This is a genomic window from Stenotrophomonas sp. STEN054 (assembly GCF_056854535.1).
This window is the reverse complement of record NZ_JBXFWG010000008.1, coordinates 1-55,840: the sequence shown is the minus strand read 5'-3', so window position 1 is coordinate 55,840 and position 55,840 is coordinate 1. Positions and strand designations below refer to the sequence as shown.

Annotated in this window: 50 protein-coding genes (1 of these 50 cut by a window edge); 30 read left to right on the top strand and 20 right to left on the bottom strand. The window is 67.7% G+C overall.

Going from position 1 to position 55,840, the window contains the following annotated elements; translation table 11 throughout:
- The 5 genes in view from AC1VXD_RS04855 to AC1VXD_RS04835 are tightly spaced (at most 2 nt apart) and all read left to right on the top strand, a layout consistent with a single transcriptional unit that may run on beyond the window.
- A protein-coding gene (locus AC1VXD_RS04855; RefSeq protein WP_482991138.1) for a sugar ABC transporter substrate-binding protein crosses the window boundary here: on the top strand, positions 1-1,182 show its 3' portion. Its footprint begins 114 nt before the window's first position; only the last 1,182 of its 1,296 coding nucleotides appear in the window; the start codon falls outside the window, past its left edge; it ends in the stop codon at positions 1,180-1,182.
- Positions 1,179-2,060 carry a carbohydrate ABC transporter permease gene (locus tag AC1VXD_RS04850; RefSeq protein ID WP_116864325.1) on the top strand — a complete coding sequence of 294 codons (882 nt, stop codon included), beginning with the start codon at positions 1,179-1,181 and terminating at the stop codon, positions 2,058-2,060. Before AC1VXD_RS04855 ends, AC1VXD_RS04850 begins: the two co-directional genes overlap by 4 nt.
- On the top strand, positions 2,057-2,893 hold the full coding sequence (locus tag AC1VXD_RS04845; protein WP_079222477.1) for a carbohydrate ABC transporter permease: 837 nt from the start codon (positions 2,057-2,059) through the stop codon (positions 2,891-2,893). The genes AC1VXD_RS04850 and AC1VXD_RS04845 overlap by 4 nt, the downstream gene beginning before the upstream one ends.
- Positions 2,890-6,057 (top strand): discoidin domain-containing protein, encoded by a 3,168-nt coding sequence (locus tag AC1VXD_RS04840; protein ID WP_482991097.1) that lies wholly within the window; start codon positions 2,890-2,892, stop codon positions 6,055-6,057. Before AC1VXD_RS04845 ends, AC1VXD_RS04840 begins: the two co-directional genes overlap by 4 nt.
- A gap of 2 nt (positions 6,058-6,059) precedes the next feature.
- On the top strand, positions 6,060-6,944 hold the full coding sequence (locus AC1VXD_RS04835) for an endonuclease/exonuclease/phosphatase family protein (RefSeq protein ID WP_482991096.1): 885 nt from the start codon (positions 6,060-6,062) through the stop codon (positions 6,942-6,944).
- A 163-nt stretch (positions 6,945-7,107) separates the two neighbouring features.
- Here the strand turns inward: AC1VXD_RS04835 and AC1VXD_RS04830 are convergent, their stop codons facing one another.
- Entirely contained in the window at positions 7,108-10,347 is a 3,240-nt protein-coding gene (locus tag AC1VXD_RS04830) for an Rne/Rng family ribonuclease (RefSeq protein WP_482991095.1), read from the bottom strand.
- A gap of 407 nt (positions 10,348-10,754) precedes the next feature.
- Here AC1VXD_RS04830 and AC1VXD_RS04825 point away from each other — a divergent pair, with 407 nt between their 5' ends.
- On the top strand, positions 10,755-11,729 hold the full coding sequence (locus AC1VXD_RS04825; RefSeq protein ID WP_108758233.1) for an RluA family pseudouridine synthase: 975 nt from the start codon (positions 10,755-10,757) through the stop codon (positions 11,727-11,729).
- Positions 11,730-11,996: 267 nt separating this feature from the next.
- Here AC1VXD_RS04825 and zupT read toward each other — a convergent pair whose 3' ends face one another.
- The 3 genes from zupT to AC1VXD_RS04810 form a co-directional block, all read right to left on the bottom strand.
- On the bottom strand, positions 11,997-12,806 hold the full coding sequence (gene zupT / locus AC1VXD_RS04820; RefSeq protein ID WP_482991094.1) for a zinc transporter ZupT: 810 nt from the start codon (positions 12,804-12,806) through the stop codon (positions 11,997-11,999).
- Between the two features lie 98 nt (positions 12,807-12,904).
- Positions 12,905-13,321, bottom strand: coding sequence for an energy transducer TonB (locus AC1VXD_RS04815; RefSeq protein WP_482991093.1), 417 nt, complete (start codon positions 13,319-13,321; stop codon positions 12,905-12,907).
- Complete coding sequence (locus AC1VXD_RS04810) at positions 13,318-13,668, bottom strand: 4a-hydroxytetrahydrobiopterin dehydratase (RefSeq protein WP_482991092.1); 351 nt, start codon at positions 13,666-13,668, stop codon at positions 13,318-13,320. The genes AC1VXD_RS04815 and AC1VXD_RS04810 overlap by 4 nt, the downstream gene beginning before the upstream one ends.
- A gap of 90 nt (positions 13,669-13,758) precedes the next feature.
- Between AC1VXD_RS04810 and AC1VXD_RS04805 the strand changes: the two genes are divergently transcribed.
- Positions 13,759-14,358: an NfuA family Fe-S biogenesis protein gene (locus tag AC1VXD_RS04805; RefSeq protein WP_482991091.1), complete on the top strand. Its 600-nt coding sequence runs from the start codon at positions 13,759-13,761 to the stop codon at positions 14,356-14,358.
- Positions 14,359-14,368: 10 nt separating this feature from the next.
- Positions 14,369-16,132: a DNA polymerase III subunit gamma/tau domain-containing protein gene (locus AC1VXD_RS04800; protein ID WP_482991090.1), complete on the top strand. Its 1,764-nt coding sequence runs from the start codon at positions 14,369-14,371 to the stop codon at positions 16,130-16,132.
- A 90-nt stretch (positions 16,133-16,222) separates the two neighbouring features.
- Here AC1VXD_RS04800 and AC1VXD_RS04795 read toward each other — a convergent pair whose 3' ends face one another.
- Positions 16,223-16,636 (bottom strand): barstar family protein, encoded by a 414-nt coding sequence (locus AC1VXD_RS04795; protein WP_108769331.1) that lies wholly within the window; start codon positions 16,634-16,636, stop codon positions 16,223-16,225.
- On the bottom strand, positions 16,633-17,094 hold the full coding sequence (locus tag AC1VXD_RS04790) for a guanyl-specific ribonuclease (RefSeq protein ID WP_482991089.1): 462 nt from the start codon (positions 17,092-17,094) through the stop codon (positions 16,633-16,635). Before AC1VXD_RS04790 ends, AC1VXD_RS04795 begins: the two co-directional genes overlap by 4 nt.
- A gap of 224 nt (positions 17,095-17,318) precedes the next feature.
- On the opposite strand from AC1VXD_RS04790, the gene AC1VXD_RS04785 reads away from it, so the two are divergent.
- On the top strand, positions 17,319-17,930 hold the full coding sequence (locus AC1VXD_RS04785) for a superoxide dismutase (protein WP_079222465.1): 612 nt from the start codon (positions 17,319-17,321) through the stop codon (positions 17,928-17,930).
- A 117-nt stretch (positions 17,931-18,047) separates the two neighbouring features.
- Here AC1VXD_RS04785 and AC1VXD_RS04780 read toward each other — a convergent pair whose 3' ends face one another.
- Positions 18,048-18,899: an endonuclease/exonuclease/phosphatase family protein gene (locus tag AC1VXD_RS04780; protein ID WP_482991088.1), complete on the bottom strand. Its 852-nt coding sequence runs from the start codon at positions 18,897-18,899 to the stop codon at positions 18,048-18,050.
- A 160-nt stretch (positions 18,900-19,059) separates the two neighbouring features.
- Between AC1VXD_RS04780 and AC1VXD_RS04775 the strand changes: the two genes are divergently transcribed.
- Positions 19,060-20,625: a POT-type proton-dependent oligopeptide transporter gene (locus tag AC1VXD_RS04775; RefSeq protein ID WP_482991087.1), complete on the top strand. Its 1,566-nt coding sequence runs from the start codon at positions 19,060-19,062 to the stop codon at positions 20,623-20,625.
- 12 nt (positions 20,626-20,637) lie between these two features.
- Positions 20,638-21,261 carry a rhomboid family intramembrane serine protease gene (locus AC1VXD_RS04770; RefSeq protein ID WP_108769327.1) on the top strand — a complete coding sequence of 208 codons (624 nt, stop codon included), beginning with the start codon at positions 20,638-20,640 and terminating at the stop codon, positions 21,259-21,261.
- Between the two features lie 43 nt (positions 21,262-21,304).
- Here AC1VXD_RS04770 and AC1VXD_RS04765 read toward each other — a convergent pair whose 3' ends face one another.
- The gene (locus tag AC1VXD_RS04765; protein WP_482991086.1) at positions 21,305-21,469 is read right to left on the bottom strand and encodes a hypothetical protein; all 165 of its coding nucleotides are present in this window, start codon (positions 21,467-21,469) and stop codon (positions 21,305-21,307) included.
- Between the two features lie 211 nt (positions 21,470-21,680).
- Between AC1VXD_RS04765 and AC1VXD_RS04760 the strand changes: the two genes are divergently transcribed.
- Genes AC1VXD_RS04760 through cfa form a run of 3 tightly spaced genes read left to right on the top strand, consistent with a single transcriptional unit; the run spans position 21,681 to position 24,034 of the window.
- Positions 21,681-21,983, top strand: coding sequence for a GNAT family N-acetyltransferase (locus AC1VXD_RS04760; RefSeq protein ID WP_283221532.1), 303 nt, complete (start codon positions 21,681-21,683; stop codon positions 21,981-21,983).
- A 36-nt stretch (positions 21,984-22,019) separates the two neighbouring features.
- Positions 22,020-22,901, top strand: a complete 882-nt coding sequence (locus AC1VXD_RS04755; protein ID WP_482991085.1) for a DUF3298 and DUF4163 domain-containing protein — start codon at positions 22,020-22,022, stop codon at positions 22,899-22,901.
- A 17-nt stretch (positions 22,902-22,918) separates the two neighbouring features.
- Positions 22,919-24,034, top strand: a complete 1,116-nt coding sequence (gene cfa, locus AC1VXD_RS04750; protein ID WP_482991084.1) for a cyclopropane fatty acyl phospholipid synthase — start codon at positions 22,919-22,921, stop codon at positions 24,032-24,034.
- A 104-nt stretch (positions 24,035-24,138) separates the two neighbouring features.
- Here cfa and AC1VXD_RS04745 read toward each other — a convergent pair whose 3' ends face one another.
- Entirely contained in the window at positions 24,139-26,307 is a 2,169-nt protein-coding gene (locus tag AC1VXD_RS04745) for a M3 family metallopeptidase (RefSeq protein ID WP_482991083.1), read from the bottom strand.
- Positions 26,308-26,447: 140 nt separating this feature from the next.
- Between AC1VXD_RS04745 and AC1VXD_RS04740 the strand changes: the two genes are divergently transcribed.
- A complete protein-coding gene (locus tag AC1VXD_RS04740) occupies positions 26,448-26,927 on the top strand; it encodes a glutathione peroxidase (protein ID WP_482991082.1) in 480 nt (159 codons plus the stop codon).
- A gap of 304 nt (positions 26,928-27,231) precedes the next feature.
- Here AC1VXD_RS04740 and AC1VXD_RS04735 read toward each other — a convergent pair whose 3' ends face one another.
- The 4 genes from AC1VXD_RS04735 to sigJ form a co-directional block, all read right to left on the bottom strand.
- Complete coding sequence (locus tag AC1VXD_RS04735) at positions 27,232-28,011, bottom strand: ferredoxin--NADP reductase (protein ID WP_049434844.1); 780 nt, start codon at positions 28,009-28,011, stop codon at positions 27,232-27,234.
- Between the two features lie 94 nt (positions 28,012-28,105).
- On the bottom strand, positions 28,106-29,959 hold the full coding sequence (locus tag AC1VXD_RS04730) for an ABC transporter ATP-binding protein (RefSeq protein ID WP_482991081.1): 1,854 nt from the start codon (positions 29,957-29,959) through the stop codon (positions 28,106-28,108).
- Positions 29,960-30,336: 377 nt separating this feature from the next.
- On the bottom strand, positions 30,337-30,786 hold the full coding sequence (locus tag AC1VXD_RS04725) for a carboxymuconolactone decarboxylase family protein (protein ID WP_482991080.1): 450 nt from the start codon (positions 30,784-30,786) through the stop codon (positions 30,337-30,339).
- A 36-nt stretch (positions 30,787-30,822) separates the two neighbouring features.
- Positions 30,823-31,719 carry an RNA polymerase sigma factor SigJ gene (gene sigJ / locus AC1VXD_RS04720; protein ID WP_482991079.1) on the bottom strand — a complete coding sequence of 299 codons (897 nt, stop codon included), beginning with the start codon at positions 31,717-31,719 and terminating at the stop codon, positions 30,823-30,825.
- 154 nt (positions 31,720-31,873) lie between these two features.
- Here sigJ and AC1VXD_RS04715 point away from each other — a divergent pair, with 154 nt between their 5' ends.
- From AC1VXD_RS04715 to AC1VXD_RS04705, 3 genes are all read left to right on the top strand, one after another.
- Entirely contained in the window at positions 31,874-33,391 is a 1,518-nt protein-coding gene (locus tag AC1VXD_RS04715) for a fumarate hydratase (protein ID WP_482991078.1), read from the top strand.
- Between the two features lie 118 nt (positions 33,392-33,509).
- Positions 33,510-33,842 carry a hypothetical protein gene (locus AC1VXD_RS04710; RefSeq protein WP_482991077.1) on the top strand — a complete coding sequence of 111 codons (333 nt, stop codon included), beginning with the start codon at positions 33,510-33,512 and terminating at the stop codon, positions 33,840-33,842.
- 45 nt (positions 33,843-33,887) lie between these two features.
- Positions 33,888-34,523, top strand: a complete 636-nt coding sequence (locus tag AC1VXD_RS04705) for a glutathione S-transferase family protein (protein WP_482991076.1) — start codon at positions 33,888-33,890, stop codon at positions 34,521-34,523.
- Positions 34,524-34,670: 147 nt separating this feature from the next.
- Here the strand turns inward: AC1VXD_RS04705 and arsC are convergent, their stop codons facing one another.
- From arsC to AC1VXD_RS04690, 3 genes are all read right to left on the bottom strand, one after another.
- Entirely contained in the window at positions 34,671-35,012 is a 342-nt protein-coding gene (gene arsC / locus AC1VXD_RS04700) for an arsenate reductase (glutaredoxin) (RefSeq protein ID WP_482991075.1), read from the bottom strand.
- Positions 35,012-36,166, bottom strand: a complete 1,155-nt coding sequence (locus tag AC1VXD_RS04695; protein WP_482991074.1) for a phospholipase A — start codon at positions 36,164-36,166, stop codon at positions 35,012-35,014. The genes arsC and AC1VXD_RS04695 overlap by 1 nt, the downstream gene beginning before the upstream one ends.
- 122 nt (positions 36,167-36,288) lie before the next feature.
- Positions 36,289-36,774: a DUF456 domain-containing protein gene (locus AC1VXD_RS04690; protein ID WP_482991073.1), complete on the bottom strand. Its 486-nt coding sequence runs from the start codon at positions 36,772-36,774 to the stop codon at positions 36,289-36,291.
- Positions 36,775-37,008: 234 nt separating this feature from the next.
- Between AC1VXD_RS04690 and AC1VXD_RS04685 the strand changes: the two genes are divergently transcribed.
- Positions 37,009-37,218 carry a cold-shock protein gene (locus AC1VXD_RS04685; RefSeq protein WP_108769314.1) on the top strand — a complete coding sequence of 70 codons (210 nt, stop codon included), beginning with the start codon at positions 37,009-37,011 and terminating at the stop codon, positions 37,216-37,218.
- Between the two features lie 79 nt (positions 37,219-37,297).
- On the opposite strand, the gene AC1VXD_RS04680 is transcribed toward AC1VXD_RS04685, so the two are convergent.
- Positions 37,298-37,795 (bottom strand): glycine zipper 2TM domain-containing protein, encoded by a 498-nt coding sequence (locus AC1VXD_RS04680; protein WP_116864069.1) that lies wholly within the window; start codon positions 37,793-37,795, stop codon positions 37,298-37,300.
- A gap of 129 nt (positions 37,796-37,924) precedes the next feature.
- Entirely contained in the window at positions 37,925-38,359 is a 435-nt protein-coding gene (locus tag AC1VXD_RS04675) for a hypothetical protein (protein WP_482991072.1), read from the bottom strand.
- 93 nt (positions 38,360-38,452) lie between these two features.
- Here AC1VXD_RS04675 and AC1VXD_RS04670 point away from each other — a divergent pair, with 93 nt between their 5' ends.
- Entirely contained in the window at positions 38,453-39,268 is an 816-nt protein-coding gene (locus AC1VXD_RS04670) for a tRNA threonylcarbamoyladenosine dehydratase (protein WP_482991071.1), read from the top strand.
- Between the two features lie 35 nt (positions 39,269-39,303).
- On the opposite strand, the gene AC1VXD_RS04665 is transcribed toward AC1VXD_RS04670, so the two are convergent.
- Together AC1VXD_RS04665 and AC1VXD_RS04660 are read right to left on the bottom strand one after the other, a co-directional pair.
- Entirely contained in the window at positions 39,304-40,077 is a 774-nt protein-coding gene (locus AC1VXD_RS04665) for a TatD family hydrolase (RefSeq protein WP_482991137.1), read from the bottom strand.
- Complete coding sequence (locus tag AC1VXD_RS04660) at positions 40,074-40,289, bottom strand: DUF6116 family protein (RefSeq protein WP_482991070.1); 216 nt, start codon at positions 40,287-40,289, stop codon at positions 40,074-40,076. The genes AC1VXD_RS04665 and AC1VXD_RS04660 overlap by 4 nt, the downstream gene beginning before the upstream one ends.
- A gap of 163 nt (positions 40,290-40,452) precedes the next feature.
- Here AC1VXD_RS04660 and AC1VXD_RS04655 point away from each other — a divergent pair, with 163 nt between their 5' ends.
- The 10 genes from AC1VXD_RS04655 to AC1VXD_RS04610 all read left to right on the top strand — a co-directional run bounded on the left by AC1VXD_RS04655 (position 40,453) and on the right by AC1VXD_RS04610 (position 55,735).
- Positions 40,453-41,292: a glycine zipper 2TM domain-containing protein gene (locus AC1VXD_RS04655; RefSeq protein ID WP_313144906.1), complete on the top strand. Its 840-nt coding sequence runs from the start codon at positions 40,453-40,455 to the stop codon at positions 41,290-41,292.
- 121 nt (positions 41,293-41,413) lie between these two features.
- The gene (locus AC1VXD_RS04650; RefSeq protein ID WP_482991069.1) at positions 41,414-41,956 is read left to right on the top strand and encodes a GNAT family N-acetyltransferase; all 543 of its coding nucleotides are present in this window, start codon (positions 41,414-41,416) and stop codon (positions 41,954-41,956) included.
- Positions 41,957-42,040: 84 nt separating this feature from the next.
- Entirely contained in the window at positions 42,041-42,700 is a 660-nt protein-coding gene (locus AC1VXD_RS04645) for a glutathione S-transferase family protein (RefSeq protein WP_482991068.1), read from the top strand.
- A gap of 68 nt (positions 42,701-42,768) precedes the next feature.
- Positions 42,769-45,048, top strand: a complete 2,280-nt coding sequence (locus AC1VXD_RS04640) for a transketolase C-terminal domain-containing protein (protein WP_482991067.1) — start codon at positions 42,769-42,771, stop codon at positions 45,046-45,048.
- Between the two features lie 3 nt (positions 45,049-45,051).
- Positions 45,052-46,995, top strand: coding sequence for an asparagine synthase (glutamine-hydrolyzing) (gene asnB, locus AC1VXD_RS04635; RefSeq protein WP_482991066.1), 1,944 nt, complete (start codon positions 45,052-45,054; stop codon positions 46,993-46,995).
- Between the two features lie 65 nt (positions 46,996-47,060).
- A complete protein-coding gene (locus AC1VXD_RS04630) occupies positions 47,061-47,621 on the top strand; it encodes an NADPH-dependent FMN reductase (RefSeq protein WP_482991065.1) in 561 nt (186 codons plus the stop codon).
- Between the two features lie 267 nt (positions 47,622-47,888).
- Positions 47,889-49,319: a replicative DNA helicase gene (locus AC1VXD_RS04625; RefSeq protein WP_079222437.1), complete on the top strand. Its 1,431-nt coding sequence runs from the start codon at positions 47,889-47,891 to the stop codon at positions 49,317-49,319.
- Between the two features lie 211 nt (positions 49,320-49,530).
- Positions 49,531-55,083 carry a fibronectin type III domain-containing protein gene (locus AC1VXD_RS04620; RefSeq protein WP_482991064.1) on the top strand — a complete coding sequence of 1,851 codons (5,553 nt, stop codon included), beginning with the start codon at positions 49,531-49,533 and terminating at the stop codon, positions 55,081-55,083.
- A 167-nt stretch (positions 55,084-55,250) separates the two neighbouring features.
- A complete protein-coding gene (locus tag AC1VXD_RS04615) occupies positions 55,251-55,463 on the top strand; it encodes a hypothetical protein (protein WP_079222433.1) in 213 nt (70 codons plus the stop codon).
- Positions 55,460-55,735, top strand: a complete 276-nt coding sequence (locus AC1VXD_RS04610) for a hypothetical protein (RefSeq protein WP_482991063.1) — start codon at positions 55,460-55,462, stop codon at positions 55,733-55,735. The genes AC1VXD_RS04615 and AC1VXD_RS04610 overlap by 4 nt, the downstream gene beginning before the upstream one ends.
- Positions 55,736-55,840 lie beyond the last annotated feature (105 nt).

Here is a 55,840-nt window from a genome sequence, read left to right as displayed (position 1 = left end):
GAGGCCGAGAACCCCGGCATCAAGGTGGATGTGCAGAACATTCCCTGGACGGCCGCGCACGAGAAGCTGCTGACCGCGTTCGCCGCCGACGGCCTGCCCGATGTCTGCCAGCTCGGCAACACGTGGGTGCCTGAGTTCGCCGAGCTCAACGCGCTGACTTCGCTGCAGCCGTTCGTGCAGCATTCGTCGGTGGTCGATCCGCAGGATTATTTCCAGGGCATCTGGGATACCAACGTGATCCACGGTGAGCTGGTAGGCGTGCCGTGGTACGTCGATACCCGCCTGATCTACTACCGCAAGGACCTGCTGGCGCAGGCCGGCTTCGACCATCCGCCGCGTACCTGGGCGGAGTGGGATGAGCAGATGGCCGCGATCAAGAAGATGCAGGGGCCAAGCCGCTATGCGGTGCTGATGCCGATCAACGAGTTCGAGCAGCAGCTGTCGCTGGCCCTGCAGCAGCCCGATCCGCTGCTGCGCGACGACGACACCCGCGGCAATTTCTCCAGCCCCGGTTTCCGTCGCACCCTGGCCTTCTACGGCAACATGTTCGAGCAGGGCTGGGCGCCGAAGATGTCAGAGACGCAGATCTCCAACGTCTGGGATGAATTCTTCCGCGGCTTCAACGTGTTCTACATCTCCGGCCCCTGGAACATCCGCGAGTTCAAGAAGCTGCAGCCCAAGGAACTGGAAGGGAAGTGGGGCACCGCCGCCCTGCCGGGCCCGGACGGTCCGGGCGCCGGCATCGCCGGTGGCACCAGCCTGGTGATCTTCCGCAAGTCGCAGCAGAAGGAAGCGTCGTGGAAGCTGATCGAGTTCCTGTCGCGCCCGGAAATCCAGGCCCGTTTCCATTCCATCATCGGTGACCTGCCGCCGCGCCGCAGCACCTGGAACGCTCCGTCTCTGGCCAACGATCCGCTGGCCGCCGCGTTCCGTGACCAGCTGGAGCGCGTCAAGCCCACGCCGAAGGTGCTCGAATGGGAGCGCATCGTGCAGGAAATGCGCATCGTCACCGAAAAGGTGGTGCGTGGCGGCATGCCGCAGGACAAGGCCGTGGAGGAGCTGGACCAGCGCGTGGACAAGGTGCTGGCCAAGCGCCGCTGGATGCATGAACAACAACGCCTGCAGCGCAGCGACGCCCCCTCGGGCTCGACCAGTGCAGTGGCGGCCGGGAGCCCGCAATGAAACGTTCGTCCCTCGCCGGCTGGATCTTCGCCGGCCCCTCGCTGATCGTGCTGGGCGTGTTCTTCGGCCTGCCCGTCGCCTCGGCGCTCGCCCTGAGCGTGACCGACTTCGACCTGTACGCGCTGGCTGACGGCGCCAACCTGCGCTTCGTCGGGCTGGGCAACTACATCGACCTGCTGCAGACGCCGATGTTCTGGAAGTCTCTGTGGAACACCACGTACTTCGTGGTGATCGGTGTCCCGCTGTCGATCAGTGTGTCGCTGGGCGCGGCGATGCTGCTCAACGCGCCGGCCGCCCGCTTCAAGGCGCTGTTCCGCACCGCGCTGTTCGCCCCGGTGGTGACTACCCTGGTGGCGGTGGCGGTGATCTGGCGGTACCTGTTCCATACCAGCTACGGCCTGGTGAACTACGGCCTGGGCCACATCGGCATCAGCCCGATCGACTGGCTGGGCGACCCTAACTGGGCGATGCCGACCATCATGCTGTTCGCCGTGTGGAAGAACTTCGGCTACAACATGGTGATCTTCCTGGCCGGCCTGCAGGCCATCCCGCATGACCTGTACGAGGCCGCGCGCATCGATGGCGCCTCGCGCTGGAAGCAGTTCCTGCACATCACCCTGCCGATGCTCGGCCCGGTGCTGCTGGTGGTCGGCGTCATTACCGTGTCCGGCTACTTCCAGCTGTTCGCCGAACCGTACGTCATGACCCGCGGCGACCCACTGCAGAGCACCGTCAGCGTGCTGTATTTCATGTTCGAGGAAGGCTTCAAGTGGTGGAACCTGGGACGCGCCTCTGCCGTGGCGTTCCTGCTGTTCCTGATCATCCTGGCGGTGACCACCGTGATGCTGCGTTTCGGCCGCAAGAGGCAGTTGGTATGAGTCGTGAGATCGGCCAGTCGCGCTGGCACCCGTGGATGATCAATGGCGCGTTGCTGGTGCTGGCCCTGGTCAGCCTGGCACCGCTGTTGTGGATGCTCTCGGTGTCGTTCATGCCGCAGGGTGAGGCGACCCATTTCCCGCCTCCGCTGCTGCCTTCGCACGTCACCACCCACAACTACACCGAGCTGTTCGCGCGCACCGGCATGGGCGGCAACTTCGCCAACAGCCTGCTGGTATCGGTGGCGATCACCTTCGGTTCGCTGCTGCTCAACACCATGGCCGGCTATGCGTTCGCCAAGCTGAACTTCGTCGGCCGTGAACGCCTGTTCCAGGTGCTGATGGCCGCGCTGGTGATCCCGGCGCAGGTGGCGATGCTGCCGCTGTTCCTGCTGATGAAGCAGCTGGGCCTGGTCAACAGCTTCGGCGGCGTGATCGTGCCGGCGCTGGCCAGCGTGTTCGGCATCTTCCTGGTGCGCCAGTACGCCCGTTCCATCCCGGACGAGCTGCTGGAAGCAGCCCGCATCGACGGGGCAGGGGAGCTGCGCATCTTCTTCCAGATCGTGCTGCCGATGCTCAAGCCGGTGCTGGTGACCCTGGCGATCTTTACGTTCATGGGCGCGTGGAACGATTTCATGTGGCCGCTGATCGTCTTGACCGACCAGGAGCACTACACTTTGCCGGTGGCGCTGGCCACCCTCTCGCGCGAGCACATCATGGACGTTGAAATGATGATGGCTGGCGCGGTGGTCACCGTGGTCCCGGTGCTGGCCCTGTTCCTGGTCCTGCAGCGGTACTACATCCAAGGTCTGTTGCTGGGGAGCGTCAAGGGATGAAGCGAGCGATCGCCGTTGGATTGGGCCTGTTGTGGACCTCCCTGGCGATCGCCGCACCACCGGCGCTGCCAGCCCCCAAGGTGCTGGATGACTTCGACGACATCAACGCGTGGAAGCTGGTGCTGTCCGACCAGGTCAGCGGTTCGCTGCGGTCGGTCAGCGGCGCCGGCGGCGGCCGCGCGCTGTGCCTGGATTATGACTTCCACAAGGTGTCGGGCTATGTGGGCATCCGTCGTGCACTGAACATCGACTACCCGGCCAATTACCGGTTCGGGTTCCAGCTGCGCGGTGATTCCCCGCGCAACGACCTGCAGTTCAAGCTGATCGATGCCAGCGGCGACAACGTCTGGTGGGTCAACCGCCCCGGCTACAGCTTCAACAAGGCCTGGACCCCGGTCGAGTACCGCCGCCGGCAGATCGACAAGGCGTGGGGGCCGTCGGCCGAAAAAGAGATGGCGCGCAGCGCCGCGGTCGAGTTCACCATCTACAGCAAGGTCGGTGGCCGCGGCACGGTGTGCTTCGACAAGCTGACCCTGCAGGGCCTGCCGCCGCAGGACGACTCGGCGCTGGTGCCGTCGGTGATCGCCGATACGGCCACCGCGTTGCAGGACCGCATGATCGACGGCAAGAGCGATACGTTCTGGGTCAGCGGCGGGGTCAAGCAGCAGACCATCAGCCTGGACCTGCACAAGAGCCGCGAGATCGGCGGTGCGGTGATCGACTGGCTGCCCGACCTGGAGGCGACCCGTTACGTCGTGCGCACCTCCGAGGACGGCCGCGACTGGCGCACCGTGCGCGAGGTCATCGGTGGCGGTGGCGGTCGCGACTGGCTGGCGCTGCCCGATACCGATGCGCGCTATGTGCGCTTTGACATGGAAGACGGACCGAACTGGCGCTATGGCATCCGCGATATCGCTCTGAAGCCGCTGGCGTTCGCGGCGACGCCCAATGCTTTCCTGTCCTCGGTCGCCGCCGACCTGCCGCGCGGTGCGCTGCCGCGTGCCTACGTCGGGGAGCAGCCGTACTGGACCCTGCTTGGCCTCGATGGTGGCCAGGAGCAGGCCCTCATCAGCGAGGATGGCGCGCTGGAGCCCGCCAAGGGCAGCTTCAGCATCGAGCCGTTCATCCGCCTTGACGGCAAGCTGCTGGACTGGTCCAGCGTGGCCGCCACGCAGTCGCTGCAGGACCGTTACCTGCCCATCGCCACGGTCGACTGGGTGCATGAGAAGGCCGGCCTGTCGGTGACCAGCTTCGTGCAGGGCACGCCCGACCGCGCCCAGCTGATCGGCCGTTACCGCCTGAGCAACCCGGACAAGGTCGCCCACGAATACACCCTGGCGCTGGCGATCCGCCCTTGGCAGGTCAACCCGCCGACCCAGTTCCTCAACACCACCGGCGGCTACAGCCGCATCGAAGCGCTGGACGTGGGCGATCAGCTGGTGCGGGTGAACGGCGAGCCGCGCATCTACCCGCTGCAGGCCCCGGACGCCCGCTTCGCCACCACGTTCGATGGCAAGCTCGATGCGATGCACCTGGCGTCGGGCAAGTTCCCCGCAACGACCGCGGTGAAGGATTCCACCGGCCTGGCGTCCGGCGCCCTGCTGTACACGATCAAGCTCGAGCCCGGGCAGAGCCGCGAGGTGGCCGTGGTGCTGCCGCAGACCGGCGGCTGGAAGCCGCAGGCGCTGGACGTGGCCAAGGCGCAGCAGCAGGTCGCGGCGATGTGGCGCGACAAGCTGGGCGTGGTCGCCCTGCAGGTGCCGGCAGCGGGCCAGCCGCTGGTGGAAACTCTGCGGACCGCGGTGGCGCACATGCTGATCTCGCGCGTCGGCCCGCGCCTGCAGCCGGGCACGCGTTCGTATGCGCGCAGCTGGATCCGCGATGGCGCGATGATTTCCGAAGGCCTGCTGCGCATGGGCCGCAGCGATGCCGTGCGCGATTACGTGACCTGGTATGCGCCGTTCCAGTTCGATAACGGCAAGGTGCCGTGCTGCGTCGATGCCCGCGGCAGTGACCCGGTGCCGGAGAACGACAGCCACGGCGAACTGATCTACAACATCGCCGAGTACTGGCGCTACACCGGCGACGGCACCTTCCTGGAGCTGATGTGGCCGCACGTGCAGGGCGCCTACAGCTACATGGAGCAGCTGCGCGCCAGCGAGCGCACCGAAGAGAACCGCGCGCGCAATCCCGCCTTCTACGGGATGATGCCGGCTTCGATCAGCCACGAAGGCTATTCGGCCAAGCCGATGCACTCGTACTGGGACAACTTCTGGGCGCTGCGCGGCTACAAGGATGCCGCGCAGGTGGCGGCCCAGCTGGGCAAGCTCGAAGCCATGCAGATCAGCGAGTCGCGCGATCAGTTCCGCGACGACCTGCAGGCCTCGCTGCTGTCGGCCATGCAGCAGCACAGGATCGACTACCTGCCCGGTTCCGCCGAGCTGGGTGATTTCGATGCCACCTCCACCACCATCGCACTGGCGCCGGGTGGTGAGCAGGGTCGGCTGCCGCAGGAAGCGCTGGAGGCGACCTTCGAACGCTACTGGGCCGAGTTCGTCGCGCGCCGCGATGGCAAGCGCGAATGGAAGGACTACACGCCTTACGAGTGGCGCAACGTGGCGGCCTTCGTGCGCCTGGGCTGGCGCGACCGTGCCTGGCAGGCCACCCAGTTCTTCTTCAAGGACCGCGCACCGCAGGCCTGGAACCAGTGGGCCGAAGTGGTCTCGCGCACGCCGCGCAAGCCGTTCTTCGTCGGTGACCTGCCGCATGCCTGGGTGGCCTCTGACTTCGTGCGCTCGGCGCTGGACATGTTCGCCTACAACCGCGACGCCGATGAGGCGCTGGTGCTGGCCGCCGGCATTCCCACCGCCTGGTTCCAGGGGGATGGCATCGCGGTACAGGGCCTGCGCACGCCGCAGGGCCAGCTGAACTACCGCCTGCAGCGCAGTGACAAGCAGCTGGTGCTGGACCTGCAGCCGGGCCTGGTGCCGCCGCCGGGTGGCGTCGCGCTGCCGTGGCCCTACAGCGGCGAACCGGGTGCGGCCACCATCAATGGCGAGCCGGCCGAATGGAGCAACCGCGAACTGCGCGTGCACCAGCTGCCGGCACGGATCGAGATCGACGTGCCTGGCGCGGTGCGTCGCGCAGAACGCAAGGGGCAGTAAGCATGGCGTTGAAGCAGGGGAGGGCGCGCGTGGCAGTGCGCGTTCTGGGGCTGGCAATCGCGTTGGCGTTGCCGGGGTTGGCCATGGCGCAGCCGTCGGGCGAACCGGTCGCTGCGGAGATATCGACCGCGTCCGGCATGGGCATGGTGACCTTCAACCTGCACCATGACCGCGAGGACTGGCCGACCCGGCGGCGCACCATCGTGGCCGAGCTGAAGCGCCTGCAGCCCGATGCCATCGCCCTGCAGGAAGTGATCCAGCGCCGCAACGTGCGCAACCAGGCACAGTGGCTGGCCAGCCAGCTCGGCTACAAGTACGTCTTCGTCTCCACCGATCCGGTGGGTGCGCCCAAGCGCTACGGCAACGCGCTGCTGACCCGGCGGGCGATCCTGGCCCACGGCGAGCACCTGCTGCAGCCGCTGGATGACTACCGCACCGTGGCCCACCTGCGCATCGACGTGGACGGGCAGCCGGTGAACGTCTATGCCACGCATCTGAACGAGCGCAGCGACGAGCGTGGCCAGAGCATCCGCCGCAGCCAGGTGGAAGACCTGCTGCGCTACATCACCGAAACCTCGGCCGGTGCCCCGGTGGTGATTGCCGGCGACTTCAACGCACTGGTGGATGCGGGCGACCTGAGTGAGCTGCGCAGCCATTACGGCGACAGCTACGGCAGCGTGCACGTGAACACCGACCTCGCCGACGTCAGCACCTTGAACCGGCACTATTACCAGGCGCCCTCGCGCATCGACCACATCTTCTTCCAGCAGGACCGGATGGTCGCGCGCGAAGCGAAGATCCTGTTCGACCAGCCCGACGACAGCGGTCGCTGGGCGTCGGACCATTACGGGGTCTGGACCCGCCTGCAGTTCGCCCCGGCGCGCTGACGCGGCGGGCCTCAATGCTCTGGTAGGTGCCAACCTTGGTTGGCAAGGGCGTGCCCGCGTGCCTTGAATCAAGGTGGATCCCCCGACGGGGCGCCGGACGCAAAAACAAAAACGGCGGGGATCATCGATCCCCGCCGTTTCGTTCTATCCGATCAAAGAACGATCAGTTCGCCGGCGGCGTGCGCTTGGCGGCGTCTTCGTCTTCGTCCGATGCCTGGGCATCCGCGGCCTGGCTGGCCGAATCGGCATGGCCATCGGCCACCGGGTCGATCGACGTCGTCACCACGGCTTCGGCAACCGGTGCGGCAGCTTCGACCGGCGCGGCTTCGACGGCCACCGGCGCTGCCGCCTGCTCGACGACCGGTGCGGTTTCGACCACCGGGGCGGCTTCGACGACCGGCTTCGCTTCCACCACAGGAGCGGCTTCAGCAACCACCGGCTTGGTTTCCACGACCGGAGCCACGTCCACCACCGGAGCGGCTTCGACGACCACCGGTGCCGGCGCGGCCACCACGGCGGCCGCTTCGACCACCGCCTTGGCGTCAGCTACCGGAGCGACCGGTGCTTCCGGCTGGGCCGGGGTTGCGGCGTCGATCTGGTCCAGCATGCTGGTCTGCACCGGCTGCGGGGCCGGCTCGGCCTTGATGACCGGTGCCGGAGCTGCGGCTTCCTGCGAAGGAGCGACTGCTTCGACCACGGCGCTGCTCACGGCAACCACCGGGGCGGCAGTGGCAACGGCGGCCGGTGCACGGGCGGGCTTCTCGGCTTCCACGGCCACCGGCTCGACTTCGTCATCGAAATCGAATTCCGGCTGCGAGCGCGACGGCTGCGCGGCAGCGACCGGAGTGGCCTCGGCGGCAGTGTCGGCAACCTGGTCGGCGCCGTCGTTGTCATCGCCATCGTCACCGTCGTCCTGGTCATCGCCCAGGGCATCGGTACCGGTGGCATTTTCCGCGCCACCGCGGCGACGACGGCGGCCACCGCGACGGCCACGACGGCGGCGGGTCGCGCCTTCGCCGGCCTGTTCGCCTGCAGCATCGGTCGCGGCATCTTCGCCGGAGACGGCAACCGCGTCGGCGTCAGTGCCTGCAGCCACCGTGGCATCGGCCACCGGTGCTGCATCGGCCGCCACCACGTCGGCGACCGGTGCAGCCGGTGCCACCGGAGCTGTGCCTTCCTGCGCGGTCACCGCGTTGGCGGCAACGGCAGTCGCGGCCACGGCGGCAGCCGCGGTTATGGTGTCGACCGGTGCTTCGGCGGCGGCGCGCTGCGGCTTTTCGGCCGGCTTCTCGCCGTCCTGCTGCGGGCGCGGCTGCCTCGGCTGCTTCAGCTTCGGCTGCTGCTGCGGATTCTGGCCCTGCTGCTCGTTGCGCGGCTGTTTCTGCTGCTGCGGCTGCTGCTGGCCGTCCTTCTGCTGGGCGTCCTTCTGCTTGCCCTGCTGCGGCTGCTGCTGGGCATTGCCGTTGTTGTTGCCGCCCTGGCGGCCGTCCTTGCGCTGCTCACCGCGGTCCTTGCGGTTGCCGCCGTCCTTCTGCTGCTGCGCATTGCCGTTGCCGCCGTTGCCACGGCTGTCGTCGCGACGGTCCTTGCGGTCCTTGTTGCGATCCTTGTTACGATCCTTGCGGCCGCCATCCTGCTGCGGCTGGCGGGCTGCCGGGGCCGGAGCGGGGGCCGGAGCCGGCTCGCCACCGAAGATGCGCTTCAGCCAGCCGACGACGCCGCCACTGGCGGCCGGTGCCGGGGGAGCGGCGACCGGTGCCGGGACCGGAGCGGCCACGGGTTCGGCTTCGGCACGCACCGGGGCCGGTGCGGTGTGCTTGACCTGGGTCACGGCCGGCGGCGGGATGTTCAGCTGGCCCTTGGTCAGGGCGTGCACCGGCAGCTTGCGCGGGGTGCCACGCTGGTAGCTCGGCTTGTTGCTGTCTTCACCCAGCTCGTTCTCGCGCAGGCGGGTGACGTTGTAGTGCGGCGTGTGCAGCTGCTCGTCGGCGACGATCACGATCGGCGCTTCGTGGCGCTGCTCGATTTCACGCAGGGCGCTGCGCTTCTCGTTCAGCAGGTAATTGGCGATCTCCACCGGGGCCTGGACCAGCACCTGCCCGGTGTTTTCCTTCATCGCATGCTCTTCGGCGACGCGGATGATCGACAGCGACAGCGACTCGACGCTGCGCATGCGGCCGTGGCCGTCACAGCGCGGGCAGACGATCTGGCTGGATTCACCCAGGCTCGGGCGCAGGCGCTGGCGGCTCATTTCCAGCAGGCCGAAGCGCGAGATGCGGCCGACCTGGACGCGCGCGCGGTCGTACTTCAGCGCGTTGGCCAGGCGGTTCTCGACTTCTCGCTGGTGCTTGTTGGAGGCCATGTCGATGAAATCGATGACCACAAGGCCGCCCAGGTCGCGCAGGCGCAGCTGGCGGGCCACTTCCTCGGCCGCTTCCAGGTTGGTCTGGAAGGCGGTGTCCTCGATGTCGCTGCCCTTGGTGGCGCGGGAGGAGTTGACGTCGACGGCGGTCAGCGCTTCGGTCTGGTCGACCACGATCGAGCCGCCCGACGGCAGGCGCACATTGCGCTCGTAGGCGCCTTCGATCTGCGATTCGATCTGGAAGCGGTTGAACAGCGGGATGTCGTCCTTGTAATGCTTGAGCTTGCGCAGGGTCTGCGGCATCACCTGCTGCATGAACTCGCGGGCGTGCTCGTACATCTCCTCGGTGTCCACCAGGATCTCGCCGATGTCGGCGCGCAGGTAGTCACGCAGGGCGCGCACGATCAGGCGCGATTCCTGGTAGATCAGGAACGGGGCCGGCTTGCTCAGGGCAGCGTCGGCGATGGCGCGCCAGACGTTCAGCAGGTAATCCAGATCCCACTGCAGTTCTTCGGCATCGCGGCCGACGCCGGCGGTGCGGATGATCACGCCCATGTCGTCGGGGATGTTCAGCTTGTCCAGGGCGTCCTTCAGGGCGGCCCGGTCTTCGCCTTCGATGCGACGGGAGACACCGCCCGCGCTCGGCGAGTTCGGCATCAGCACCATGTAACGGCCGGCCAGGGAGATGAACGTGGTCAGGGCGGCGCCCTTGTTGCCGCGCTCTTCCTTGTCCACCTGGACGACGATTTCCTGGCCTTCCTTCAGCAGCTCGCGGATGCCGGCCTTGTTGTGGTCGACGCCGGCCTGGAAGTAGTCGCGGGAAATTTCCTTCAGCGGCAGGAAGCCATGGCGGCCACCACCGTATTCGACGAAGGCCGCTTCCAGCGAGGGCTCGATGCGGAAGATCCGGCCCTTGTAGATGTTGGACTTCTTCTGTTCCTTCGCCGGCTGCTCGATATCGATGTCATACAACGACTGGCCATCCACGATGGCAACACGCAGCTCTTCGGCCTGCGTGGCGTTGATCAGCATTCGCTTCATTGTTGCGTTCCTCGCAAGCGGCTACCGCGCGGAACGCCATGGGGTTTCGCCTCTGGACACGGTTCACCGCCCATTCGCGCATGCGCGGGGAGGGCGGCTTGGGTTTCCAGCGCTACGACACCACGGCAGGCCGCGGGAGCGCTTCACTTTTCTGGTTTTGGGGTGTTGCAGGGCCGGAGGCAGCTGTCAGCCAGGCTGGAGCGCCACACGGGACATGTTCAGCACGGTTGCGTGTCAGGCATCCGGCGATGGCCGGGAAGGCCGGTGAGCCGCTAACATGGCCGCCCCGCGGGCGGTGGTCGCGCACTGTGCCGGATTCGTCGGAAGCTGGGCTTCTGGCCCTGAGTAACTTCCAACAAAATCAATCCCTTATCTCGCCCCCCGAGTGTAACAGAATAAACAGCCCGATGACTGCCTCAGACCCCACCAAGCCCGCTGGCGACAAGCCTTCCGTGCGCATGATCACCGTTCCCGAGGACCGTGCAGGCCAGCGCCTGGACAATTTCCTGCTGGGCCAGCTCAAGGGCGCCCCGCGCAGCCTGGTCTACAAGCTGGTGCGCAGCGGCCAGGTCCGCGTGAATGGCGGCCGCGCCAAGGCCGAACGCAAGCTGGAGGCGGGCGACGAGGTGCGTGTGCCACCGGTTCGTCTCACTGAAGAGGGAGACAAGGCCGGTCCGCCCGAATCCTTCATGCGCCGCCTGGAACAGGCCATCGTCTTCGAAGATGCGCGTCTGCTGGCCCTGAACAAGCCGACCGGCGTGGCCAGCCACGGCGGCAGCGGCATCAGCTTCGGCGCCATCGAGACCCTGCGTGCCTTGCGTCCGGGGCAGACCCTGGAGCTGGTCCACCGATTGGATCGCGACACCTCGGGCCTGCTGATCGTGGCCAAGAAGCGTTCGGCGCTGAGCGAGCTGCAGGCGCTGCTGCGTGAAGACCACGGCGCCGGCATCCGCAAGCGCTACCTGACCCTGCTGGCCGGGCGCATGCCCGACGGCGTGATGACGGTCGACGCGCCGCTGCACGTCGGCCTGCGCCAGGGCGGCGAGCGCCACGTGCAGGTCAACGCGATCGGCAAGGAATCGATCAGCCACTTCCGGGTGCTGGAGCGCAAGGGCGGCCACTCGTACTGCGAAGTGCGCATCGAGACCGGCCGCACCCACCAGATCCGCGTGCATGCCCAGCATCTGGGTCATCCGGTGGCTGGTGACGACAAGTACGGCGATCCGGCAGTCAACAAGCGGCTTCGTGAGCAGATCGGGCTGAAGCGCCTGTTCCTGCATGCAGCCTCGCTGGAGTTCGCGCTGGACGCCGGCAAGACCCCGTACGTGCTGAACGCACCGCTGGCCGACGAGCTGGTGGAAGCGCTGGACCGGCTGAAGTAAGCGACCCTTGTAGAGTCGAGCCACGCTCGACTCACGCGCGCAGCGCGCGCTTCGCTTTTCAATTTTTTATCGCGCGGCTGGCGTGCACGGAAAAATGACGGGGCGCGGGCGGGGTCGGCTTGCAGGGGTGTCTGCGGCATGGATGCCGCGGACAAGCCCCCATGGATGGGTTCACGGCGTCCCCTGCAAGCCGGCCCCGCCCATGACCGCGAGCGATGCCCTCGATGGCCAGCCGCGAGGGGGCTCAGCCCGTTGGCCGGGAACCACTCACCACTTGAACAGCACCAGGCTGATCGCCAGCGTGCCCATGCCCGCCACCAGCCCGTACACGGTCTCGTGGCCCTTGGCATAGCGCTTGGCCGCCGGCAGCAGCTCATCCAGCGCCAGGAACACCATCACGCCAGCGATCAGCCCGAACACCCAGCCGAACGTGGCGTGCGACAGCGAACCCTTCAGCAGGAAGTAGCCGAGCACCGCGCCCACCGGCTCGGCCAGGCCCGACAGCAGGCTGGCCATGAAAGCGTGCAGCTTGCTCTGGGTGGCGAAGTACACCGGCACCGCGATGGCGATGCCCTCGGGGATGTTGTGAATGGCGATGGCGAAGGCCAGCGGCATGCCCACCGACGGGCTTTCCACCGTCGCGAAGAAGGTGGCCAGGCCTTCGGGGAAGTTGTGCGCGGTGATCGCCACGGCCGTCAGCAGGCCGACGCGCTTGATGTAGGCCTTGTTGTTGTCGCGGAAGGCCGGTTCCTTCGAATCCAGCGTCTCGTGCGGGTTCGGGATCAGATGGTCGATGGCCACGATCGCCAGCACGCCCAGCAGGAAGGCGATGGTGCCCCAGGTGAAACCGCCGCGCGCTCCGTAGGCCAGGGCGAACGATTCGATCGACTTGTTCAGGATTTCCGATAGCGAGACATACACCATCGCGCCGCCGGCAAACGCCAGGCCGAACGCCAGCAGGCGCGGGCTCGGGCGGCGCGAGAACAGGACCAGCAGGCTGCCGATGGCGGTCGCCAGGCCAGCGGCGAGGGTGACCGCGAGCGCAATCCAGAAGTTTTCCGGGGAGATATGCAGCATTTACCGACGCGTTCCTGATCATTAAGCAGCCGCCCCGGCTCAGGCCGGGGCAGTGGGGGCAAGGCGGGCGTCGGCTGGCCTGGTCGCTACGTCGGCCTTCAGCCGCCGCGGCGCATCCGTTCTTCCACCGCGAAGCACTGGTCCGGCTTCGGCTGCGGCGGGTTGAAGCTGACCGGCACCTGGATGGTGGCGGGCACGGCCTGGCCGTTGCGGGTGGCGGCCTTGAATTCCCACGCCTGGACGGCGGTCTTGGCCAGCTCATCCAGCTGCGCGTTGCCGGCGCCGGTCAGCAGCAGGACCTCGCTGGGGCGGCCATCGGCACCGATGGTGACCTTGAAAGTGCTGGTACCGCCCACGCCGGTGCAGGCCAGCTCCATCGGGTACTGCGGCGGCGGGGTCTTCACCGCGGCCACTTCAGTCGGCGGCGTAGCCGGCGGTGCCGGCGGCTCGGACGAACCGCAGCCGGCCAGGCCGGTGGCGGCGAGCAGGGACAGGCTCAGCAGTCGAACATTCATTTCACGTGCTCCGTCAGGGCCGAGGTCTTGGCTGCGCAGATGAAGTCGTTCTCGCTCAGCCCGCCCACGTCGTGGGTGGAGTAGCGCACGACGGCGCGGTCGTAGTGCACGCCCAGGTCCGGGTGGTGGTCCTCGTGGTGGGCGATCCAGGCCAGCGCGTTCACGAAGGCCATGGTGGCGTAGTAGTCCTTGAAGCGGAACGTGCGCATCAGCGCCTGGCCGGCCTCGGCCAGTTCCCAGCCCGGCACCTGCGGCAGCAGTTCGGCCAGGCGCGCTTCGCCCAGCTTGTGGTCGCTGCCCTTGCGCGGCACGCAACGCGCCTGTGCCAGCGGAATCAGGTCGGACATGGGTTCCTCCACCTCGAATTGACTGAACAATGCGCCGGCCGGTGTATAAACCGAATGAGCGACCGGCGCTGACTTGGCTAGAATAGCCTGATGATCCAGATCTCCGACACTGCCCAGACCCACTTCCGCAAGCTGATCGAACGCGAGGGCGTGCCCGGCATGGGCGTGCGCCTGAGCGCCGTCGATCCCGGCACGCCGCGCGCAGACGCCCGCCTGGAGTTCGCCGAACCCGGCGACCTGCTCGGCGACGAGTGGGCCGTGGACTGCGATGGCTTCACCCTCTATGTCGACGCGCTCAGCGTGGGCTGGCTCGACGGTGCCGAGATCGACATCGTTCCCGGCACCGCCGGCACCCAGCAGCTGACCATCAAGGCCCCGCGCATCAAGGGCGAAGCGCCCGGCGAGGCTGCCTCGCTGGTCGAGCGCGTGCATTGGGTGGTGGAAAACGAAGTCAACCCGCAGCTCGCTTCGCATGGCGGCAAGGTCGCCGTGCAGGAAGTCTCGGCCGATGGCGTGGTGCTGCTGCGCTTCGGCGGCGGCTGCCAGGGTTGTGGCATGGCCGACGTCACGCTCAAGCAGGGCATCGAAAAGACCCTGATGGGCCGCGTGCCGGGCGTCACCGCCGTTCGCGACGCGACCGACCATGACAGCGGCCACGCGCCGTACATCCCCCGCGGCAACGCCGCCTGATCGCCAGCGCGTGCCTCTGCCCAGAGCCGAGCAACTGATCGATCTGCTGCTGGCGCGCCAGCAGCACCCCCTTATCCTTGAAAAGCGCACGCGCCTGCCTTATGGCTGGGCGATCTGGCTGCGCTCGCTGAAGCCGATCGCGCGGCCGTTCCATGCCAGCGACGTGATCGCGGTGCTGCTGCCACGCCCATTGCCCGGACGCCCCGGGCTGCTGCCGGCCTTGGGCCCGTGGGGCGCGTCGCGGCGCCTGCTGTGGCAGGGCTGGGAACCGGCCCCGCGTGACCAGCGCTGGATGCGCTGGACCTCGGCGGTGGTCAGCGCGCTGCTGCACCTGCTGTTCTTCCTGTTGCTGCTGTGGGTGGCGGTGATCCGCACCGCCGCGCCGGACGACGCCGGTGCCGAAGGCGAGCGCGTGCAGATTGAATTCGTCGGCCGCGGCGCGCAGGAAGGCGGCGGCGACCAGCCCGGCGCCGAGGCGGCCGCTGCTGCCGAAGCCGGTGCGGTGGCCCGTGGCCAGCCGGCGGGCGAGGCCAGCGCGCCGCGTCCACAACCGGCCGCGCCTGCTGCGGCCGCGCCTGCCCAGGCGAGCAGTGCTGCGGTGACGCCGCCACCGCCGGCGCAGAGCGAGCCCGCACCGCAGGCTGCGCCTCCGCCGACACCGGTGCAGGCCACCGCAGTGGCCGAGGCGACCACCGATTTCGTGGTGCCGCCGGTCAGCGTGCCGCGCACCGAAGTGAACATCGTCCCGCGAGACAGCACGCCCGCCGTGCGCGAGCTCAGCGTGCAGACGGTGCAGGCGCCTGCCGTGCCGATGCAGGTGCGCACGCCGCAGCTTGCCCTGCCTGCCCCTGCGGTGCGCGAGGTACAGGTACAGGAGCGCGAGGTCGCCACGGTGGAAGCACCGGCGGTGCCGCAACCGTTGCGCAGCGCCGAGGTACAGGTGCGCCTGCCGCAGCAGCGCGAGATGCAGGTGCGCGAGCGCGAAGTACGGGCGGTGGTCGACCCGCAGGTGCGGATGGCGGCCGTGCCGGGCCGCGAACCCAGCGTGCGTGCACCAGCCGGTCGTGACGTGCAGGTGCGCGAACGCAGCGTGGCCAACGCGCCGGTCGCTGCGCCGTCTCCCGCCAGTGGTGCCAGCAGTACACCTGCGCCGGCCCCGGCCGGCAGTGCGGCCAGTCCGTCCACCGCGAGTGCAGCACGCCCGGCCGCCAGCGCGGCGACGCCGGCACAGGCCGGAGCGCGTCCCGCCCCGACGCCGGGCAACTGGGCCACGCCGGCCAAGGGCGACGACTGGGGCGCCTCGGACCGCAACCGAGACGGTGCGCGCAGCGGTGCAGCGCAGGCCAGCTCGCAGGGTGCGGGGCAGGGGCTGTTCAATGCCGACGGCAGCGTCAGGGTGCCCGGCCAGGAAGGCAAGGGTGCTGCCGAGCGCGGCGCGCCGGGTGGGGCCAACGATGGCTGGACCAAGGAGCGCATCGCCGAGTCGGGCCGCTGGCTGAAGCGGCCGCCGTACGACTACACGCCGACCTCGTTCGACAAGTACTGGGTGCCGCAGGAATCGCTGCTGGCCGAATGGGTGCGCAAGGGCGTCAAGGCGATGGAGATTCCGTTGCCGGGTACCAGCACGAAGATCTCCTGCGTGATCTCGATCCTGCAGGCCGGTGGTGGCTGTGGCCTGAGCGACCCGAACATGCAGGACCAGCCGGCCGCGGCGAGACCGCCGCCGGACATCCCGTTCAAGAAAGAACTCCAGGAAGATAACGGCAGCCGCTGACGGCGGACTGTCCGCCGCATGCCGCGCTGCGCGCTCGCCGGGCGTGGCCCGGCGCTACCAGTGAATCCACGCCGTGCGTGGATCAGGTCCTCACTCGCTCTGTGAGAGGAACACCCAGAACGGCACGTCGCGACCGACCCAGTCGCGGCTGGCTTCGTCCATCACGTCCAGCAGCGTGTCGAAGTCCTTCGCCGCGCCCGCGCGCAGCGCATCCACATCGGCCAGGAACAGTGCGTAGCCCGGTGCCGGCAGCCACTGCAGGTCGCGCAGGTTGTCGGCCAGTGCATCCCAGTTGCCGCCGAAGCCGGCCGGGAAATCCAGCTGCGCGGCCAGTCGCGCCAGCAGGGTGCGTTTGTCGGTTACGCCGTGCAGGTCGATGCGGATCACCTTCAGCGATGCATCGCGCATGGCCGCCGCCAGGTCGCTGATGTCGCCGGTATCGATGGCATAGACGCCAGCGTTGTTGATGTCATGCAGGCCGAGGCCGAAATCGTCGTGGCTCATGGGCGTTCTCCCGGGGCCGTTACGGTGAAGCTGCGGAACGAATCGTAGTGATCGTCGGTGTAATACCACGCCTGCGGCGGGTCGCCGCCGGTGATGATGCGGCGCGCGCCGCGGTTGGAGGCGCCAGGGGTATCGACCGTGTACTCACGGTAGTAACCGCGCGGCCGCTGCGGCAGGCGCTGCTCGCGGTTGCCGAAGGTGGTGCCGTCCTGGCGGTGCGGGAAGGGGCCGCCGCGCTGGATGAGGGCGATGGTCTGCCGCGCCTCGGCAGGCAGGAAACCGGGCAGGCCATCACGCTGGTCGCTGCCCGCGGGGCGCGCGGCAGGCGCGCTGCGGTTGCTGGCGCCCTGCAGGTCCGGCGCGAACTGCGGTGCCGGCGGCCGCTGCAGGAAATGGTTGGCGATCAGCCCAAGCAGCAGCAGGGCGATGGCGGTGATCAACAGCCGGGGATTGCGCATGGGCCGTGGCGGGCGAGGGAAGTGCGTGCACTGTAGCGCCTGCGCGCTGCATCGTGCATGAGGAGCGGTGGCCGCGTCACTGCTGCGTAACAATTGCCAATGCAATCACCTCCAGGACGCAATTTCCTTTACATCCCCCTTGGTAACATCAAGGTCTGTCCCCATCATTCAACGCGCACCGCCCGACGACGCCGTCGGGTGCCCTCGCTATCAGGAGATGCATCATGGCCTACACCCTGCCCAAGCTGTCCTACGCCTACGACGCGCTGGAACCGAACATCGATGCGGCAACGATGGAAATCCATCACACCAAGCATCACCAGACCTACATCAACAACGTCAACGCGGCGCTGGAAGGCACCGAGTACGCTGACCTGCCGGTCGAAGAGCTGGTGAAGAAGCTGAAGTCGCTGCCCGAGAACCTGCAGGGTCCGGTGCGCAACAACGGTGGTGGCCACGCCAACCACTCGCTGTTCTGGACCGTGATGGCCCCCAACGCCGGCGGCAACCCGGTCGGTGACGTAGCCAAGGCCATCGACAAGGACCTGGGTGGTTTCGACAAGTTCAAGGACGCCTTCACCAAGGCTGCGCTGACCCGCTTCGGCAGCGGCTGGGCGTGGCTGAGCGTGACCCCGGACAAGAAGGTCGTGGTCGAGAGCACCGGCAACCAGGACAGCCCGCTGATGGAAGGCAACACGCCGATCCTCGGCCTGGACGTGTGGGAACACGCCTACTACCTGAAGTACCAGAACCGTCGCCCGGAATACATCGGCGCGTTCTTCAACGTCATCGACTGGAACGAAGTCGAGCGTCGTTACCAGGAAGCCATCGCCTGAGTGCGGTGACTGGATGAAACGAAGAGGCCGGGGGAAACCCCGGCCTTTTTGTTTTCGTGTGACCGCATCCGCCGGAAACGGGGTAGTGCCGGCCGCTGGCCGGCAACCATGGCATCCCTATTCGTTGATAGCCGGCACACCCTGCAGCCGCAGCGTGGCCATCACGCCAAGCCGCAGGCCGGGCAGGTCGCCGTCGGCGGGCAGCAGGATCGCCTGCTGGCGGATGCCGCCGAAATACTTGACCTGGAACAGTACGTCGAGGCCATGGCCGCTGGCGCCGCCACCGCTGGCGGCCGGGGCGTCGGGCCTGCCGCCGGGGTTGCGCCGCGCCGGCTGGAAGCCGGGCGTGCTGCGTACCAGTTCGGGGGTCGCTGCGGCGAAGTCGCCGGCGATCAGGCTGGGCATGCCATCGGACGTGGCGCCGATCCAGGTCATCAGGTCGCTGGTCTGGTGCTGGCGTGCCGTGGCCTCGTCCGGGTCGGGGCGCAGGCGGGCGACATAGACGTTGAGCAGGGCCTCGCCCATCCGCAGCCGCATCATGCCGGCCGCGCTGAAGGTGCCCGGCGGATGCAGCAGGGTCACCCCGTCCTCGCTCACCGGCAGCCGGGTCAGCATCGCATTGCCGTGCCGCAGCGGCTGGCTGGGCGGGTCGGCAGTGACGAAATCGCAGCTGTAGCGCAGCCGGCTGGCCAGCCAGCAGGCGGGATTGCGCCCCTGATGCTGCAGCACCTGCTGCACGGAGATCACATCCGGCTGCAGTTCGGTCAGTAGTTGCAGCACCTGTTCGCGGCGCTGCTTCCACTGCGCGTCATCGCGGCTGGGCAGTTCCAGCGCGGCCACGGTCAGCTGCCGGCCCTCGTATGCGGCGGTACCTGCCAGCGGCGTGGCCTGCGGTCGCGCCCACGCGGGTGCAGCCAGCAGCAGCACGAGGCAACCAAGCAGGAGGCGGGCAGGGGGGCGGTGGCGCATAACGATAAGTTTACGCTTTTGCCGTGCAGGTGCCGTGACTTCCGGCAGGGTCGCGACCGCCTGCCATGGATCGGTGGCGCTGTCATGCAGCCGTGCAGCGTGCTTAGCAGCCACTGCTTCCGTAAACTGCGCCTTTCGCTTTGCAGGAATGCCTTACAGGATGAGCCACGACGCAGTCGCCCCCATCGCCGGCCAGGGAAAGATGCCGCGCCAGATCCCCTACATCATCGGCAATGAGGCCTGCGAACGGTTCAGCTTCTACGGGATGCGCAACATCCTGGTGCAGTTCCTGATCACCTCGCTGCTGCTGCAGGAAATCACTGCGGAAGGCCGCGCCGGTGAAGCCAAGGACATCATGCACAGCTTCATGATCGGCGTGTACTTCTTCCCGCTGCTCGGTGGCTGGCTGGCCGACAGGTTCTTTGGCAAGTACCACACCATTCTCTGGTTCAGCCTGGTCTACTGCGCCGGCCATCTCTGCCTGGCGCTGTTCGAGAACAGCCGCGAAGGCTTCTTCCTCGGCCTGGGCCTGATCGCGCTGGGTGCCGGTGGCATCAAGCCGCTGGTGGCCTCGTTCATGGGTGACCAGTTCGACCAGAGCAACAAGCACCTGGCCAAGTTCGTCTTCGATGCCTTCTACTGGATCATCAACTTCGGCTCGCTGTTCGCCTCGCTGCTGATCCCGCTCGTGCTGAAGAACTGGGGCCCGCAGTGGGCGTTCGGCATCCCGGGCATCCTGATGTTCATCGCCACCTTCGTGTTCTGGCTGGGCCGCAGGCGCTACGTGCTGGTGCCGCTGCCGCCGAAGGACCCGCATTCGTTCGCCAACGTGGTGCGCACCGCGCTCACCACGCGCGTGGCCGGGCAGGGCCGTCCGGGCCTGGCCATGGCCGTGGCCGGCGTGGTGCTGGCGGTGGCCTCGCTGGGCCTGGTCGGCAGCCTGGGCATCGTCATCTGCCTGTGCATCGCGCTGGTGCTGGTCCTGGCCGGCATCGGCGGCGGCACCTGGATGCAGCTTGACCGCGCCCGTGGCCAGCACCCGGCCGAAGCCGTGGAAGGCGTGCGCTCGGTGATGCGCGTGCTGGTCATCTTCGCCCTGACCACCCCGTTCTTCTCGCTGTTCGACCAGAAGGCGTCGACCTGGGTCCTGCAGGGCCAGCAGATGCAGATGCCGAGCTGGTTCACCGCCTCGCAGATGCAGGCGCTGAACCCGCTGCTGGTGATGATCCTGATCCCGTTCAACAACCTGGTGCTGTACCCGGCCCTGCGCCGCTTCGGCTTCGAGCCGACTGCGCTGCGCCGGATGACCGCCGGCATCGCCTTCAGCGGCCTGGCCTGGATCGTGGTCGGTGGCATCCAGGTGGTGATGGATGGCGGCAACGCCATGTCCATCTTCTGGCAGATGCTGCCGTACGCGCTGCTGACCTTCGGTGAGGTGCTGGTCTCGGCCACCGGCCTGGAGTTCGCCTACAGCCAGGCGCCGCACGCCATGAAGGGGGTGGTGATGAGTTTCTGGAACCTGACCACCACCATCGGCAACCTGTGGGTCCTGCTGTCGAATGCAGCCGTGCGCAACCATACGGTGACCGAGAAGATCGCCGCGACCGGTCTCAGCGAGGCAGCGTTCCTGATGTTCTTCTTCGCTGGTTTCGCGTTCGTTGCGGCGTTGGCCTTCGGTTGGTATGCAAAACGGTATCGTATGGTCGACAACTACCGCACTGCCTGAGCCTGAGCCGACATGACCCCCGTCAATCTGCTGTTGATCGCCATCACCGCCCTCCTGTCGTGGATGGCGTTCAACAACCGCAAGCTGGCTGACCGCCTGATCCTGTGGCCGCCGGCGGTGGACCGCCACCGCCAGTACGACCGCCTGATCACCTACGGCTTCGTCCATGCCGACTGGTCGCACCTGATCTTCAACATGATCACGCTGTTCTTCTTCGGCGGGCAGATCGAGAAGGTGATGCTGTCGTTGACCGGCAGCTGGCTGACCTACCCGGCGTTCTACCTGGGGGCGCTGCTGGTCTCGATCCTGCCGAGCTACCTGAAGAACCAGAAGAACCCGAACTACCTGAGCCTGGGCGCGTCGGGCGCGGTGTCGGCAGTGCTGTTCGCCTTCATCCTGCTCAGCCCGTGGACAATCATCCTGGTGTTCTTCATTCCGGCGCCGGCGATCATCTATGCCGTGTTCTACGTCGGCTACAGCATCTGGATGGACAAGCGTGGCGGCGACCGCATCAACCACAGCGCGCACCTGGCCGGTGCCGCGTTCGGCGTGATCTTCATGCTGGCCATGCAGCCGGCCATCTTCGGCCACTTCCTGGCGCAGCTGTCGAACCCGACCTTCGGGTTCGGCCGCTGAGGGGCGAGGGTCGGATCCCCCGGGATCCGACCCGCGTGGCGGCTCAGGCTGCCCGGATGTTCTGGCCGTAGGTGTCGAGCAGGCGCGAGTACACCTCCTCGCCGATCCGCTGGAAGTCCTGGTCGTCGGTCTGACCTTCCACTGCCAGCTGCAGCAGGCCCTCCAGCAGGGCGTGGTCGGTATCGGCATGGGAATCGCTGGGGTGCATGGCGGGCCTCCAAAGGCATGACACAGGGGCAATGATCGCAAGGGGCGTGCCAATCGGGCCGTATCCCTCCAGAGGGGATAGCGGCCGACATCGCTGCAGCTTGAGGGTCCGGATCTGACGCAGACCGTCCAGACCTGCCCCTGTTCAGGCTTCACACGGTCATGGCGCCCGGCTGCGCACCATGCGCGCAGTCGTCGCAGGAGACAGTCCCATGGCTTCGGTCACGCCCCCCGGTCTGGCCTACGAGGTCGAGCACGACCAGGCCAACCACCGTTTCATCGCCCATGTGCGTGGACAGCGGGCACTGCTGGACTACCAGATCAAACGGCGGCGCATGGTCATCACCCATACCGAGGTGCCCGAGCCGATCGCCGGCCGCGGCATCGCCGGTGAGCTGACCCGCGTCGCGCTGCGCTTCGCCCGCGAGCACAGGTACAAGGTGGTGCCGGCCTGCGCCTATGCCGAGGCGTTCCTGCAGCGCCACGAGGAGTTTCACGACCTGCTGGTAGGCTGAATGCAGCGGGCCACGCTTCAGCCATCGCAGGCCATGATGTACGAACATGAACAGGGGATCCCGATGAAGACTGGAAACAACCGGCTGCTGCGCGTGAGCGCGCTGGCCGGCGCAATGGGCGTGCTGCTGCTGGCCGGTTGCCAGCGTGGTGAAGAGGCGGCTCCGGCCCCCGATGCGGCACCGGCGGCAGAAGCTGCCGCGACCGAGCCGACGCCTGCCACCGAAGCGCCGCTGGACCTGCGCGACGTGGTGGAGAACAACGACCGCGAAGTGGTCGGCATCAGCTACCCGGCCGGCATCGACCGCTACCCGGGCCTGGCGCGCGCGCTGCAGGACTACGCCACCTCCGCCCGCGGCGACCTGCAGCAGGCGCTGGACGGGCTGGGCAACGACAAGCCGACCATGCCGTACGAGCTGTCGCTGAGCTTCGAGAAGGTGCTGGAGACCCCGCAGCTGGTGGTGGTCAGTGCCGATGGCAGCCGCTACACCGGTGGCGCCCATGGCGAGCCGCTGGTGGCGCGCTTCGTGTGGCTGCCGCAACAGCAGCAGATGCTCAGCGCCGGCACGCTGGTGGCCGATGAGAAGGGCTGGAAGGCGATCAGCGATTTCGTCGCCGACCAGCTGCGCGAGCGCGTGGCCACCCGCCTCAGCGGTGAGGACATGCAGCCGGCCGACCTGCAGGAATCGCTGCGCAATGCCTCGCGGATGATTGCCGAGGGCACCGGCCCGCAGGCCGAGAACTTCAGCCAGTTCCAGCCGCTGACCAACGACAAGGGCCAGATCACGGCGCTGCGTTTCGTGTTCCCGCCCTACCAGGTGGGCCCGTATTCGGACGGCACGCAGACGGCCGATGTGCCGGCCACGGTGCTGCTGCCGCACGTGGCCAAGGATTACGTGGCGCTGTTCGCACGCGGGTAACCGCAGACGGAGGACGCGTGGACACAGGGTTGCAGGAGCGGGTTGCCGGCCTGCTCCAGGAAGCCGGGGTCCGCATCGGCGGCACCCAGCCGCAGGACATCCAGGTGCATGACCCGCGCTTCTTCGCGCGGGTCATCGCCCACGGTTCGCTCGGGCTGGGCGAAAGCTACATGGACGGCTGGTGGGACGCCAACGTCCTCGACGAATTCCTGGTCCAGCTGATGATGGCGCACGTCGATGATCGCGTGCATGGCTGGCGCGAGCTGGCCGATGCGCTGAAGGCGCGGCTGTTCAACCTGCAGGCCGGGCAGGGCAGCTATGAAGTCGGCCGCCGCCATTACGACCTCGGCAACGACCTGTACCAGGCCATGCTCGGCCAGCGCCTGGTCTACAGCTGTGGCTACTGGCGCAACGCCGTCGATCTGGATGCCGCGCAGGAGGCCAAGCTCGACCTGGTCTGCCGCAAGCTGGGCCTGCGCCCGGGCCAGCGCGTGCTGGACATCGGCTGTGGCTGGGGCGAGGCACTGAAGTATGCCGCCGAGCGTCATGGCGTCAGCGGCGTGGGCGTGACCATCTCGCAGGAGCAGGCAGCCTACGCGCGCGAGCTGTGCGCCGGTCTGCCCATCGAGATCCGCCTGCAGGATTACCGCGAACTGGACGAGCCGTGCGACGCGGTGTTTTCGATCGGCATGTTCGAGCACGTGGGCGACAAGAACTACGACCGCTTCTTCGAGGTGGCGCGGCGCTGCCTGTCACCGCGCGGGCTGCTGCTGTTGCACAGCATCGGCAGCAACGTGTCCCGCCACCGCACCGATCCATGGATAGCGCGCTACATCTTTCCCAATTCGATGCTGCCGTCGGCCGCGCAGATCACCCGCGCCTTCGAAGGGCGCTTCGTGCTGGAGGACTGGCACAATTTCGGCACCGACTACGACCTGACCCTGCAGGCGTGGCGGCGCAACGTGGAGGCGGCGTGGCCGCAGCTGGACGCGCGCTACGACGAGCATTTCCGCCGCATGTGGCGGTTCTACCTGGCCGGGTCGATGGCCACGTTCCGCTGCCGGCATGCGCAGCTGTGGCAGCTGGTGCTGTCGCCGGAGGGTGTGCGCGGCGGGTACGTGGCGCCGCGGTAGAGCGGTCGGCACCCACCAGTAGATCCACGCCATGAGCGGATGGCTCCAATAAAAAACCGCCCGGTTTCCCGGGCGGTTTTCATTTCACGCGACCGCGCGGGCGATCAGTTGCCGGCGCCGGTCAGGCCACGCTTTTCCAGCAGCGGTTCGATCTGCGGCTCGTGGCCGGCGAAATCGCGGAACAGCTGCATGGCATCCACGCTGCCACCCTTGGACAGCAGGGTCGCGCGGAAGTGGTCGCCGTTCTTGCGGCTCAGGCCACCGTTGTCCTTGAACCACTTCTGGGTGTTGGCGTCCAGCACTTCCGACCAGATGTAGGCGTAGTAGCCGGCCGAGTAGCCGCCCATGATGTGGCTGAAGTACGGGGTACGGTAGCGCGGCGGAACCGCCGCGTAGTAGATGCCGTCCTTCTCCAGCGCGGCGCGCTCGAAGGCCATCACGTCCTTCGCCGCCGGCACCTTGTCGGCCGCCAGCTGGTGCCAGTTCTGGTCCAGCATCGCTGCACCCAGGTACTCGGTGGTGGCGAAGCCCTGGTTGAACTTGGCCGCGGCCAGCACCTTGTCCAGCAGCGCCTGCGGCATCGCCGAGCCGTTCTGGTAGTGCTTGGCGTAGTTCTTCAGGATGGCCGGGTTGTCGGCCCACATTTCGTTCACCTGCGAGGGGAACTCGACGAAGTCGCGCGGCACGGCGGTGCCCGAGAAGTACGGGTACTTCACGTTGGAGAACATGCCGTGCAGGGCGTGGCCGAATTCGTGGAAGGTGGTGCTCACCTCATCCCAGGTCAGCAGGGTCGGCTGGCCGGCCGGCGGCTTGGGGATGTTGAGGTGGTTGGCGACCACCGGCTTGAAGCCGGTCAGCTTGGACTGCGAGACGTAGGAGTTCATCCAGGCGCCACCGCGCTTGGACGCACGCGCGTATGGGTCGAAGATGAAGATCGCCAGCTGGCTGCCGTCGGCATCGAACACGTCATAGACGGTGACGTCATCGTGGTACACCGGTAGGTCGGTGCGCTGCTTGAAGGTCAGGCCGAATTCCTGGTTGGCGGCGAAGAACACGCCGTTCTCCAGCACGTTCTTCATTTCGAAGTACGGCTTGAGCTGGGATTCGTCGAAGTTGTACTTGGCCTGGCGCACCTTCTCGCTGTAGAACGCCCAGTCCCACGGCTCCAGCGCGAACGTCTTCTTGCCGGCGGCCTTCTGTTCCTTGTCGATCATCGCCTGCAGGTCGGCGGCTTCGCGCTTGGCGTTGGCCACGGCGGCCGGGGCCAGCTTGCCCAGCATCGCGTTGACGGCTTCGGGGTTCTTCGCGGTCTGGTTGGTCAGGTTGTACGCGGCGAAGTTCGGGAAGCCCATCAGCTTCGCCTTGTCGGCGCGCAGCTGCATGATGCGCGAGACCAGGGCGGTGTTGTCGAACTCACCACCGCGGCTGCCACGGGTGATCGAGGCTTCGTAGATCTTCTGGCGCAGGTCGCGGTTGGCCAGGTTGGTCAGCGGCGGCTGGCCGGTGGTGTTGAGCAGGGTGATCACGTACTTGCCTTCCAGGCCGCGGGCCTTGGCGGCTTCGGCGGCGGCGGCGATCTGTTCCTGGGACAGGCCGTCGAGCTGCTTGACGTCGTCGACGGTGATCGCCGAGGCGTTCACTTCCGACTGCACGTTCTGGCTGAACTTGGTGCCCAGGTTGGCCAGCTCGGCGTTCATGGTCTTCAGCGTCGCCTTGTCGGCCTCGGACAGCTTGGCGCCGGAGCGCACGTAGTTGTCGTAGTACTTCTCGACCAGGCGCACGCCTTCGGCGTCCAGGCCCAGCTGGCTGCGGGTGTCGTACAGCGCCTGGATGCGGGCGAACAGCTTGCCGTTCAGCGCGATCGCATCGCTGTGCGCGGCGAACTTCGCCGAGTAGTCGGCCTGCAGCTTCTTGCGCGCATCGTTGGTGTCGGCGCCGACCAGGCTGAAGAACACGGTGGTCGCGCGGTCCAGCACGTCACCGCTCTTTTCCAGGGCGATGATGGTGTTGTCGAAGGTCGGCTTGGCCTTGGTGTTGGCGATCGCCTCCACTTCCTTCAGCTGCTGCGCCATGCCGACGTCAAAGGCCGGGGCGAAGTCGCTGTCCTTGATCTTGTCGAACTGCGGGAAGTGCAGCGGCAGCGGGCTGTCGGCGAAGAACGGGTTGGCCTGCTGGGCGTTGGCGGCAGCGGCCGGGGTGGCGGCGCTGGCCGAATAGGCGGGCAGGGCAAGGCCGAGGGTCATGGCCACGGCAAGGGCAAGGCGGGTGGTCAAGGCGGTACTCCGGTAAGACAGACAAGTGCCCGAGGTTAACCCGCCCGGCCCGGGCGCCACTTGTGTCAAAAGGCATGCCCGGCGGCGCAAACCGGCGCGCCCTGCGATTACCATGGGGCTCCCCCTCCGGACGGTACGCCATGCCCAACGCCTTCGACTTCGGTTTCGTTGACCTGGGTGGCCAGCCGCAGGCATTGGCGCAGTACCAGGGACGGCCGCTGCTGCTGGTCAACGTCGCCAGCCGCTGTGGCTTCACCCCGCAGTACACCGGCCTGGAACAGCTGTGGCAGGACTACCGCGACCGTGGCCTGGTGGTGATCGGCTTCCCCTGCAACCAGTTCGGTGGGCAGGAGCCGGGTGACGCGGCGCAGATCCGCCAGTTCTGTTCGCTGGACTATCCAGTCAGCTTCCCGCTGTCGCAGAAGATCGAGGTCAATGGCGAGGGCGCCGACCCGCTGTGGCACTGGCTGTCGCACGAAAAGCGCGGGCTGCTGGGCATCGCCCGCATCAAATGGAACTTCAGCAAGTTCCTGCTCGACCGCCAGGGCCAGGTGGTGGCGCGCTATGCGCCGACCACCGCACCGGAACAGCTGCGCATCGCGATCGAAGCGCTGCTGTGAACGCTATCCGCCGGGCATGGCCCGGCGCTACCGATGAAGCGCTCCTGTAGAGCCGAGCCCATGCTCGGCTGCTGTTCGGTGACCGATGCAGGCGCGCTGCGCGCGCAAGCCGAGCGTAGGCTCGGCTCTACCTCGTGATCCGCCGGGCATGCCCCGGCGCTACCGATCAAGCGCTCCTGTAGAGCCGAGCCCATGCTCGGCTGCTGTTCGGCGAACGATGCAGGCTCGCTGCGCGCGCAAGCCGAGCGCAGGCTCGGCTCTACCCCGTGATCCGCCGGGCATGGCCCGGCGCTACCGAGGCACCTTATTTTTCGACGAAAGCGCGTTCGAACACGTAGTGGCCGGGCTGGCCGATACGCGGCGACACCTGGAAGCCACGCGCGTCGAGCACGGTGCGCAGATCGGCCAGCATCTGCGGGCTGCCGCAGATCATCGCGCGATCGTTTTCCGGGCTCAGTTCCGGCAGGCCCAGGGTGCGCTGCATCTCGCCGCTTTCCATCAGCTGGGTCAGGCGGCCCTGGTTGGCGAACGGCTCGCGGGTGACGGCCGGGTAGTACAGCAGCTTGTCGCCGATCATCTCGCCGAGGAACTCGTGCTCACGCAGCTCCTTCTCGAAGTAATCGCGATAGGCCAGGTCCTTCTCGTAGCGCACGCCGTGGCAAAGGATCACTTTCTCGAAGCGCTCATAGGTTTCCGGGTCCTTGATGACCGACAGCCACGGCGCCATGCCGGTGCCGGTACCCAGCAGGTACAGGTTCTTGCCCGGGTGCAGATCGCTGATCAGCAGGGTGCCGGTGGGCTTCTTGCCGACCAGCACCTTGTCGCCCGGCTTGATGTGCTGCAGGCGCGAGGTCAGCGGGCCGTCCTGCACCTTGATGCTGAAGAACTCCAGGTGTTCTTCCCAGTTGGCGCTGGCGATGGAGTACGCGCGCAGCAGCGGCCGCGCCTCGGTCTCCAGGCCGATCATCACGAACTGGCCGTTCTCGAAACGGAAGCCGCTGTCGCGGGTGAGGGTGAAACTGAAGTAGGCATCGGTCCAGTGGCGGACCTCAAGCACCGTTTCGGCGCCGAAAGCGGAAGACATGGGGGCACATTCAGGCAATGGATTCGTCCCCGCCATTCTACCTCAAATGAGAGGGGTTCTCATTATCCGGAACGAGAGGCGTTCTCAGGGCCGCTCAGCGATACCCGGCGGCCTGCAGTTCGAACAGCTCGGCGTAGCGCCCGCCCTGGGCCATCAGCTCCTCGTGGGTGCCGCTGGCCTCCAGCCGGCCCTCGGCCAGCACCAGGATGCGGTCGGCCATGCGCACCGAGGAAAACCGGTGCGAGATGAGCACGGCGGTGCGCCGGTCGGCCAGTTCGCGGAAGCGCTGGAACACCTCAAACTCGGCGCGGGCGTCGAGCGCGGCGGTCGGTTCGTCGAGGATCATCACCTGCGCGTCGCGCATCCACGCGCGGGCGATGGCGATCTTCTGCCACTGCCCCCCGGACAGGTCCATGCCCTGCTTGAAGCGGCGGCCGATCAGCTGCTCGTAGCCGCCGGGCAGGGCATCGATCACCTCTTCGGCCATGCCCCGGCGCGCGGCATCGGCGATGCGGGCCTGGTCGGCCATCGCCTCGACCTGGCCGACGCCGATGTTCTCGCCGGCGGTGAGGTTGTAGCGCACGAAATCCTGGAAGATCACGCCCAGGTTGGCGCGCAGATCGTCCAGGTCGTAGTCGCGCAGGTCGCGGCCGTCGAGCAGGATGCGGCCTTCGTCCGGCTCGTACAGCCGCGCCAGCAGCTTTACCAGGGTAGTCTTGCCGGCACCGTTCTCGCCCACCAGCGCCAGCACCTCACCGGCCTGCAGCTGGAAATCGAGGTGGCGCACCGCCCACTGCTCGGCATCGGGATAGCGGAAGCCGACGTTCTCAAACACGAAGCCCTGCTGGATCGGCCTCGGCACGCTGGCGGCGCCCTCGCGCGAATGGATTTCCGGTTCAATCTGGAAGAACGAATACAGGTCGTCCAGGTACAACGCCTGGCTGGCCACCTGCGAGAAGCCGATGAGCAGGCCTTCCAGCAGCTGGCGCAGGCGCAGGAAACTGCCGGCGAGGAAGGTCAGGTCGCCGATCGAGAAATCGCCGCGTACCGTGCGCCAGGCGATATAGGCATAGGCGGTGTAATAACCCAGCGTGCCCAGTGCGGCCAGCACCGTGCCCCAGAATGCGCGCCGCCGCGCCAGCGCGCGGTTGGCCAGGAACAGGGCCGCGGACAGGCGCCGGTAGCGCTCCACCAGGAAGCGATGCAGATTGAAGATCTTCACTTCCTTGGCCGTTTCCACGCTGGCACCGAGCTGGCGCAGGTAGTCCAGCTGGCGCCGCTCGGGCGTCCACAAGAAATTGAGGCTGTAACCGGCGGCGTTGAAATGCGATTCGCCGATGAAGGCCGGCACCAGTGCCAGCGCCAGCAGCAGGATCAGCCACGGCGCGTAGACCAGCAGGCCGACCGCCAGGCTGGCCACGGTGATCGCATCCTGCACCTGGCCGAACAGCTGGCTCATCAGGTTCATCCGGCCCATGGTCTGGCGCCGCGCGCGGTCAAGCTTGTCCTGCAGATCGGGGTCTTCGAAGTCCTCCAGGTCCAGCGTGGCGGCGTGTTCCATCAGGCGCACGCTGGTGGCGTTGGCGAACAGCTCCGACAGCAGTGCATCGGCATAGCTGACCAGCCGGCCGAGCAGGTCGGAGGCGATGGCCAGGCCGAATTCCAGCGCCAGCAGGCCCAACAGCGGATTCAACAAACCACTGGACAGCGCCTCACCCAGCGGCGGGAACCCGGCCCCATGCTGACTCAGGTGCAGCGCGGTATCGATGATGAGCTTGCCCACATACAGCATCGCCACCGGCAGCAGTGCACGGATCAGGCGCAGGCCGAGGCTGGTAGCGGTCAACAGTGGGCTGGTCTGCCAGACCTGGCGCAGGAACGGCGGCAGGTTGCGCATCGCCTTGAAGCGCTGGCGCAGGCTGGGTTTCTTCTCGGGGGCAGGAGGCATGCCGACATTGTGCGCGCGTAACGCGTGGAGAGGGGGTCAGATCCCTTTGCAGCGCACAGGGATCTGACCCCTTCATCCATGCGTGCCTGGATCTACCGTGCCGACCAACGGTCGGCACCCACCACCAGCAGCTGGCACGGGATGCCGTTCCGACAGGACGCGGGAAACTGTCGACGGCGGGGTGGGTCAGGTCGCCGGGGCGTGAGCCGCATGGATGCGGCGACCGAGCTTACATGGACGTACTTGCAGCGTCCCCTGCGACCTGACCCACCCCGCCATCCCGCGGAACCTCAGCGGTTGACGTTGCCTTTGCTCTGGCTCTGGCTCTGGCAGTCGCCTCTGCGGGTGCCGGGCGCAGCCCGGCCAGTAAACCCCCCTTATGGCAGCGGCGGCAGCAGCCCGGCACCCAGCCGGTTCCAGGCATTGATCACCGCAATCCCCATGCTCAGGTCACTGATGCCCTTCTCATTGAAGTGCGGTGCCAGTGCATCGAATGCCGCCTGCGACGGCGCGCGCTCGGTCAGCCGGGTCAGGGCCTCGGCCCAGCCCAGCGCGGCACGCTCGCGTGCATCGAAGAAACGGCTTTCGTGCCAGGCCGGCAGCGTATCCAGCTTGCGCGGCTCGATGCCGCCCTTGCGCAGTGCGGTGCCGTGCATGTCCATGCAGTAGCCGCAACCATTGAGCTGGGACACGCGCAGGAACAGCAGTTCCATCAGCGTCGGGTCGATCGAACTGTCATGCACCGCCTTGCTGGTGGCCAGCAGGCCCTTGAAGGCATCGGCGGCCAGGCGGGTGTAGGGGACGCGGGGAGAGGCAGGGTCGGACATTTTCAGCTCCACGACGGCCACGGTGGCCGTCTTTCACTACAAGGACGCCGTGCCGTCCGCGTTCGTGACACCCCCGCGCAGTTTTTCCGGATTGAGCACGTTGTACACGTTGGCGATGCGCCCATCGACCACGTCCACAGTGGTGATCGAATGCAGCTGGTCGCCGAGGAAGCGCAGGATCGCCGGCTCGCCATTGACCCAGCCCAGCTGCGCGGTGTGGCCCAGGCCGCGGCGCGTGATGGCCCAGAACAGGCGGCCGATACGCTCGGCGCCCAGCAGCGGGCGCACCGCCGCAGTGACCACGCCGCCGCCATCGGACACCAGCCGCGCGTTGGCATGCAGCAGCGCCTGGATGGCCTCGCTGTCGCCACGCTGGGTGGCGTCCATGAAGCGCGCCAGCAGCTGCCGGTGCTGGCCGGCATCGGCGTTGAAGCGCGGCCGTCCGGCCTGCAGGCGCTGTCTGGCACGGTGCACCAGCTGGCGGCAGTTGGCCTCGGTCAGGCCGAGCAGCGCGGCGATCTGCCGGTAGTCGTGGTCGAAGGCCTCCTTCAGCAGGAAGGCGGCGCGCTCCTCCGGGCCCAGCTGCTCCAGCAGGGTCAGGAAGGCCACCGAGACCTCGTCGGCGCGGACATGGGCCACGGCCGGGTCGCTGGCCGGTTCTACCGCCAGGCTGATCTCCAGCGGTTCAGCCAGCCACGGGCCGACGTAGTGCACCCGCTCGCGCCGGGCCGCACGCAGGCGGTCCAGGCCCAGCCGGGTGGTGGTGGTGACCAGCCAGGCCTCGGGGTCGCGCACGGCGGCCGGATCGGCGCCGGACCAGCGCAGCCAGGCATCCTGGACCACGTCCTCGGCATCGCTGCGGCTGCCCAGCAGGCGGTAGGCCAGCGCCATCAGGCGCGGGCGGTGGGTCTGGAAGGCGGATTCAGTGTTCATGTCGACCAGGACGCCGGGCAGGGATGAAGCGTGACAGGTGGGTGGGGTCGGAGCCCCCTGCAGGGGGCTTCGACCCTACGATTGTGATCCTGCGGGCGGGGGAGGGGGTAAAATGGGGGATTACCCCCGCCAGCCTCGAGCAAGCGAGCAAGCCGTGACATCGATCAAGCAGGAAGACCTCATCCAGTCCATCGCCGACGCGCTGCAGTACATCTCGTACTACCACCCGGTCGACTACATCAAGAACCTCGCCGCCGCCTACGAGCGCGAGGAGTCGCCGGCCGCGAAGGAAGCGATGGCCCAGATCCTGATCAATTCGCGGATGTGCGCCGAAGGCCACCGTCCGATCTGCCAGGACACCGGCATCGTCACCGTGTTCCTGGAAATCGGCATGGACGTGCGCTGGGACGACGCGACCATGGGCGTGGAAGACATGGCCAACGAAGGCGTGCGCCGCGCCTACCTGCACCCGGACAACAAGCTGCGCGCCTCGGTGCTGGCTGATCCGGCCGGCAAGCGCATCAACACCAGGGACAACACCCCGGGCGTGGTCAACGTCAAGGTGGTGCCGGGCAACACCGTCGACGTCATCGTCGCCGCCAAGGGCGGTGGTTCGGAAGCCAAGACCAAGTTCGCCATGCTCAACCCGTCCGACTCGATCGTCGACTGGGTGCTGAAGACCGTGCCGACCATGGGCGCCGGCTGGTGCCCGCCGGGCATGCTCGGCATCGGCATCGGCGGCACCGCTGAAAAGGCGATGCTGCTGGCCAAGGAAGCGCTGATGGAGCCGATCGACATCACCGATCTGCAGGCCCGTGGTGCGTCCAACCGCATCGAACAGCTGCGCCTGGAGCTGTACGAGAAGGTCAACGCGCTGGGCATCGGCGCGCAGGGCCTGGGTGGCCTGACCACCGTGCTCGACATCAAGATCAACGATTACCCGACCCACGCGGCCAACCTGCCGGTGGCGATGATCCCGAACTGCGCGGCGACCCGCCATGCGCACTTCACCCTGGATGGCAGCGGCCCGGTGATGCTGGACCCGCCGTCGCTGGAAGACTGGCCGAAGCTGACCTACGATTCGTCGAAGGGCACCCGCGTGGACCTGGACACGATCACCCCGGAAGACGTGGCCAACTGGAAGCCGGGCCAGACCCTGCTGCTCAACGGCAAGCTGCTGACCGGCCGCGACGCCGCGCACAAGCGCATGGTCGACATGCTCAACAAGGGCGAGGAACTGCCGGTCGATCTGAAGGGTCGCTTCATCTACTACGTCGGCCCGGTCGATCCGGTGCGCGACGAAGTGGTGGGCCCGGCCGGCCCGACCACCGCGACCCGCATGGACAAGTTCACCGAGCAGGTGCTGGCACAGACCGGCCTGCTGGGCATGGTCGGCAAGGCCGAGCGCGGCCCGGCCGCCATCGAGGCCATCAAGAAGCACAAGTCGGCCTACCTGATGGCCGTCGGTGGTTCGGCCTACCTGGTGTCCAAGGCGATCAAGGCCGCCAAGGTCGTCGGCTTCGCCGACCTGGGCATGGAAGCGATCTACGAGTTCACCGTGCAGGACATGCCGGTGACCGTGGCGGTCGATTCCACCGGCGAATCGGTGCACAAGACCGGCCCGCGCGAATGGCAGGCCCGCATTGGCAAGATTCCGGTGGTGGTGGAGTAAACCCCACCGGTTGCAGGAAAACGGCGCCGCAGGGCGCCGTTTTTCGTTTGACGCCGCACGAAGGTTGGCGCTGCTAGGCTTCGCTGGGTTTTCCGGTGTATTGAACAGGGAGTGTCCAATGTCATTGTTTCGATGCCTTGCGCTGTTATGTGTTGTTTCCCTCGCCGCCTGCAGCAGCAGCGGCGATCTGTACGACGGCGCACCCGGCAACAACGCCAGCGCGCAATGCGTGATGGCGTGCCAGCAGTACCGCAACGCCTGCCTGGCCCGCTCCGATTCGGACCGCCGCTCGACCTGCGATGCGCAGGCGGCGAGCAAGTGCGACCGGATCAAGGATGACGAGATGCGGCGCTCGTGCATGTCACAGGCGCAGGCCTGCATGGACCAGTCGCCGTTGATCGGCTGCAGCCAGGACGCGGACAGCTGCATGGCGTCGTGCGGCGGTGGTTGAGCGCATGGGCGCATAATCGGCGTTTCCCGCAACCGGAGTCGTCGCATGCGCACTACGCTGTATGGGTCTGTCAGCACCGCCTCGCTGGTGGTGCACTGGCTGCTGATCGAACTGGGCATTGAGCACGAACTGGTGCTGCTGGATTTTGATCGGCGCGAGCACAAGTCCGCGCAGTATCTGGCGCTGAACCCGGCAGGCGTGGTACCGACGCTGATGATCGACGGCCAGGTGCTGACCGAAGCGGCCGCCATCGCGCTGTACCTGGCCGACCGCCACCCCGAGGCCGGCCTGCTGCCGGCGCCGGGTACGCCCGCACGCGGCGCCGCCTACCGCTGGATGTTCTGGTGCGCCAACACCCTGCAACCCGCCTACCGCGCGTGGTTCTACCTGCATGAAGCTGCTGGCGAAGCGAATGTCGCCGCGACCCAGGCGATGGCCCGGCAACGCCTGGAGGCCGCCTGGCAGCAGATGGCCACACACCTGCAGGCGCAGGGACCCTATGTGCTGGGCGAGGCGCCCAGCGTGGTCGATTTCATGCTGGTGATGCTGATGCGCTGGTCGCGCAACATGCCCACGCCCACCGACACCTGGCCGGTGCTCAAGGCGCATGCCACGTCGATGAAGACGCGCGCGGCGTTCGCCGAGGTGTACCGCCGCGAAGGCATCACTGACTGGCGGTAACCCGTTCTGTAGAGCCGAGCCATGCTCGGCTGCTCGTCGCACCCTGTAGAGTCGAGCTTGCTCGACTGCCGTCAACATCCAGTCGACCTGGCGCGACTCGCCGAAAAAGCAGCCGGGCATGGCCCGGCTCTACCGAAGCGGGGCGGATTACAGGAGCTCCTGCACGGTTTCCGGCGGGCGGCACAGCCGCGTGCCCTTGGGCGTGCGCACGATCGGGCGGTTGATCAGCCGCGGGTGCTCGGCCATTGCGGCCAGCAGGGTGGCTTCATCGGCACCGGCCAGGCCCAGTTCGGCGAACTGCGGCTCCTTGCTGCGCACCAGGTCGGTGGCAGCAAGGCCGGATTCGGCCAGCACCTGGCGCAGGGTGGCCACGTCGGGCGGGGTGCCCAGGTAATCGACCACCACCGGCTCGATCCCGGCTTGGCGGATCAGCGCCAGCGCGCCGCGCGAATTGCTGCAGGCCGGGTTGTGCCAGATCGTCACCGTCATCAGAACCACTCCAGCAGCGATACGCCCACGCCCACGTAGGTGGCCTTGTGGTTGTAGTCGATCATGCTTTCGCCGTAGCCATCGAACACCTGGATGTGGCCGCGCAGCAGGTTGCTGATAGGGAAGCCGTAATCGAGCTGCAGCGCGCCGTGCGAGCGGTCGCCGGTGCGCAGCGAATGGCGGGCCATCAGCGCGATCTCATGGCCGTTGCGGTTCCAGATCAGGGTCGCGTCGCCGCGGCCCATGTAGTCCTCGATGTCCGGATTGTTGTCATCGCTGCGACTTTCCGGGATGCGGTACCAGGGGCGCAGCACCAGCGCCCAGTTCTCGCGGTCCAGGCCGATGTTGAGCATCACCCGGTTCCAGCTGCGCGACAGCGGGTCAGGGCGGCCGTTGGACTGGTGGTTGAGGCTGATCCCGGTCATGCGACCGCGCCAGCCACCGATCGAGTAGCCGTTGCGGAACACCATCATCACTTCCGGCTCGTAATTGGTTTCGCGGAACGGTCGCGAGTTTTCGGCGTTGTAGGCCTGCCAGCGCGAGCTCTGGGTGTAGCCGGCCCAGATGTCACCGTTGTCGCCGAACAGGTTCTCGACGATTTTGGTCTTGAAGCTGATCTGGAACTTCAGTTCGGTGCTGTCCAGCACCTGCGGGTTGGTCACGCTGTTGGCCGGGTTCGGCGACTGCGGCATCTGGTTCTTGTCGCTGGTCCAGAACGCCGGCAGCAGGTAGACCGGCTTGTAGGCGCGCAGCTGGAACGGGCCCAGCTTGGAGTCCTCGGCCAGTTCCCAGCGGCTGTCCAGCAGCGAGCCGCGGCCGGCGTTGGCCAGGGCACTGTCGTCCGGTGCGGGGCGGAAGATGTCGCCTACGCGGGTACGCAGCTTTTCTTCGCCCTGGCTGAGGCGGGACGCCTGGCGTTGTTCACGCAGGCTCTGTGCGGCCTGCTGGGCGGCGGCGTCTGCCTCGGCGGTGGCCTGGGCGTTGCGGCCGAACAGTCGATCATAGCACGCCAGGCGCGCGGCGTCACTGTCAACGGCAGCGCAGCCAGCCGGCGTAGCGGTGGGAACGGGCGCGATTTCCTGCGCGGCCAGTGGCGCACTGGCCAGGGCCAGCGCCAGCGGCGCGAAGCGGGGGAGCAGCGTGGGGAGGGTCATTGCAGCAGGCCCTTCAAAGGAAGAATACGGGAAGACGCACAGTGTGGCGGCTGCCCGCGGCAACGGCCAGCCCCTGGATTTATGCCCGTCGCAGGCGTGCGCATGGCGTGAAGGCGGCGGCCTCACAGGAACCAGGCGAAGGCGAACAGGCCCAGCATGGCGATCACCACGGCCAGCTTCAGCGCAAGCCCGAGCAGGATGCCCAGCCACGTGGCCAGGCCGACCTTGGTCGAGCGCCCCAGCTCGCGGGTATGCCAGTACTCGCCCAGCAGGGCACCCAGCAGTGGGCCGGCGAACAGCCCGATCGGCATGAAGAACAGGCCGACGATGCTGCCGACGAAGGTGCCCCAGAGTGCCTTGCGACTGGCCCCGACCCGCTGCGCCCCCACCACCGTGGACAGGACGTCGGCCACCAGGGACAGCGCGGTGAGGACACCGAGGGCCACCAGCGTGAGCCAGCCGACATGGGCAAAGCCGTCAGCCCATGCCGCGAGCAGCAGGCCGACGAACACCAGTGGCACCCCGGGCAGGGCGGGCAGGATCACCCCGGCGATGCCGACCAGGACGAAAATGACCGCTAGCAGATACAAGATGAATGAGAGGTCCATGCTGTCCCGTATGGTTGTCTTTTTGGGGTTGACACTTTGGGATTTTGGCAGTTGATTTTTCGTTTTGCTCGGGTTAAGTTGCAGTCGCTGAGCTTGGCAAGGTCACCGTGGATCGTGGCCTGATGAAGCAAGATCTAACCGATCCGCTGCATCGTTGCACCTCGCTTCCCCCTTGCTTGTCAGCCGCCCAACAGGCGTTTCCAACAACAAGAGAGTCACCAGGGAGTGAGTGAGATGGCTGATCGCGAGACCGGTACCGTGAAGTGGTTCAACGATGCAAAGGGCTTCGGCTTCATCAGCCGTGAAAACGGCGAAGACGTGTTCGTGCATTTCCGTGCCATCCAGACCCAGGGCTTCAAGAGCCTGAAGGAAGGCCAGAAGGTCACCTTCACCGTCGTGCAGGGCCAGAAGGGCCTGCAGGCTGATGCCGTAGAGCCGGTCTGACGACCCGCCTGCAATGCATCGCACGAAAAAGGCCCGCGCAAGCGGGCCTTTTTCATTGCCACCGTCGGCTGCTGCTGGATCAGCGCAGGACGACGCGGCCGTTGACGACGCGGACGTAGGTGTTTTCGCGGATGCCAGCCAGGTCGCGCTGGTTGACCACGATGGTGCGGCCATCGTCCATGCGCACGGTGATGTCGTAGGTATCGCTGGTCACGTTCTTCTGGATCTGGTTACCGGCGAGGGCACCACCCACCGCGCCTGCGGCGGCGGCGACATTCTTGTTGCCGCGGCTGCCGCCAGTGTGGTCGGAGATCTCATGGCCGGCCACGGCACCGACGATGCCGCCAAGGATGGCGCCGGTCGCGCTGGGCGCGGTACGGCCAGAAGCCACGGTGTTGATGCGGGTCACGATGCCGCAGTCGGCGCAACGGTTCTGGTTGTAGCCGTTGTTGTTGCCGTAGCCACCGTTGTTGTAGCCACCGTTGTTGTAACCACCGCCGCCGTAACCGGGCGAGGTGGCGCAGCCGGCCAGAGCGAGCGTAGCAATGACACTGGCGGCGATGAGCTGGATCTTCATGGGGCGTCTCCTGGCCGTAAAGGCGGGTGGAAGGGTGGTACTGCGTCATGCAGCAGGGTGGTCGAATCGTCCACTTTCCCACGTGAACAAGGTGCCAATCACGCCATCCTTCCCCAGCTGGAAGATGAATCAGCGGAAGTCCTGGTGGCAGGCCCGGCAGTCGTCCTGCACGGTCTGCACCACCTTGGCCAGCGATGCGCAGTCACTGGGGGGGGCGGCCAGTGCCGCATTGAGGTCCGCCCGGTACCGGCTGGCATGCTGCTGGAAGCGCGCGTCGTCCTTCAGCTTGGGAAACGCCAGATCCAGATCGTTGGACAGCAGCCGCAGCGACTGCAGGCGCGGCTGGCTGTCGGCCAGGCTGCAGCGGTTCTGCTGCTGGGCCTGCAGCAGCATCTCCGCCTGTCGCTGCATCACATGCATCAGGCTGTGCGGGAAGGGATCGCGGCCCTTCTGCAGGGCACGGCCGACCATGACCGTGGCGACCAAGCCGATCAGCAGGCCGAGCACCAGCACGAACAGATAGCGCTGGGCGCTGGACGGACGACGGGACGGGCTGGCGTTCATGCGGGCTCCTCCATGGGGGATGCGTGGGCGTGCAACGGTGGGTTCGATGGCGGCCCGCTATGGCCGCCGCTGCCTGCACGTTAAAATAGCGGCATGAACGAACAGGTCAAACAACGCTTCGCCGGCATCGAACGGCTGTATGGCGTAGGTGCGCTCGAGCGCCTGCAGGGCAGCCGCGTGGCGGTGGTGGGCATGGGCGGCGTCGGCTCGTGGGTGGTGGAGGCGCTGGCCCGTTCGGCGGTCGGCCACCTCACCCTGATCGATGCCGATGACATCTGCGTGTCCAACACCAACCGGCAGCTGCCGGCGATGGAGGGCAACTACGGCCGCAACAAGTCCGAGGCGATGGCCGAGCGCTGCCGCGCGATCAACCCGCAGATCGACGTCGATGCCGTGCAGGCGTTCCTGACCACCGGCAACATGGCCGAACTGCTGGACCGTGGCTTCGACCTGGTCATCGATGCCTGCGACAGCTTCCGGGTGAAGGTGGAGACCATCGCCTGGTGCCGCCGCCGCAAGCTGCCGCTGCTGACCGTGGGCGCTGCCGGCGGCCGTACCGACCCGACCCTGGTGCGCATCCGCGATGTCTCGCGCACCGAGCACGACGCGATGCTTGCGCTGATCCGCAAGAAGCTGCGCAGCGAGTTCAACTTCCCGAAGAATGCCAAGCGCTATTTCGGCGTACCGGCGGTGTATTCGCTGGAGAACGTGAAGTACCCGCAAGCCGATGGCAGCGTCTGCGGCCTGCGCCCGGACCTGGGCGCCGATGCCGCGTTGAAGCTGGACTGCGGCGCCGGGCTGGGCGCTGCCACGCACATCACCGGTGCGTTCGCATTCGCCGCGGTCGGCAAGGCGCTCGAATTGCTGCTGGAGCCGAAGAAGGTCAAGGCCGAAGCCGCCGAGGTTTGACCGGTAGCGCCGGGCCGTGCCCGGCGAAGCGGCGATCAGTCAGCTGGCAGCGCGAAAAGCCGCCGGGCGTTCCCGCTTGTCACCCGTCCCACGGTCTCCACGTCGGTACCGCGCAGCGCGGCCACGTGGCGGGCGATCACTGACAGCCGTGCCGGCTCATTGCGCTGGCCGCGGATGCCCGCGTCGGGCTGGTCCGGTGCGTCGGTTTCCAGCAGCAACTGCTCCAGTGGCATCTCGCGCACAAGCCGCTGCAGGCGCTGCGCACGGTCGTAGGTCAGCGGCCCGCCGAGGCCGAGCAGGAAGCCCTGCTTGTCCAGCTGCGCTGCCTGTTCCGGGCTGCCGGCAAAACTATGGACCACGCCGCGCAGGCCGCCGATGCGGCGGATCGAGGCGATCACTGCATCCACCGCGCGGCGCGCATGCACGATCACCGGCAGGTCGAAGTCGCGTGCCAGCTTCAGCTGGCCAATGAAATAGTCCTGCTGCGCTTCGGCATCCAGTCCTTCGACGAAGAAATCCAGGCCGCACTCGCCGATCGCGCAGGGACGCTCGCGCTCGATCCAATCGCGCAGCTGGCCCAGGTGTTCGGGACGATGGTCGGCCAGGAACATCGGGTGCAGGCCGTAGGCCGGGTACAGCCCCGGTGCCTGCTGGCAGACTTCGCGCAGCTTCGGCCAGCTGGCGGCGGTGACCGCCGGCACCACCTGGGCTTGTACACCGGCCGCATGGGCGCGGTCGATCACCGCCGTGCGGTCGGGGTCGAACTCTCTGGCATCCAGGTGGCAATGGCTGTCGATCAGCATGTTCAGCGCTGTTCCAGTGGCGGCGGCGTCGCCGCGGTGCGGTTCTTCCAGTTGGCCAGCAGCAGGGTGCCCAGGCCCAGCACCAGCTCGTCCACGAACGGGATCGGGTCGGGGATGAACAGCGTCAGCGCGAACAGGCCTGCGGTCAGCTTGAACAGGGTGGGGTAGCGCAACCGGCGTGCCCATTGCAGGACCGGCAGCAGCAGCGGGTTGGCCATGGCGGGGCTCCTCGTGGGCGTGCTGCAAACGCTACCACGGGCCCAGCATTTCCCGATGCTGAATGGGTTACGGCCATGGGTACGAAATGTGGAGATTCCGTTCAGGCAGCGCATGCTGCAATCTGCATCAAGAACGTTGCGGACGGTCCGCAGGGAGCAGGTCATGAAAAGCACAACTACAACTGTCCTGGTCGCAGCAGGCGCGCTGCTGGTGGGTGGCATCGCAACTGCCGCCTTCATGAAAAGTGGTGACAAGGCCCCGGATGCACTGGGCGCCGCGAACCCTTCCGAGTCGCGCCTGGTCGATGGCAGCGCTGCCGATGACGGCGCGCGCGGCGACGCGGTCGATGCCTCGGCACCGCGCGGTCTGGAATACGCCGACGTGCTGAAGGTCGACCCGCTGACCGAGAAGCAGAAGGCCTACGCGACGGTCATCGGCACCGAGCCGGTGCGCGAGACCTCCACCACCCAGACCCCGCATGAAGTCTGCGAGGACGTGGTGGTGCAGGAGCGGCTGCCTGAGCGTGATGGCAATGTCGGCGGCACCGTGGTCGGCGCCGTGGTCGGTGGCCTGCTCGGCAACCAGGTGGGCGGCGGCAATGGCAGGAAGGCTGCCACTGCAGCCGGCGCCGTGGCCGGTGGCTTCATCGGCAACCAGGTGGACAAGCGCCACGTGGGTGGCCGCGTGGTCAACCGCACCGAGCGCCAGTGCCACACTGAAACGGCGACCTCCGAGTCGAGCCGCGTGACCGGTTACAACGTGACCTACCGGAACGAGGACGGCACCACCGGCACCATGCGCATGGCCAGCAAGCCGGGCACGCGCATCGCCATGGGCACCAACGATGTGGTCAAGGGCTACAACGTGACCTACCGCTATGACGGCGCCGAGAAGACCGTGCGCATGGACAACAAGCCGGCCAGCGACCGCCTGCCGGTGGTGGATGGCCAGCTGGTCACGCAGACCGCTGCGGCCGGCGACGCAGCGGCCAATCGCCAGTAACGCGTTGCCACTGCAGTGCGTATCGGACAGGCCGGCTTTTGCCGGCCTGTGTCGTTTGCGGGCATGGACACCGCGCCTGTATCGCCGATGATGGTCGGCCCCAGTACCGGCGGGAGCCTGCATGAGCATCTTCGACCTGCGCATTGAAACCGAGCGCCTGATCCTGCGCCCACCGCAGGCCCAGGATCTGGAACCCTACCTGGCGTTCTGCGCCGACGAAGAAGTGATGCGCAGCCTCGGCGGCGTGCAGCTGCCTTCGGTGGCCTGGCGCAGTTTCTGCAGCCTGGCCGGGGCCTGGCAGCTGTTCGGCTATTCGATGTTCAGCGTCATCGAGAAAGCCACCGGCGAATGGGTCGGCCGCATGGGCCCGTGGCAGCCGCTGGGCTGGCCCGGCCCCGAGGTCGGCTGGAGCATCTGCCGCGCGCGCTGGGGCCGTGGCTACGCCCCCGAAGCGGCGGTGGCGGCCATCGACTGGGCGTTTGACACGCAGGGCTGGGACGAGGTGATCCACACCATCGCCGAAGACAACGAGAAGTCCAAGGTGGTGGCGCGCAAGCTGGGCAGCAGCCTGCTGCGGATGGGCCAGTTGCCGCCGCCCTACGAGGGCGAGCCGTTGCAGATCTGGGGCCAGTCGCGCGCGCACTGGCAGCAGCGCAGGCGCTGATGCTGCACCCGCGCTTGGCATCGGCGCGGGCGCTTGCCAGACTGCACGCAGCCGGCCGTCGGCCGGGGTGTCCTGGAGCGGAACATGGTGGATGAGCGGGTGCCGTTGACGGTGCATGGCATGTCGGTGTCGGGCAACTGCCACAAGGTGCGCCTGCTGCTGGAGCAGCTCGGCAGCCGCTACCGCTGGGTGGAAGTGGACAGTGCGCATGGGCAGACCCATTCGCCTGAATTCCTGGCGCTCAACCCGAATGCGAAGGTGCCGCTGATCGTGCGCGACGATGGCCGCGTGCTGACCGAATCCAACGCCATCCTGTTCTGGCTGGCCGAAGGCACGCCGTACCTGCCCACCGATGGCTGGGAACGCGCGCAGGCGCTGAGCTGGATGTTCTTCGAGCAGTACAGCCACGAACCCTGCGTGGCGGTGGCGCGCTTCATCCTTGGCTGGACCGCACTGGATTCGCCGCGCCGGACCGAACTGCCGCGCCTGCATGAGCTCGCCGCGACCGCGCTGGCGGTGATGGAGCAGCACCTGCGACAGGCGCAGTGGTTTACCGGCAGCGAGTACGGCATCGCCGACATCGCGCTGTTCGCCTACACCGATGTCGCCGCCGACGGTGGCATCGACCTGCAGCCGTTCGTGGAAGTGCGCGCGTGGCTGCAGCGGGTGCGCGAGCAGCCACGGTTCGTGGCGATGCCGGCGGTTACGGCCGAGGTGCGCGCACGCCTGGACGCACGCGGGTAGCGTCCAGCCCGGCACGGTAGCGCCGGGCCACGCCCGGCGGAATGCAACAACGACACGGAGGGTGTTCGATGTTTGCTGTGGTTCCCGATCCGATCCCCGCACGCATGCGGGTGCTCAACCGCGCCGAAGTGTGCGACGTCAATTTCCTCGAGGCGGTGCGCGGCTGGCGTGGGCTGCCGCGTCCGAAGCCGGCGCCGGATGCGCCGATCCTGCCGGGCAGCACGCTGACCGCAGCGGCATTCGCCGAGCTGTTCGATTCGCAGCTGGCCAGCCGCCAGCTGGACCTGATGGCGCGCGTACTGCGCGTACAGAACAAGGTCTTCTACACCATCGGCTCGTCCGGTCACGAAGGCAACGCGCTGCTGGCGCGGGCCTGCCGCCATACCGATCCGGCGTTCCTGCATTACCGCTCCGGCGCCTTCATGGCCGAGCGCGCGCGGCAGGTGCCGGGCCTGGACCCGTTGCGTGACGCGGCGCTGTCTTTCGCCGCCAGTGCCGACGACCCCGCCAGCGGTGGCCGCCACAAGGTGTGGGGCAGCCGCCCGCTGTGGGTGCTGCCGCAGACCTCGACCATCGCATCGCACCTGCCCAAGGCGCTGGGCACCGCGCTGGCCATCGAAAGCGGCAAGCGCCTGGGCCAGCCGCTGCCGATCCCGGCCGACAGCATCGTGCTGTGCTCCTTCGGCGATGCCTCGGCCAACCATGCCACCGCGCAGACCGCCTTCAATACGGCGATGTGGTCGGCCTACCAGAAGCTGCCAGCGCCGATCCTGTTCGTCTGCGAGGACAACGGCCTGGGCATCTCGGTGAAGACGCCGGAAGGCTGGATCGCCGAGCGCTTCAGCCGCCAGCCGGGGCTGGACTACTACTACGCCGATGGCCTGGACCTGGCGGCAGGACATGCACAGGTGCAGGCGGCGGTGGAGCATTGCCGGCGTACCCGCCGGCCGACCTTCCTGCACCTGCGTACCACGCGGCTGATGGGCCATGCAGGCACCGATTTCGAGGTGGAATGGCGCGCGCTGGCCGACCTGTGCGCGGCCGAAGCCCAGGATCCCTTGCTGCGGTCGGCGCAGATCGCGCTGGAATCGGGCTGGATGGATGCCGCCGGCATCGAGGCCGCCTACGAGACCCTCCGCGTGCGCTGCCTGGCGGCGGCGGCGAACGCCGAAGGACGCCCCAAGCTGCAGTCGCTGGACGAAGTGGTGGCACCGCTGGCGCCGTACACACCGGCGGCGGTGATGGCCGAAGCGCAGCGCCCGGTACCGGCCGAAGCGCGCGAAGCCCTGTACGGCGGTGCCGACGCGCTGCCCGAACGGCAGCCGCCGCGGCACCTGGCGGTGCAGATCAACCACGGCCTGCAGGAACTGCTGTGCAAATATCCGCAGGCGCTGCTGTTCGGCGAGGACGTGGCGCAGAAGGGGGGCGTCTATACCGTCACCAAGGACCTGCTGCGCCGCTTCGGGCCGCGCCGGGTGTTCAACACCCTGCTGGACGAGACGATGATCCTGGGCATGGCCCAGGGCCTGGCCAACATGGGCCTGCTGCCGATCCCGGAGATCCAGTACCTGGCCTACTTGCACAACGCCATCGACCAGCTGCGTGGCGAGGCCTGTTCGCTGCAGTTTTTCTCCAACGACCAGTTCCGCAACCCGATGCTGGTGCGGGTCGCCGGCCTGGGCTACCAGAAGGGCTTCGGCGGCCACTTCCACAACGACAACTCGATTACCGCGCTGCGCGATATCCCCGGCCTGGTGGTGGGCTGCCCGTCGCGCGGCGACGATGCGGTGATGATGCTGCGCACGCTGGCGGCGCTGGCCCGGGTGAACGGCCGGGTGGCGGTGTTCCTGGAGCCGATCGCGCTGTACATGAGCAAGGACCTGCACGCGCCCGGCGATGGCCAGTGGCTGTTCGACTACCCAGCGGCGGGGCAGGCGCTGGTGCTGGGCGAGGGCCGGGTCTACACGCCCGACGCCGATGACCTGGTGGTGTTCACCTATGGCAATGGCGTGCCAATGGCGCTGCGCGCGGTACCGGTCATCCAGGCGCAGACCGGCTGGCAGGTGCGGGTGGTGGACCTGCGCTGGCTGGTGCCGTTGGATGCCGGTTTCATCGCCGCCCAGGCGGCCACGGCGCGGCGGGTGCTGGTGCTGGACGAGGGGCGGCACAGCGGTGGGGTGGGCGAGGGCGTGGTCACCGCCCTGGTCGAGGCCGGCCATGGCCACCTGCCGCTGCGGCGGGTCTGCGGCGCCGATACCTACACGCCGCTGGCGGGGGCAGCAATGTTCGGGCTTCCAAGCGACAATGCGGTGATTGGCGCCGCCCTCGACCTGGCGCAGGAACCCTGATGCATGTGTGGATTGGCGGGAATGTTGTTGCCGGCGGCGCAGTCGCCGGACGAGGTGCTGCAGGCGCAAGCTTTGGCCATGGGGCAGGCGCTGTACCACCGCGGGCCGGATGACGGCGGCACCTGGGTCGATGCCCGCGCCGGCATCGCCCTGGCGCACCGCCGCCTGAGCATCCTCGACCTGTCACCGCTGGGCCACCAGCCGATGGCCTCGGCCGACGGCCGTTACGTGATGGCCTACAACGGCGAGGTCTACAACTTTGCCGCGCTGCGGGACGAGCTGGAGCCGCTGGGCCATGCCTTCTGCGGCCATTCCGATACCGAAGTGCTGCTGGCCGCGATCCTGCAGTGGGGCGTCGAGGACACCCTGCAGCGCGCCAACGGCATGTTCGCCATCGCCCTGTGGGACCGCCACGAGCAGTGCCTGTACCTGGCCCGCGACCGGGTCGGCAAAAAGCCGCTGTACTACGGCTGGGCCGGTGACACCCTGGTGTTCGGTTCGGAGCTGAAGGCGCTGTGGCAGCACCCGGACTTCGACAACGACATCGACCGCGACGCGCTGACCCTGCTGCTGCGCCTGGATTACATCCCTGCCCCGCACAGCATCCACCAGCGCTGCTACAAGCTGATGCCGGGCCGCGTGCTGCGCCTGGATGCGGCGACGGTGGCCGCCGGTGCCGCCGCGCACCGCCCCGAGCAGGCGCAGCGCCCGTACTGGGATGCGCGCGCGCGCATGCAGGCGGCGCTGGCCGCACCGTTCCAGGGCCGCATCGAGGAGGCCGAGGAACAGCTGGACGGCCTGCTGCGCGATGCCGTGGCGCTGCGCATGGTGGCCGACGTGCCGGTGGGCGTGTTCCTGTCCGGTGGCACCGATTCGTCGCTGGTGGCTGCGCTGATGCAGGCGCAGAGCACGCAGCCGGTGCACAGTTTCAGCATCGGCTTCAGCGGCTCGCACCATGACGAGGCGCCGCTGGCCAAGGAGCTGGCCGGCCACCTGGGTTGTGACCACACCGAACTGTACGTGAGTGGCGCCGATGCGCTGGCGGTGGTGCCGCAGCTGCCGGCGATGTTCGACGAGCCCTTCGCCGATGCTTCGCAGGTGCCGACCGCGCTGGTCGCGCGATTGGCGCGGAAGGGCGTGACCGTGGCCCTGTCCGGTGATGGTGGCGACGAACTGTTCTTCGGCTACACCCGCTATGTGCGCGCACTGCGCAACTGGCAGATGCTTGGCCGCGTGCCGGCGCCGCTGCGGCGCTGGATGGGCGCGCGTGCGCACCAGCAGGGCGAATCCTCGCGCACCGGCGGCCTGGCCGCGCTGCTGGCCGAGACCGGCGCACGCGGCATTGGCGATGTGTACCGCAACCGCATCTCGCGCTGGCGCGACCCGGCGGCGGCGGTGGTCGGTGCGCGCGAGGCCGGCAGCTTCTACGACCTGGCCGACCCGCTGCATGGCGCCGGCACCCCGGCCGACGCGATGATGCTGGCCGACTTCGTCAGCTACCTGCCCGACGACCTGCTGTGCAAGGTCGACCGCACCTCGATGGCGGTCAGCCTGGAGGCACGGGCGCCGCTGCTGGACTGGCGCGTGGCTGAATTCGCCTGGTCGTTGCCGCTGGACTTCAAGCGCAGCGAGGACACCAGCAAGGTGCTCCTCAAGCGCGTGCTCGGCCGCTACGTGCCGCAGTCGATGGTGCACCGCCCCAAGCGAGGTTTCGGTGCGCCGGTGAGTGAATGGCTGAAGGGCGACCTGCGGCCGTGGGCCGATGACCTGCTGCAGCCGGCGCGGCTGGAGCGCGAAGGCGTGCTGTCGGCCGCCGCCGTGCAGCCGCTGTGGCAGCAGTTCCTGGGCGGCCAGCGCAAGTGGCATACCCACCTGTGGAACGTGCTGATGTTCCAGGCCTGGCAGGACCACTGGCGGCAGGTGCGGGCGGGCGTGGCGCGCGGCTGATCTTCACCGGGGCACATCGGGCGGGCCGCTAGGCTGGCCCTTTCCCCCGTCAGGAGTGTGTCGCCATGCCTGTTCCCACCATCGCGGTCTTCGTTGGCAGCCTGCGCAAGGAATCCTGCAACCGCAGGCTCGCGCTGGCATTGGAAAAACTGGCAGGAGATCGCGCGCGTTTCACGTACGTGCGCATCGACGACCTGCCGCTGTACAACCAGGATTTCGACGACAGCTACCCGGCGCAGGGCACCCGCCTGAAGGAAGAGGTACGGGGTGCTGACGCGGTGCTGTTCGTCACCCCGGAATACAACCGCTCGGTGCCCGGTGTGCTGAAGAACGCGATCGACATCGGCTCGCGGCCGTATGGTGACAGCGCCTTCGCGGGCAAGCCGGCGGCGGTGGTGGGTGCGTCCATCGGCCAGATCGGCACGGCGGTGGCCCAGCAGCACCTGCGCAACAGCCTGGCGTTCCTGGACATGCACGTGCTCGGCCAGCCGGAGGCATTCATCCACTTCAAGGATGAGCTGATCGGCGCCGACGGCACGATCCACAACGAGGGCACGCATAAGTTCCTGCAGGGCTATGTGGACCGCTTCCTGAAGCTGATCGCGGTGCATGCCAAGGGGGATTGACGCTGCGTTCGGGGTTGAGGTCAGAGCCCTCTGCCGTGCAGAGGGATCCGCCCCCTTCCTGCCGGGGTCGGATCCCGTCGCGCAGCGGCGGGCTCTGACCCCTGTTTCCCAATCTGCGATAATGGGATCCCATAGGCCGGACAACCACGTCGCGCTGCGGCGGATATCCCCCGTTCGTCCACGGCTTATCCACAGGTTTGTCTATGGCCGCCGGGGTCGGCGCATGCCTACACTCGCCTGGCCCACTTTCGCAGGAAACACCGCAGCATGTCCGCCCGTTCCGGCTTCCGTTCCAACCGCAAAGAGCGCGGCGATGGCTTCGACCGCGATCGCGATGAATCGCGCATCGACCAGCTGCGCGTGCCGCCGCACTCGGTGGAAGCCGAACAGGCGGTGCTGGGTGGTCTGATGCTGGCCCCGGAAGCCTACGACCGGGTCAACGACCAGCTGACCGAGACCGATTTCTATCGCCGCGATCACCAGATGATCTACCGGGCGATCCGCGAGCTGTCCGAGCGCGAGCGTCCGTTCGATGCGGTGACCCTGGGCGAGTGGTTCGAGTCGCAGGGCAGGATGGAGCTGGTCGGCGATGGCGCTTACCTGATCGAGCTGGCCAGCACCACGCCGTCGGCGGCCAACATCGTGGCCTACGCCGAGATCGTGCGTGACAAGGCGGTGCTGCGGCAGCTGATCCAGGTCGGCACCGACATCGTCAACGACGGTTTCCAGCCCGAAGGCCGCGACAGCAGCGAACTGCTGGCCTCGGCCGAGAAGAGTGTGTTCGCCATCGCCGAGCAGGGCGCGCGTGGCCGCACCGACTTCGTGGCCATGCCCGGCGCGCTGAAGGACGCGTTCGAGGAATTGCGCAACCGCTTCGAGAACGGCGGCAACATCACCGGCCTGCCGACCGGTTACACCGACTTCGACGCGATGACCGCCGGCCTGCAGCCGACCGACCTGATCATCCTTGCCGCGCGTCCGGCAATGGGCAAGACCACCTTCGCGCTGAACATCGCCGAGTACGCGGCGATCAAGTCGAAGAAGGGCGTGGCCGTGTTCTCGATGGAAATGTCGGCATCGCAGCTGGCGATGCGCCTGATTTCCTCCAACGGCCGCATCAACGCTTCGCGCTTGCGTACCGGCCAGCTGGAAGACGAGGACTGGAGCCGCGTCACCAGTGCGATCAAGATGCTGAAGGAAACCAAGATCTTCATCGACGATACGCCGGGCGTGTCGCCGGAGATCCTGCGTTCCAAGTGCCGCCGCCTGAAGCGCGAGCACGACCTGGGCCTGATCGTGATCGACTACCTGCAGCTGATGAGCGTGCCGGGCAACAGCGAAAACCGCGCGACCGAAATTTCGGAGATCTCGCGATCGCTGAAGGGCCTGGCCAAGGAACTGAACGTGCCGGTGATCGCGCTCTCGCAGCTCAACCGATCGCTGGAAACGCGTACCGACAAGCGCCCGGTGATGGCCGACCTTCGCGAATCGGGCGCAATCGAGCAGGACGCGGACATGATCGTCTTCATCTACCGCGACGACTACTACAACAAGGAAAATTCGCCGGACAAGGGCCTGGCCGAGATCATCATCGGCAAGCACCGTGGTGGCCCCACCGGTTCTTGCAAGCTGAAATTCTTCGGCGAGTACACGCGCTTCGACAACCTGTCGCACGATTCGGTCGGTTCGTTCGAGTAAGCCCCGCGCCGGGTGACGCCCGGCGCTCAAGTCCGCCCGTCACCTGCCGTTACCGGACCGGTACCAGGGGGAAACATCACCGTCCATGACCCATAGCTGCACGCGCGGCGATGGACCGGCGTGTGCGCCCCCTTCATTCATGGGGAACGGATCGATGTTGGCGGCAGCAGGGAAGAGTGGGTTGGGGCGCGGCGTCGTCTGGATGTGCGTGGTGCTCTTGCAGTTGCTGGCAGGTACGGGCGTCGCGCAGGCGGCGTCGGCGGCGTGCGAGGCGATCAACCTGGTGGGCGCGACGACCAGCTACACAAACCGGTTTTTGGCGACGGACTTCCTGCCCGGCGAGTCGGTGGCCGTGAGCTTTTCGGATAACGGTGGCAACGTTGGCGGTCCGTCCATCGGTAGCGAACTGGTCAACCTGCGCAGCCGAGACACCGTGCAGATCGTCCTGGACTACCGCAGCAATACCGGTGCGGCAGGGCCGCACAGCGCGACCGCATCCAGCAGCTTCCTGAGCAACTACGGCCTTTACATCCGTATCACCAGCGGAACCTACATCAGTCCAGTACAGCTGCGTTGCACGGCCGAGGCCGCACAGCCCCTTCAGCTGGTCAGCCCGGGCGTCCAGCAGTTCACGGTTGGCTCGGCGGTTGATGTCAACCTGACCGCCAGTGGCGGCGCCCCGCCTTACAGCTTCGGCATCAACAGTGGCATGTTGCCCGCCGGGCTGGTGTTTGAACCCTCGGGCCGCCTGCATGGCACGCCGCAGGTCGCGGGCACGTTCAGCGTCAGCGTGGAGCTCACCGATGCCGCGGCCGCCAGCGCACACCAACCGCTGACAGGCAGCATCGCGGCCATTGCGCCCGATGCCCCCGGCCAGGTCATGGCCGTCGCCAGCGATGGGCAGGCCGTGGTCAGCTTCACCGCACCGGTGCAGACGGGCGGCGCGCCCATTGTCGAGTACGCCGTGATGGCGTCCACGGGCGAGTGGGCGCTCGGCACGCAGTCGCCGATCACGGTGACCGGTCTTGCCAATGGCATGCCCGTGCAGTTCCAGGTGATCGCCAACAACGGCAGCCAAGCCAGCCAGCCGTCGCTGGCAAGCGCTGCGGTGACGCCGATGACCGGGCAGACGATCCAGTTCGATGCGCCTGGTGACCGGCCACTGGGTTCATTGCTGGCATTGCAGGCCACCGCGAGCAGCGGCCTAGCCGTCGAGTACGAGAGCGTGACTCCGCTGGTCTGCGTGCTGGAAAGTGCAGGCAACCTGCGCCTGTCCGCGCTCGGTACGTGCACGGTGCGCGCACTGCAGCCCGGCAACGCCGGCACGCGCGCGGCGCAGCCGGTGGAGCGCAGCTTCAACGTGGTGGCTGCCCGCGCGTCGGCGCCGACCCTGCGTCGCGTCGAACGGATCGGCGCAAGCAGCGTGGACGTGTACTTCGATGTACCCGCCAGCGACGGTGGCAGTGCCATCCTCTCTTACGAGGTGGCAGCGCGCCCGGGTGGTGCTGTGGTCAGCGGTGGCTCCAGCCCGGTACGCATGAGCCGCCTGCACGCAGGCACGACCTATACCTTCGCGGTGCGTGCGCGCACCGCGACAGGGCCCGGCACGTTCTCCGCCGAGTCCGACCCGGTGACGATGCCGACCGTGCCGCGCGTGACCGGCCTGCAGGTGCCGGCCGACGGCCGCTACCTCGCCGGTGCCAGCCTCGATTTCCTGCTGGCCTTGGACCAGCCGGCAATCGTGCAGGGCGTGCCCGAGCTGCTGCTGTCGATTGGCGGGCAGCGCGTAGCCGCGACCTATCGCGCTGGCTCGGGCAGCAACCTGCTGTCTTTCAGCTACACCGTATTGCCGGGCCAGTTGGACGAGGACGGCATCGGCATCGACGGCCTGCAGCTGGCCGGTGGCAGCATCCGCAATGCCGATGGCATCGATGCTGTGCTGGCGCTGGCAGGCGTGGGCGCTACCGGCGGCATATTGGTTGGCGCGCAGCCGGCTGCCGCGCCGTCCATCACCGGCGTGGTTGCAGGCGATGGCGTGGTGACGCTGCAGTTCGCAGCGCCCGCGCAGGATGGCGGCAGCCCGGTGCTGGATTACCTGGTGACCGCGCAGCCCGGTGGCCTGCAGCAGCAGGCAACCGGTTCACCGGTGGTGTTCACCGGCCTGCGCAACGGCATCGCGTACCGCTTCACGATCACCGCGCGTACCGCGGCCGGCTTGGGCGTGGTGTCCACGGCATCGGACGACGTGGTGCCGATGGCGCAGCAGCAGATCCAGTTCGACGCGATCGATGCACAGCCGTTCGGCAGCACACGGCAGGTGCTGGCCATCGCCAGCAGTGGCCTGCCGGTCGCGCTGTCCAGCAGCACGCCCCGGGTCTGCAGCGTCGCTGCCGATGGCCGGCTGACCCTGCTTGCGGCAGGCACCTGCAGCATCGATGCCGACCAGGCGGGTGACACCGCGACCCATGCCGCAGCACGCGTCAGCCGCTCGTTTGCGGTGCTGGCCGTGGTTCCGGGCGCGCCGCGCATCACCGCGGTCGTGCTTGATGCGGGCAGCGTGGACGTGAGCTTCCAGGCGCCGACGTTCGATGGCGGCAGCGCGGTCGACGGCTATCTGCTGCAGGCGTTGCCGGGCGGGCAGAGCGCGCGCGGCAGCGGCAGTCCGCTGCGCATCGACGGGCTGCCGGCCGGCATCGCGCATCGCTTCGTGGTCACCGCCTTCAATGCGGCGGGTGCTGGCGTGGCATCGCTGCCATCCGACCCGCTCACCATGCAGGGCGCACCGGTGGTGACCGGCGTGCAGGTGCCATCGGTCGGCCGCTACCTCGCCGGCCAGGTGCTGTCCTTTGCGGTGCAGTTCGACCAGGCCCTGCAGGTGGGCGCTGCGCCGCAGCTGCTGCTGCGCATCGGCAGCCAGCGCCGCGTGGCCACGCTTTCGGCGGTGGAGACGGATGCGCAGGGCAGCGTGCTGCGCTTCCAGTACACGCTGCAGGCCGATGACCGTGACGAAGATGGCATCGAGGTGGAATCGCTGCAGGCCGCCGCCGGCAGCCTGCGCAATGCGCAAGGCACCGAAGCGCGTGCGGCGCTGGCCAATGTGGGGGCGACCACGGGCGTACGCGTGGGCGCCGACCTGCCGTCGGCCGTCCCCAACGTGCGCGGCGTGGCCGGTGATGGACAGGTGCAGGTGTATTTCGACGCGGCGTCGGCTGGCAGTGGCGCCATCGTCGATTACACGGTGACCGCGCAACCGGGTGGCATCAGCGCCTCTGGTACGAGCTCGCCGATCACCGTGCGTGGCCTGGCCAACGGCAGTGCCTACCGTTTCGTGGTGGTTGCACGCAGCGAGTACGGCAGCGGCGCGGCGTCGGCCGCCTCTGCAGCCGTGGTGCCGTTGCCGGATCTGGCCGTGGCCGATTCCAGCATCGCGCTGCCTTACGGGGCTGCCGCCGTCGAGCTGCCGCTGTCGGTCGTCGGTGTGGCCGAGCAGGTGCAGGTGGCCGTGGGCCCCCAGCATGGTCAGGTTGACGTGCAGGGCATGACGCTGCGGTACACGCCGGCCGCGGGCTATGCCGGCACCGACAGCATCACCTACACCGTCAGCGATGGCTTCCGCACGTCGGCGCCGGCCAGCATCACGATCACCATTGGCACGCCGACCGTGATCCTGCAGTCCGCCGTGTTGCCGCAGGCCGTGGCCGGCACGGCGCTGGACGCGCAGCTGTCCAGCAGCGGTGGCGCAGCGCCTTACACCTACGCGATGGTTGGCGGCAGTCTGCCGACGGGCCTCAGTCTGGATCGCAGCGGGCACCTGGCGGGTACGCCGGTCGCGGCGGGTCGTTTCGAGATCGAGGTCGAGGTGACCGACAGCAGTTCCGGCACCGGTCCCTTCCGCGCGCGCCGCGCATTCGTGCTGGACGTGGCGGCGCCGCAGATCGAGGAAGTGGAAGCGCCGCTGCCGCCTGCAACCCAGGCCGGCCCGGTCAGCCTGCGCCTGCAGGCGCGTGGAGGTACCGCGCCGTATGCGTTCCGCCTGATGTCGGGCGCGCTGCCGCCCGGCGTGCTGCTGTCCAGCGACGGCCAGCTGCAGGGCGTGGCTACCCTGGCCGGCGTGTTCGATTTCGATGTCGAAGTCAGCGATACCTACGGCTTCACCGGCGTGGCGCGCTACCAGCTGAAGATCTCGGAGGCCGCGCAGGCTATCACCGGCTTCAGCGTGGACCCGGCAACGCCGGTCTACAGCGAGGGCGGCAGCTTCGAGGTCTCCGCCCAGGGCGGCGCATCGGGCCAGCCGCTGCGTTTCGGCAGCAGCAGCCCCGCGGTCTGCAGTGTGAGCGGCACCCGTGTCGCGATGCTGGCGGCGGGGCGTTGCGTGCTGACCGTGGACCAGGACGGCGATGCCAACCATGAAGCAGCACCGCAGCAGCAACGCATCGTCGAGATCGCGCTGGCCGTGCCGGTGCTGGCGTGGAGTGCCGATCTGCAGCGCCTGCTGGAACAGGGCAGCTTCGAGCTGCCGCTGCCGACCAGCGCCAGCCCGGGTTCCTTCAGCTTCCACAGCAGTGACACCGCGGTGGCCAGCATCGAGGGCCGCACCGTGCGCGTGCACGGCGAAGGTCGTGCGGTGATCACCGCCGAGCAGGCCGCTGCGGGCAGCTATGCCGCAGCCAGTGCCGAGCTGGTGCTGGTGGTGAATGTACGCCCGGACCCGACCCGTGACCCGGGCGTGACCGGGCTGCTGCAGGCGCAGGTGGATGCCAGTGTGCGCTTCGCCAACGCGCAGCAGGCCAACATCCGCGAGCGCCTGCGGCAGGTGCGTGCGGGCGGCAACGCCGACAGCAACACGCTGTCGGTGTCGACCGACGCGCGCGGCCCGGACGCGGCGTCGCTGCCGCTGGGCCAGGCGATGGAGAACGAGCGCCCGCTGCTGCCGGCCGGCTGGGGCACCTGGGCCTCGGGTTCGGCTACCTATGGCCGGGGTGGCCCGACCGGGGCAGGGCGGTATGACCTGCGCAGCGACGGCCTGACCGTGGGTGTGGATCGTCGCCTCGGCGACAGCGCGCTGTGGGGCGTGGCCGGCAGCATCGGCCGCAACGACAGCGAGCAGGAGGATGCGCGTACGCGCCTGCAGGCCGACCAGCGTTCGCTGGCGCTGTACGGCCTGTGGCGCGGCAGCGAACACGTGTTCGTCGATGCGGTGCTGGCCACCGGCGACCTGCGCTTCGACCTGCAGCGCTGGAGCCGCGATGCCGGTGCAATGGCGGTGGCCCGTCGCGAAGGCTCGCAGTGGTTCGGTTCGCTGGCGCTGGGCTATGAGCAGGTGCTGTCGGGCATGCGCATGAGTGGCTACGCACGGGTAGATGGCAGCCGCAGCACGCTGGATGCCTACCGCGAGCATGGGCTGGGCGAACTGGATCTGGCCTACGGCCGCCACGTCGTCGACAGCCGCGCGCTGGCGTTCGGCCTGGAAGGCAGCGCGGTCGAAACGGCCGAGGCGCGCCTGCGCCCGTTCTGGAGCATCGAATACCGGCAGGCGCTGCAGGATCGCGGCGAGGCGACGTTGAACTACGCCGCGTGGGCGCGTCCGCAGGACTACCGCCTGGCGATGCGCAGCTACAACGACGATCTGCTGTCGCTGTCAGCTGGCGTGGATGTGTCCATCGCGCGCGGCTGGATCCTGTCGCTGCTGCTGGGCCATGAACAGGCCCGGGGCAGCGATCGTTCCAGCAGCGTCGGCCTGCGCCTGAGCAGCGGCAGCCGCTGAGGCCGCCAGCGCGGTAAAGCCTTCGGTGGCGCCGGGTGCGGCCCGGCGACCACCGCTGCACCGGGTTTCATCGCCCCCAGCCCGGTTTCGTCGCAATCCGTTTGCGGCGGCTGCGGGCGGGCGGCACGGTGGTCACAGGCGGCAGGGTGCCGCCCAAGGAGACCGTCATGAAGACCCTGTTCGCGCTGGGCGTGTGGTGCCTGCTGTTCGTGCTGTGCTGGCCGTTGGCGCTGCTGGCGCTGATCGCCTGGCCGTTCGTCTGGCTGCTGAGCCTGCCGTTCCGCCTGGTCGGTATCACCTTCTCGGCGTTGTTCGCCTTCCTGCGTGCGCTGTTCATGCTGCCGGCCCGCGTGCTGGGCGGCCGTGCGGTGGCGGCATGAAGGTGCTGCTGCTGGTTGCCCTGGCAGCGCTGGCCGGCCCGGCACTGGCGCAGTCGCCGGTACCGTCCTCGGCGTGGTTGGAGCGCCAGCAGACGGCCGCTGCCGATGAGGCGGATGCGGCCGGGTCCAGGTCTGCGAAAGCGCCCGAGGCCAAGGAGCGCTGTCGGGTCGTGAAGCAATGGAAAGTGGGGGACACCGTGGTCAAGCATCGCGTCTGTGATGACCCGCCAAAGCCGGTGCTCAACGCTGCATCAGGCGGCCATCCCCTGTAGAGGCGCGGGCCGAGGGGGGCCGGGTTTAATTGACACCCCCGCCGGGGGGGGGGGGGGAGAAGAGCGGCGGGGCCGGCCGGGGGGGGGGGGACGGGGGCGCGTGCT

Coding starts and splice junctions, on each gene's coding strand:
- AC1VXD_RS04850 (WP_116864325.1), top strand. CDS start 1,179: ATGAAACGTTCGTCCCTCGCCGGCTGGATCTTCGCCGGCCCCTCGCTG.
- AC1VXD_RS04845 (WP_079222477.1), top strand. CDS start 2,057: ATGAGTCGTGAGATCGGCCAGTCGCGCTGGCACCCGTGGATGATCAAT.
- AC1VXD_RS04840 (WP_482991097.1), top strand. CDS start 2,890: ATGAAGCGAGCGATCGCCGTTGGATTGGGCCTGTTGTGGACCTCCCTG.
- AC1VXD_RS04835 (WP_482991096.1), top strand. CDS start 6,060: ATGGCGTTGAAGCAGGGGAGGGCGCGCGTGGCAGTGCGCGTTCTGGGG.
- AC1VXD_RS04830 (WP_482991095.1), bottom strand. CDS start 10,347: ATGAAGCGAATGCTGATCAACGCCACGCAGGCCGAAGAGCTGCGTGTT.
- AC1VXD_RS04825 (WP_108758233.1), top strand. CDS start 10,755: ATGACTGCCTCAGACCCCACCAAGCCCGCTGGCGACAAGCCTTCCGTG.
- zupT (WP_482991094.1), bottom strand. CDS start 12,806: ATGCTGCATATCTCCCCGGAAAACTTCTGGATTGCGCTCGCGGTCACC.
- AC1VXD_RS04815 (WP_482991093.1), bottom strand. CDS start 13,321: ATGAATGTTCGACTGCTGAGCCTGTCCCTGCTCGCCGCCACCGGCCTG.
- AC1VXD_RS04810 (WP_482991092.1), bottom strand. CDS start 13,668: ATGTCCGACCTGATTCCGCTGGCACAGGCGCGTTGCGTGCCGCGCAAG.
- AC1VXD_RS04805 (WP_482991091.1), top strand. CDS start 13,759: ATGATCCAGATCTCCGACACTGCCCAGACCCACTTCCGCAAGCTGATC.
- AC1VXD_RS04795 (WP_108769331.1), bottom strand. CDS start 16,636: ATGAGCCACGACGATTTCGGCCTCGGCCTGCATGACATCAACAACGCT.
- AC1VXD_RS04790 (WP_482991089.1), bottom strand. CDS start 17,094: ATGCGCAATCCCCGGCTGTTGATCACCGCCATCGCCCTGCTGCTGCTT.
- AC1VXD_RS04785 (WP_079222465.1), top strand. CDS start 17,319: ATGGCCTACACCCTGCCCAAGCTGTCCTACGCCTACGACGCGCTGGAA.
- AC1VXD_RS04780 (WP_482991088.1), bottom strand. CDS start 18,899: ATGCGCCACCGCCCCCCTGCCCGCCTCCTGCTTGGTTGCCTCGTGCTG.
- AC1VXD_RS04775 (WP_482991087.1), top strand. CDS start 19,060: ATGAGCCACGACGCAGTCGCCCCCATCGCCGGCCAGGGAAAGATGCCG.
- AC1VXD_RS04770 (WP_108769327.1), top strand. CDS start 20,638: ATGACCCCCGTCAATCTGCTGTTGATCGCCATCACCGCCCTCCTGTCG.
- AC1VXD_RS04765 (WP_482991086.1), bottom strand. CDS start 21,469: ATGCACCCCAGCGATTCCCATGCCGATACCGACCACGCCCTGCTGGAG.
- AC1VXD_RS04760 (WP_283221532.1), top strand. CDS start 21,681: ATGGCTTCGGTCACGCCCCCCGGTCTGGCCTACGAGGTCGAGCACGAC.
- AC1VXD_RS04755 (WP_482991085.1), top strand. CDS start 22,020: ATGTACGAACATGAACAGGGGATCCCGATGAAGACTGGAAACAACCGG.
- AC1VXD_RS04740 (WP_482991082.1), top strand. CDS start 26,448: ATGCCCAACGCCTTCGACTTCGGTTTCGTTGACCTGGGTGGCCAGCCG.
- AC1VXD_RS04735 (WP_049434844.1), bottom strand. CDS start 28,011: ATGTCTTCCGCTTTCGGCGCCGAAACGGTGCTTGAGGTCCGCCACTGG.
- AC1VXD_RS04730 (WP_482991081.1), bottom strand. CDS start 29,959: ATGCCTCCTGCCCCCGAGAAGAAACCCAGCCTGCGCCAGCGCTTCAAG.
- AC1VXD_RS04725 (WP_482991080.1), bottom strand. CDS start 30,786: ATGTCCGACCCTGCCTCTCCCCGCGTCCCCTACACCCGCCTGGCCGCC.
- sigJ (WP_482991079.1), bottom strand. CDS start 31,719: ATGAACACTGAATCCGCCTTCCAGACCCACCGCCCGCGCCTGATGGCG.
- AC1VXD_RS04710 (WP_482991077.1), top strand. CDS start 33,510: ATGTCATTGTTTCGATGCCTTGCGCTGTTATGTGTTGTTTCCCTCGCC.
- AC1VXD_RS04705 (WP_482991076.1), top strand. CDS start 33,888: ATGCGCACTACGCTGTATGGGTCTGTCAGCACCGCCTCGCTGGTGGTG.
- arsC (WP_482991075.1), bottom strand. CDS start 35,012: ATGACGGTGACGATCTGGCACAACCCGGCCTGCAGCAATTCGCGCGGC.
- AC1VXD_RS04695 (WP_482991074.1), bottom strand. CDS start 36,166: ATGACCCTCCCCACGCTGCTCCCCCGCTTCGCGCCGCTGGCGCTGGCC.
- AC1VXD_RS04690 (WP_482991073.1), bottom strand. CDS start 36,774: ATGGACCTCTCATTCATCTTGTATCTGCTAGCGGTCATTTTCGTCCTG.
- AC1VXD_RS04685 (WP_108769314.1), top strand. CDS start 37,009: ATGGCTGATCGCGAGACCGGTACCGTGAAGTGGTTCAACGATGCAAAG.
- AC1VXD_RS04680 (WP_116864069.1), bottom strand. CDS start 37,795: ATGAAGATCCAGCTCATCGCCGCCAGTGTCATTGCTACGCTCGCTCTG.
- AC1VXD_RS04675 (WP_482991072.1), bottom strand. CDS start 38,359: ATGAACGCCAGCCCGTCCCGTCGTCCGTCCAGCGCCCAGCGCTATCTG.
- AC1VXD_RS04670 (WP_482991071.1), top strand. CDS start 38,453: ATGAACGAACAGGTCAAACAACGCTTCGCCGGCATCGAACGGCTGTAT.
- AC1VXD_RS04660 (WP_482991070.1), bottom strand. CDS start 40,289: ATGGCCAACCCGCTGCTGCTGCCGGTCCTGCAATGGGCACGCCGGTTG.
- AC1VXD_RS04655 (WP_313144906.1), top strand. CDS start 40,453: ATGAAAAGCACAACTACAACTGTCCTGGTCGCAGCAGGCGCGCTGCTG.
- AC1VXD_RS04650 (WP_482991069.1), top strand. CDS start 41,414: ATGAGCATCTTCGACCTGCGCATTGAAACCGAGCGCCTGATCCTGCGC.
- AC1VXD_RS04645 (WP_482991068.1), top strand. CDS start 42,041: ATGGTGGATGAGCGGGTGCCGTTGACGGTGCATGGCATGTCGGTGTCG.
- AC1VXD_RS04640 (WP_482991067.1), top strand. CDS start 42,769: ATGTTTGCTGTGGTTCCCGATCCGATCCCCGCACGCATGCGGGTGCTC.
- asnB (WP_482991066.1), top strand. CDS start 45,052: ATGTGTGGATTGGCGGGAATGTTGTTGCCGGCGGCGCAGTCGCCGGAC.
- AC1VXD_RS04630 (WP_482991065.1), top strand. CDS start 47,061: ATGCCTGTTCCCACCATCGCGGTCTTCGTTGGCAGCCTGCGCAAGGAA.
- AC1VXD_RS04625 (WP_079222437.1), top strand. CDS start 47,889: ATGTCCGCCCGTTCCGGCTTCCGTTCCAACCGCAAAGAGCGCGGCGAT.
- AC1VXD_RS04615 (WP_079222433.1), top strand. CDS start 55,251: ATGAAGACCCTGTTCGCGCTGGGCGTGTGGTGCCTGCTGTTCGTGCTG.
- AC1VXD_RS04610 (WP_482991063.1), top strand. CDS start 55,460: ATGAAGGTGCTGCTGCTGGTTGCCCTGGCAGCGCTGGCCGGCCCGGCA.